The organism is Actinocorallia aurea, assembly GCF_054783995.1.
The window spans coordinates 156739-198353 of record NZ_BAAGPQ010000011.1 but is presented as its reverse complement, the minus strand read 5'-3'; the positions used below and the strand labels follow the sequence as shown (position 1 = coordinate 198353).

The window sequence follows — 41615 nt, the reverse complement described above, 5'->3', positions numbered from 1 at the left end:
GAGAGTAGGACACCGCCGCAATACACTTGGGAAAGGCCCCGAACTTCGGTTCGGGGCCTTTCCGCATTTCCGCTCACACGGAAAAGTCTGGTCGCGGAGAGTGACCCGTGGCGGCGGGAGCGTGTTCTCTGCGTGGGGCGTTCTTGCATCAGATGACCGCATTATAGGATTTCAGTCATCAAACGGCACTGAAGTGCCCGAAATCCCAGTGGTGGTGACGCCGTGGCAAAGACCGTGCTCTTGCGGGGCCGCCGACGCGAGCTGGCGGAGCTGGACGCGCTGGTGGACAAGGCGGGCGCGGGGCGGAGTTGCGCGCTCGTCGTGTCCGGTGAGGCGGGTGTCGGCAAGACCGCCCTCTTGGACCACATGGCGGCGCGCGCCGCGGTCGGCGCCAGGGTCGAGCGCATCTCCGCCTCCGAGGCGGAGATGGAGTTGGCGTACGCCGGCCTCCAACAGCTGTGCGCGCCGCTGATGGGCGCCGCCGACCGCCTGCCCGGTCCGCAGCGCGAGGCGATCGAGGCGGCTTTCGGTCTGCGCCGCTCCGCCGCGCCCAGCCCTTTCCTCGTCGGACTCGCGGTCCTCGGGCTGCTGACGGCGGCCGCCGATGCCCGGCCGCTGCTCTGCGTCGTCGACGACGCGCAGTGGCTCGACGTGGCGTCGGCGGATGCGCTCGCCTTCGCCGCGCGGCGTCTCGACGCGGAGGGGATCGTCCTCGTCCTCGCCATGCGCAAGGTCGACTCGGTGTTCGCGGGGCTCCGGCAGATGGCCGTCGAAGGGGTGGCGCAGACCGACGCGCTCGCGCTTCTGCGCCTCGCCGTCCCCGGCGGCCTCGACCGGCGGGTGCGCGACCAGCTGATCGCCGAGGCGCGCGGCAATCCTCTCGCGCTGCGCGAGCTGCCGCGGGCGCTGAGCCCCGCCGAGATCGCTGGCGGGTTCGCGCTCACCGGCGCCATGCCGCTGGAGAGCCGGATCGAGCGGAGCCTGATCGCGCAGCTCCAGCCCCTGCCGGAGTCGGCGCGCCTCTTGCTGCTGCTGGCCGCCGCGGATCCGACCGGGGATCCCGACCTGCTGCTGCGGGCGAGCACGGCCCTGGGGCTAGGCCGGGAGGACGTCGACGCCGCAGAACAGGCCGACGCCCTCCACGTCGGCACGCACGTCGGCTTCCGCCATCCGCTCGTACGGTCGGCGGTCTACCGGGCGGCGTCGCGCAGCGAGCGGCGGCGCGTGCACGCCGCGCTGGCCGACGCCACGAGCCCCGAGCACGACCCCGACCGCCGGGCCTGGCATCAGGCGAGTGCGACGCTGCGTCCGGACGAGGACGTGGCCGCCGATCTCGAACGTTCCGCGGCGCGAGCGCGCATGCGGGGCGGCGCGGCCGCCGCCGCCGCGTTCCTGGAGCGGGCGGCCGCGCTGACGCCCTCGCCGGACCGCCGTGCGGAGCGGCTGATCGCGGCGGCCGAGGCCAAGCACGACGCGGGTGCGCCCGCGGCGGCCCTCAGCCTGCTCGACAGCATCCGCGGCCACTCCCTCACCCCGCTTCAGGAGGCGCTCGTCGCCCGGCTGCGCGCCCGCGCGGGATACGCGATGCGCCGCGACCGCACCGGGGCTCGGCTCCTGCTGGCCGCGGCGCAGGGACTCGAAGGGCTCGATCCGGTCCTGGCCCGCGACACCTACATCGAGGCGCTGTCCGCCGCGCTCTACGGTGGAAGGCTCGGGGACGCCGAGCAGGTGGCCGCGGTCGCGCACGCGATCCTGGACGCGACCGACGGCGAGGAGTCCGGCCGCGCTCGGGACCTGATCCTGCGGGGTCAGGCGCTGCTCGCCGCGCGCGGGCAGGAGGCCGCGATCGACACGCTGCGCCAGGCTCAGCGCGCGTTCCTCGACCAGGCCCCGGACTCGCTCGAACTGCACTGGATGTGGTTCGCCTCCCGCGCGGCGCAGGACCTCTGGGACGCCCGCGGACTCCGGGCCCTCGCCGACCGCCAGGTCGACCTGGCCCGCGCCGCCGGCGTCGTGACGGTCCTGCCGATCGCGCTGAGCCTGCTGATGGTGGCGCAGACCGTCGATGGTGAACTCGACGCCGCCGAGGCGTCCTGCGACGAGATCGACGCCATCAAGGAGGTCACCGGGCATCCTCTGCCGCAGTACGGGCGGCTCTTCCTCGCCGCCTACCGGGGCCAGGCCGACGAGGCCGAACCCCTGGCAGCGGAGATCCGGGCCGACGCCGAGGCGCGCGGCGAGGGCTACGGGCTGAGCGCGGTCAACTTCGGCGAGGCCATCCTCTACAACGGGCTGGGCCGTTTCGCCGAGGCGGTCGCCGCCGCCCGCCGGGAACTGCCCTACACCCATGAGCTGAGCCACGCGATGCGCGCGCTGCTGGAACTCATCGAGGCGGCCACCCGCACCGGTGAGCGCGAGCTCGCCGAGCAGGCCTTCGCGCAGCTCGCGGACGTCACGCGGCCGGTGGGCACGACCTGGGCGCAGGCCGTGCTGACGATGGCCGAGGCGCAGCTGCGCGCGGGCGACGAGGCCGAAGCCCTGTTCCAGGACGCGATCGCGCGCTTCGAAGAAGAGCGGATCCGGATCATGGTGGGGCGGTGCCGGCTGCTGTACGGGGAGGAACTGATCAGAGCGGGTAGGCCCGCGGCCGCACGCGAGCAGCTCCGGATCGCCCACGGGGTGCTGTCGGACATCGGCCTGCACGGATTCGCCCAGCGCGCGGCACGGGGGCTCGCCGCGAGCGGCGGGGCCCCGCGCGTGCCCGTGCGCGGCGCGACGGCGCGCCTCACCGCCCAGGAGCTCAATGTGGCGCGCCTCGCCAGGGAAGGGCTCACCAACCGCGACATCGGAGCGCGCCTGTTCGTCAGCGAGCGCACCGCCGAGTACCACCTGAGAAAGGTCTTCACGAAGCTCGGCATCAGGAGCCGCACCGAACTGCAGACCGCCCTCACCGACGCCGACCAGCCGCCTCCGACCGGCGAGGCCCCCGAGCCCACGCACCGAGTCGCCGAGCCCTGACGCCTCCCGGGTGGCCGCCGCCCCGCGCGCGGCTGCCGGGTGGGCGCCGCACCGCGCGCGGGTCCTGGGCGGGCGCGGCGAGGCGGCCCGGCGGGGGCGGGTGAAGTCCCCGGCCCGGTCGACGTCGCCGCCGCTCCGCTACGCCGGGTCCTGCCGGCGGGCGCGGACGAGGGGGAGGTAGACCTCGTCGACGATCTCGGTGAGGACGTGGTCCGGGGCGGTGGGGACGCCGCGGACCACGAACTCGTTGCGGAGCAGGACCATGGCGACGGTGGCCACGCGGGGGTGGAGGGCTTCGGGGGGCGCCTCGCCGCGGGCCACGGCGCGGCCGAGGATGGTCAGCCAGGGGGCCACGGCGGCGTCGTCGGACCGGTCCTGGAGCTGGGTGAGCAGTTCGGCGGCGCCGCCCGCGGCGGCCATGAGGTCGCGCAGGATCGCGCCGAGCGGGGAGCTCCAGTAGCGGTTGGCGCGGCGGAGCTGCTCCAGGACGTCGGCGCGCAGCTCGCCGGTGTCGGGGGGCGGGACGGCCTTGGTGAGCCTCCGGTAGGCGGCGGCGCCGAGGGCGAGGCGGTTCGGCCAGCGGCGGTAGAGGGCGTTCTTGTTGGTGCCGGCCCGGGCGGCGACCCGGTCCATGGTCATGCCCGCGTAGCCGGATTCGGTGAGCTCGGCGACGGCGGCGTCCAGGATCGCCTCCTCCAGGGCGGCGCCGCGCCGCCGCGTGCTCGCGCTCATGGCCCTCTCCTGGTCGACTCGTGCCGATCGTACCGCTCCGCGGGGTGCCGCGGCCGAGGCACTTAGGGTACGGTTCGTACCCTAAAAACCTTTCAGCAGGAGGCCGGCGATGCGCGCCTACGGCGTCACCTACGACACGGGTTTCCGCTCCGGCGGAACCACCACCCACGAGCCGTTCGACTCCGCGGCCGTCGCCCGCGACCTGCGGGTCATCCGGGAGGAACTGCACTGCGACGCGGTCCGGGTGACCGGCGGGATCCAGGACAGGCTGGAGACCGCCGCCCGGCACGCGGCGTCCGCCGGGTTGGAGGTCTGGTACTGCCCGTTCACCAACGACCTGACCCGCGCCGAACTCCTGGACTTCCTCCTCGACGGGGCGGAGCGCGCCGAGCGCCTGCGCCGGGAGGGGGCCGAGGTGGTGTTCGTGGCGGGCTCGGAGATCTCCCTGATGACCGAGGGATTCCTGCCGGGGTCGTCGATGGGGGAGCGGGTCGCGGCGCTCACCGACCCGGCCCGCGCCCGCGCGTTGGTCCCCGCTCTCCAGACGGCGGTCCGGGACTTCTTCGCCGAGGCGATCCCGCTCGTCCGCGCCAGGTTCGCCGGCCGCGTCACCTACGCGTCACTGCCCATGGAGGCCGTCGACTGGACCCTCTTCGACATCATCGCCACCGACGCCGCCTACCGCGACGCCCACACCCCGCCCGACCACCGCGAGCGCCTGCGCGCTCTCACCGCGGGCCCGAAGCCCTACGCCGTCACCGAATGCGGCTGCGCCGCCTACCGGGGCGCCGCCGCCCGAGGCGGCCGAGCCGACGACGTCCTCGTCTGGAACGCCGCAGCCCGCCCCGTCGCCCTGCGCGAGCCGATCACCCGCGACGAGGACGAGCAGGCCGCCCGCATCATCGAGGTCCTCACCGACTTCGCCGAGGACGGCGTCGACACCGCCTTCGTCAACACCTTCGTCCGCCACGACCTCCCCGCCTCCCCCGACCCCGCCCGCGACTACGACGCCGCGAGCTTCGCCCTCGTCGCCCCCACCACCCCGCCCTCCTGGACCCCCAAACAGGCCTTCCACGCCCTCGCCCGCTACGGCCGGACCAGGCGGGACACCGGCGCGTAGGCGGGGCGACGCGTTCGGGCGCGGCGGGTCGGCGCGGGTCAGAAGGTCTCGCCGAACCAGACGGTGCGGGAGGTGAGAAGGGGGCGCACGGTCTCGATGATGTGCTCCTGGAAGTGGGGGGTGGCGGCGTGGGCGTCGAAGGCCGCGGCGTCCACGTACTGCTCGTAGATGGTGAAGGCGGTCTCGCCGGCGGGTGACTCGGCGTCGGTGTGGACGACGTAGGCGAGGTTGCCGGGTTCGTCGGGAGTGCGGGCGGCCATCTCGGCGAGATGGGCGCGCACGACGGGGGCGTCGGCCTCGGCGCAGCGGTAGTGGGCGATGACGGCGTAGGGCACGGTCTTCTCCTCGGGGCAGGTCAGGGCTGGTCTTCCCGTCGATTCCACCATGCCGGTGATCGCGGGCGGCCGACACGGTGTGCAAGCAATGGATGCCCTCGGACGGATGGTTCCGGACTCCCGGAATTTCTATCGTGGGCCCGGCGGAGAAGCCCGGTGAAGAAGTCCGGACCCCCTTGTCGAGACAGCCCCGAGGAGCGCTTGATGGCCTTGCAGTCGATGGAGACCCTTTCCGGAGGACGCTGGGTGGGCGCCGACTCCTGGGTCGAGGTGTACGACCCGACCGATCTCAGGGAGCCCGTCGCGGCGGTCCCCGCGCTCGGCCCCGAAGCCGTCACCGCGGCCTACGACGCGGCCGAGGCGGCCTTCGCGGGCTGGAAGCGGACGTCGCCGTTCGAGCGGGCCAAGGTCTTCACCAAGGCGGCGGCGCTGCTGCGGGAGCGGGCCGCGGAGATCGCGGAGGCCGTCGGCACCGAGAACGGCAAGACCCGGGCGGAGGCGCGCGGCGAGACGGAGAAGGCCGCGGACTTCTTCGAGTACTACGCGGCGGTCGCCCGCGAGGGCTACGGCACCCTGATCCACGACGTGCGGCCCGGCACCCGGACGAGTTTCCAGAGCGAGCCGATCGGCGTCGTCCTGGCGATCACGCCTTGGAACGATCCGCTGCTCACGCCCGCCCGCAAGCTCGCCCCGGCGCTCGCCGCGGGCAACACCGCGATCCTGAAGCCGGCGACCGAGACCCCGATGTCCGGCCTGCACCTGGCGCGCGCCCTGCACGACGCGGGCCTTCCCGCGGGCGTCCTGAACGTGGTGACGGGCCGGACCGGCCTCATCTCCGACGCCCTCCTCGACGACCCGCGCATCGCCGCCGTGACGTTCACCGGAAGCAACCAGGTCGGTGAGACGCTCCGCGTCCGCCTCGCGTCCCGGAACATCAGGTTCCAGGGGGAGTTGGGCGGCAAGAACGCCTCGGTGGTCCTCGCCGACGCCGATCTGGAGGCCGCCGCGACCGCCGTCGTCGCCGCCTCGTTCGGCCAGGCGGGCCAGCGCTGCACCGCGACGAGCCGCGTCCTCGTCCAGCGCGAGGTCCAGGACGCCTTCGCCGAGGCCCTGCGCGCCAAGGTGGCCGCCCTGCGCCTCGGCAACGGCCGGGAGGACGGCGTGAACGTCGGCCCCCTCGTCAGCGCCGGCCACCGCGACGGGGTCCTCGCCGACATCGACCGCGCGGTCGAGCAGGGCGCCAAGGTGGACGTCGGAGGCGGCGCCCCGGAAGGGGAGGAGTACGCCCACGGCTGCTACGTGGCCCCGACGGTCCTCGCAGGGGTCACCCCCGAGATGGACGTGTGGCGGCACGAGGTGTTCGGGCCCGTCGTCGTCCTGCGCGCCTTCGACACGCTGGACGAGGCGGTCGAGGCCGTCAACGACTCCGATTTCGGCCTCGCCGCCGCGATCTTCACCCGCGACCTCGGCGCGGCCCACCGCTTCATCGAGGCGGTCGACTGCGGCCAGGTCGCGGTCAACACGACGACGTCCGGCTGGGACGTGCACCACCCGTTCGGCGGGTTCCGCGACTCGGGCTCGGCCTTCAAGGAGCAGGGGAGCGAGGCGCTGCGCTTCTACACCCGGGTGAAGACGGTCGCGATCCACTATGGAGGGTGACGGGCGCGCGCCCGGACGCGACAGCAGAGATGAACGGATAAGTGGAACATGGCCGAAGAAAGCATCGGAATCGTCGGCGCGGGCATCGTCGGACTGGCGATAGCACGTGAGATCACCCGGCGCAGGCCCGGAACGAGGGTCGTCGTCCTGGAGAAGGAGGACCGTGTCGCGGTCCACCAGACCGGCCACAACTCCGGCGTGGTGCACGCGGGCATCTACTACAAGCCCGGCAGCCTCAAGGCCGAGCTGTGCACCCGCGGAAGGCTCCTGCTGCGCGAGTACTGCCAAGAGCGCGGCCTGCCTTACGACGAGTGCGGCAAGCTCGTCGTGGCGGTCTCCGCCGAGGAGGTCGCCCGCATGGACGACCTCCACAGGCGCGCGGACACCAACGCGGTGCCCGGCCTGCGCAGGGTCGGCCCGGAGGAGATCAGGGAGATCGAGCCGCACGCGACGGGCCTCGCCGCGCTGTACTCGCCCGTCACCGCGATCACCGACTACGTGAGGATCGCCGAGTCGTTCGCCGCGGAGATCACCGAGGCGGGCGGCGAGATCAGGTTCGGCTTCCCCGTGGACGGCGTCCGCGAGGCGCCCGGCGGCATGGAGCTGTCCTCCGGCGAGGAGCGCGTCAAGGTCGACCGGGTGATCCTGTGCGCGGGCATCCAGTCCGACGCCGTCGGCAGGATGGCCGGAGACACCGCGGAGCCCCGCATCATCCCCTTCCGCGGGGAGTACATGGTGATCCGTCCGGAGAAGCGCGACATGATCCGCGGCCTCATCTATCCCGTCCCCGACCCGCGCTACCCGTTCCTCGGCGTCCACTTCACCCGAAGGGTCTCCGGCGAGGTCGAGGTGGGCCCCAACGCCGTGCTGGCCTTCGCCAAGGAGGGCTACCGGCTGTCGGACGTGTCCGCGCGCGACCTGGCCGCGATCGCGTCCTGGCCCGGCATGTGGCGGATGGCGCTGCGGCATTGGCGCACCGGCGTCAAGGAGATGTACGGATCATTCTCCAAGCGCGCCTACATGAAAGACGCCAAGCGGTATGTGCCGGAAATCGGCGCGGCCGACGTCGTGCGCGCCGGATCGGGCGTCCGCGCCCAGGCCCTGGACCGCGACGGCGCCCTTGTCGACGATTTCCGCATTCACCGGTTGGGGAACGTCACCGCGGTCCGCAATGCCCCCTCGCCTGCGGCGACGTCCTCCATGGCCATCGCCGAGTACGTCCTCGACGTGCTCGACGGAAAGTCGGCCGACTGACGGGGGAGCATCGCGATTCGTGCAACAACCGTTTGCGCGGCGCGGACTCCGCAAAACGCGCTCCCCCCTCTAGCGTTTTATCCGCACCACTCGAAGACCCGATTTCCCCGGTCCTCGGCAGCCCCCGCGTCACCCGACGATAGGAAACAGATCATGTTCGTTGTCGACTCCCAGGTCCACATCTGGAAGGAAGAGACCCCGGACCGCCCGTGGGTCCCCGGCGCACGGGAGCGTATCCGCCTCAACGGCCACCGCGAGGACCCCTTCAGCTACGAGGAGTGCCTTGAGCTGATGGACGAGGCCGGCGTCAACCGAGCCCTCATCCTGCCCCCGTCGTGGGAGGGCGACCGGATCGACTACGCCCTGGAGGCCTGCGAGGCCCACCCGGACCGCTTCGGGATCATGGCCCGCATCCCGCAGAACAAGCCCGAAGAGGGCAAGGCCATGCTGAAGGACTTCGCCCAGAACCCGTACGTCAAGGGCACCCGGCTGACGTTCCACCGGCCGCAGGACCGCAACTGGATGATCGACGGCACCAACGACTGGTACTGGCCGATCGCCGAGGAGCTGAACATCCCGACGATGGTGCACGCCCCGGTGTGGAAGGCCGAACTCGGCACCATCGCGGGCGACCACCCGGGACTGAAGATCATCATCGACCACATGGGCATCATGGCCCGCTGCGTCGACGACGCCATCGGCTACTGGGCCGCCGAGACCGCGGACCTGCACGTGCACCCCAACATCTACGTGAAGGTCTCCGCGCTCCCCGGCTACTCCACCGCGCCCTTCCCCAACCTGAACATCGAGAAGTACGTCCGCAACATGGTCGACAAGATGGGTCCGGAGCGCTGCTTCTGGGGCACCGACATCACCCGGCTGCTCGGCCACGGACTCACCTACACCGACACGATCGAGCAGTTCACCAAGCACTTCGACTTCACCGCCGAAGAGCTGGAGCACATCATGGGCAAGGGCATCTGCGACGTCCTCGACTGGCCGATCGAGGGCTGATCCCGACATGACGCATCCCACCGACAAGACGACCGATGGCGGCGACGCCGTCATCGCGGCCTTCAACGCGATCGGGTCCGACTACGTCTTCTCCTCCCCGGGATCGGAGTGGGCCCCGGTCTGGGAGTCGCTGGCCCGGAGGCACCGCGACGGCCTGCCCTGCCCGAAGTACCTGGACCTGACGCACGAGACCGTCGCCGTCGGCATGGCCACCGGCTACGGGCTCGTCAAGCGCCGCGCCCAGGGCGTGCTCCTGCACGCCGGTCCGGGCCTGCTCCAGGGCTCGATGGCCGTGCACGGCGCGCTCCTGGCGGGCGTGCCCATGGTGGTGGCCTCCTCGGAGTCCTCCACCTACGGCGACGGGCCCGGCCCCGACCCGGGCGGGCAGTGGTACCGCAACCTCTCCGTCGTCGGTGGGCCGCACGGCATGGCCAGGCCCTTCGTCAAGTGGGCCAACGAGGCGGCGAGCGTGCACACGCTCCCCGGCATGGTCACCCGTTCGGCGGAGCTCGCCGAACGGGCCCCGGCCGGGCCCGCCTACCTCAACATCCCGCTCGAAGTGCTGCTGGAGCCGTGGGAGGAGCGCGACCTGAAGAAGGTCGCGCCCAAGGGCTCCACGGTCAGCGCCCCGGACGAGATCCAGGAGGTCCTCGACCTCATCGCGGCCGCCGCGAACCCCGTCATCGTCACCGAGACGGCCGGGCGTGAGGCGGGCGGCATGGAGGCGCTCACCGCGTTCGCCGAGGCGCTGCGCATCCCCGTCGTGGAGCCGCCGTCGGCGGTGTGCGCGAACTTCCCGAGGACGCACGGCCTGCACGTCGGACCGGACATCGAGCCGTGGATGGACACCGCGGACCTGATGATCCTGGTGAACTGCCGGGCGCCGTTCTACCCGCCGAGCCGCCGGCCGTCGAAGGCGCGGATCGTCGTCATCGACGAGGTGCCGCAGCGGCCGCACGTGGCCTACCAGGTGCTCTACGCCGACCGGTACCTCGAAGGCGGCGTCGCGGCGACGCTGCGCGAGCTGACCCGGCTCACGGCCCGGACCGCGCCGGTGCCCGCCGCGGTCCTGGACGCGCGAGGGCAGGCCGCCGCGGAGCTCCGGGCCGCCGAGGTCAGGGCGATCGAGGCAGCCGAGAGCCGCGCCGCCTCCGCGGAGGCGATCGACCCGGTGGCGGTCGCGGTCGCGCTGCGCGAGCTGCTCGCCCAGGACGACCCGATCATCGTGGACGAGACGATCACGCACAGCCGCGTCGTGTCCCGGCACCTGAAGCGGTCCACCCCGGACTCGTACTTCTACGTGCAGGGCGGACTCGGCCAGGGCATCGGGGTCGCGCTGGGCGTGAAGCTCGCCGCGCCCGAGCGGCCCGTCGTCTTCACCGTCGGGGACGGGGCGTTCCTCTACAACCCGGTCATCCCATCGCTGGACGCGGCCAAGCGGTACGGCATCCCGCTGCTGATCGTCATCTTCAACAACCGCAAATACCTGTCCATGAAGATGAACCACCTGCGGTTCTACCCCGAAGGGGCCGCCGTGCAGACCGGCGAGTTCCTGGGCGTCGACCTCGCCGGGCAGCCCGAGCTCGCGAAGTTCGCCGAACCCTTCGGGTTCCACGGCGAGAGCGTCGACCGCCCCGCCGACCTGGCCCCGGCGCTCGACCGCGCCCTCAAGGCGGTCCGCGAGGGCACCACCGCGGTCGTCAACATCTCCACTTCCCGCTAGATCGTCCGCTAGATCCGGAGCATCCAGAAATGTCACCAGCGAAAGTCGTGGTCGCCGCCGATGACCTCACCGGCTTCACCACCGAGCTGTTCACCCGGGCGGGCAGCAGTCCCGAGCACGCGGAGACCATCGCCGCAGTGCTGATCTGGGCGGGCCTGCGCGGCGTGGACTCCCACGGCGTCTCCCGCGTGCCCCGCTACCTGGAGCTGCTGGAGTCCGGCGAGGCCAACCGCGACCCGAAGATGGAGCTCGTCTCGACGGTTCCGGGCGTCGCCGTCCTCGACGCCGACCGAGCGCCCGGCCCCATCGCGCTCACCGCCGCCGCCGACGAGGCGATCGCGCGGGCGAAGGCGAACGGCATCGGCGCCGTAGGCGTCCGGCAGACCGTGCACACCGGCGCGATCGGCTACTACACGACGCGGATCGCCGAGGCGGGACTGACGGGCATCGCGTTCGTCGCGGGCATGCCGAACATGGCCTACACCGGGGCGAAGGGCGCGGCCGTCGCGACGAGCCCGCTGTCGATCGCGATCCCCGCGACCGGCAGGCCGCCCGTCCTGCTCGACATGGCGACCGCCACGATCGCGCTCGGGAAGATCGCGCAGTACCGGGGCAGCGGCACCCCGCTGCCCGAGGGCGCCGCCGCCACGGCCGACGGCATCCCCACCACGGACCCGGCACTGGCCAAGATCCCGCTGCCGATGTCCGGCGCGAAGGGCGCGGGCATGTCCCTGGCCTTCGAGCTGATCACCAGCGTGCTCGTCGGCGCGCCGATCGTCGCGAAGTTCCACGGTGGCGACCGCAAGCACCGGCAGAACGCGCTCATCCTCGCCCTCGACCCCGCCGCGTTCGGCGACGGCGCCGCCTACCCCGGCGCCGTCGCGGAGACCCTCGACGTCCTCAAGGGCCTGCCCCGCGCCGACGAGGCCACCGAGATCTTCTACCCGGGCGAGCGCAGCACCGCCGTCGCCGCTCGGCGCGGCGCGACCGGCATCCCGGTCGGCCCGAAGATCTGGAAGGAACTGGAGGTCGCCGCCGAGAAGCTGGGCGTGAAGGTTCCGGGTCCCGTCGCGGGCTGAGTCCGGTCCGGGCCGGTCGCGCGGAACGCGAACCAGGCGGCTGAAGACACGGGCGGGCCCACCGGCTGGGGTGGTCCCGACCCGGCGGCCGGGCGCGCCGTCCCCTCTCTCCCGGAGGCGGCGCCCCGGCCACACCCGTCTCGGCCGGAAACGTCCGAATGTGTCCGGTTCCCATGATCTCGATGCCGCGCGAACCTTACAGTGATCCCTTATGGACGCGGACCTGGAGCCCGGAATGGTCGCCGTCCCCGCGGGGCGGGTGACGCTGTCGGACCGGCGGACGGAACGCGCGTGGTCGGTCGAGGTCGCGCCCTTCCGGATGGGGGCCTTCCCGGTGACGCAGGCCGCGTACGAGCGGGTGACCGGTCGGCGGCCGAGCATCGCGCGAGGCGGTCGCCTGCCCGTCGAGAACGTCTCGTGGTGGGACGCCGTCGCGTTCTGCAACGCGCTGTCCCGGAGCGAGGGCCTGACCCCCGCGTACCGTCTCCGGGGAGGGGACGAGGTCGCTTGGGACGCCTCCGCGGACGGCTACCGCCTGCCGACCGAAGCGGAGTGGGAGCACGCCTGCCGCGCGGGCACCACCGGCCCCCGGTACGGCGCGCTCGACGAGATCGCCTGGCACCAGGGCAACTCCGAAGGCCGGATCCGCCCCGTCGGCGGCAGGCGGCCGAACCCCTGGGGCCTGCACGACATGCTCGGCAACACCTGGGACTGGTGCTGGGACGTGTACGACGCCGAGGTGTACGGCGCCTACCGCGTCCTGCGAGGCGGCGGCTGGGCCGACGAGCACTGGAGCTGCCGCGCCTCCGTCCGCCGCCGCAGCCACCCCACCTTCCGCATCGACGACGTGGGCTTCCGCGTCGCCCGGTCTCCCGGGGCGGCGCACCGCACACCGTGATCGTCTGCGGCTACCGGTTCCGTGACGGGGCCGGTCGTCAGGCCGGCGGGCGCAGGGTGTAGCGGCCGAGGAGGATTCGGCCGTCGAGGACCCGCGAGGCGACCAGGTCGAGTTCGACGCGGTGGTGGGGGAGGAGTTTCTTGCCCGCGCCCAGGGCGATGCGGTGGACGGCGATGTGGTACTCGTCGATGAGGCGGTGCTCGGTGAGGGCGGAGGCGAGTTCGCCGCCGCCCATGAGCAGGAGGTCCTCGCCCGGCCGGTCCTTGAGCGCGGCGACCTCCCGCGCGAGGTCGCCGCCGATGACCGTGGTGTTCCAGTCGGCGTGCCGGAGCGTCCGAGAGAAGACGATCTTGGGCGTCGCGCGCCAGATCGGCGCGTACCGAAGGTCGTGCGGGTGGTCGCTCAGCGATTCGGCGCGCGGCCAGAAGCCCGACATCATGTCCCACACCTTGCGCCCGTACAGCAGGGTGCCGCAGCGTTCGGTCAGGGCGGTGCTGTAGGCCGAGTACTCCTCACCGACCTCGGCCCAGTCGAACACGCCGTCGGCGGCGTCGACGAATCCGTCGATCGAGCTGTTCACCAGGTAAACGATCTTGCGCATGTCCACTCCTCATTCAGGCTGTCACCCCAAGGTCGAAGCGGGCCGCCCGGAATCGACATGCCCGCGGGAAGGACCGCGTGAACGCAGCGCTCGGCCGCCTCGGGAACGCCGTGGCGGGAACCCTCAGCGGTCATGCATTGACGTGTTTTGGTTCTCCTTTTCTGGCTTCCCGGAAATCAGTCGCCATGGCCGCCGCAGTGAGGTGGTGCCGACCAACGAAAGGGGACGACCGGTGACGCCTGCCCGTCGGCGGACGCCTCCGCGACGACGGGGCCTGACCCGCGGCGCCGGGAGCCGCTGGACTACCTGCTCACGATTTCTTAGGGGAATCGCGCAGGTCGACTTCCAGGCCAATCCGTGGACCGGGTTGGTGTTCCTCGTCGCGCTGTTCGTCGGTGGATGGCAGTTCGGCGTCTTCGGCCTGCACGGTCGTCGCGACGCTCACGGCGCACCTGCTGGGCGTCTCCTGGCGCGGCAGGGTGGCCCTGGGCCTTGAGGGCTTCGACGTCGCGGTCGGCGGCGCGGTCGGCGCCGTGCTCCGCTACCTGCTCGACACGGCGGTGAAGGCGCGGATGGGCAAGGCGTTCCCTTGGGGGACGCTGACGGTCAACCTCCTCGGCGCCGCGATCCTGGGCGGGCTGCACGGCGCGGGAGTGGGACGGGCGCGGAGGCTCTGCTCGGCACCGGCTTCTGCGGTGCGCTCACGACGTTCAGCACCTTCGAACTGGACACCGTGCACCTCTTCAAGGACGGGAAGTACACGAGGGCCGCGGTGAACGTCGTGGCCTCGCTCGCGCTCGGCATCATCGTCTTCGCCGCGCTGCAAGCGCTGCTGGGGGGCGCATGAGCGGTCCGCGACGCCCGCGAGGAGGGCAGAGGGGATGTCGACGGGCGGCGTACGCCGCGACACGAGGGGCTGGCTGACCCGGGCGCTCTCCTGGTCCGACGTGCCGCTGCAGTGGTCCGAGGCCGCGACCGCGGCCACCGGGTTCGCCCTCGTGATCGCGGCTTCCCGGATCGCCGGGGATCCCGCGGCAGGGCTGCTGATGGCCGCCGGGATGGTGCTCGCGGTGATGCGTCCCGCCAGCCGCGAGGGGGCGGCGTGGTGGCCTTCGGTGCAGGCCCTCGCCGCCCTCGTGGACGCGGTCACCGCTGCGGCCGTCGAGGCCGGACGGGCCGGACCGCCGCCCCCCGCCGACGTCGCAGCCCTGACGGCCGAGATCCGTGCGCTGACGGCCGCGGTCCGGGAGCGGAGGGAGCCTGAACCGGTGCTGAGCCCGGTGATGGACCCCGCTCTGGCCGACGTCGCGGGCGAGATCGTCAGGTTGCGCGGTCTCATCCCGTGGTGAGGATCAGCCCCAGTTCCGGGCGCCGGGCCGACCCGACGCGACGAAGGCCGCGAGGGCGCATCCCGCGAGGAGGAGCGCCGCGACCCACAGGGGGACCTGCGGGCCGCCCGCGCGGCGCAGCAGGCCGGCGGCCACGGCTCCGGTCAGCAGCGAGCAGATGGACACGAAGCGGCGGCCCTGCCGTGCGGGCGCCACGGACTCCGACAGCAGCGAGGTGAGCGTGGTCGTGACGACCGTCGTGTTCACATCGCGCACCGCGAGGGATCGCACGATCGCGTAGCTCCAGCCCAGCGAGAAGGCGAGCGTCATGATGACGAGCCGCCGCGGCCCTGCCGTGGTGGTCCCGGCCCACGTCGCGAGCGTGGCGGCGGCACACGCCAGAGCCGCCTGGACGCCCGCCCCGGCCGCCAGCGCACGGCCCCGGTGGCCCGGCCGCAGCCGGGAGCGGGCCGCGGCGCCCGCGCCCGTCGCCCCGCCCGCGAAGGACAGCAGCGAGAGCGCGGCGGGCAGGGGGGCGCCGTGCCCGGCGAGGCCGAGGCCCAGGATGATCACGTTGCCGGTCATCGCCGCGACGAAGACCCCGCCGAGGTCGAGGAAGCTCGTCGCGTCGATCATTCCGGTGGTGAAGGCCGGCACGACGAGCAGGAGAGGGAGCGGGCCGTCGTCCCTGGAGGCGCCGTCCACCGTCAGCCGATGCGCAACTCGGTGTCGAGGCCCTCGGCCTCCTCGCGCCGGCTCGGCCGCAGCTTGAGCAGCCGGTCCACGGCCAGGCCGATGAGGTAGGTGAGGAAGAACGTGTAGCAGCCGACCGCGATGATCGCGACGATCTGCTTGCCCAGCAGGGCGATCGAGCCGCCGTAGAAGAGTCCCTCGGTGGGGCTGCCGTACTTGCCGGTGGCGAAGAGGCCGAGCAGCGCGACGCCGACGATGCCCCCGGCCCCGTGGATGCCCACGACGTCGAGGGTGTCGTCGTAGCCGACGGAGGTCTTGACCTCCACCGCGTAGGTGCAGACGACGGCGACGACGATGCCGATCACCGTGGCGCCGAAGAGGTTGACGTAGCCGCAGGCCGGGGTGATCGCCACCAGGCCGGCCAGCGCTCCGGTGGTGCCGCCGAGCCGGGAGAACCGCCCGAAGCGGACGCGCTCCAGCCCCATCCACACCAGCATCGCGACGCAGCCGCACATCATCGTGTTGACGACCGCGTTCGCGGCCAGAGCGCCGTCCGTCAGCGCGGAGCCGCCGTTGAAGCCGAACCAGCCGAACCACAGCAGCCCCATGCCGGTCATGACCAGCGGGATGTTCTTCGGCTCCGGCGGGCCCTCCCGGCGGAAGCGCAGGCTCGGGCCGAGGACCAGCGCGAGCGCCAGGCCGGCGATCCCGGAGTTCAGCTCGACCACGAGGCCGCCCGCGAAGTCCAGAACGCCCCACTTGTTGATCCAGCCGCCCTTGGAGAACACCCAGTGCGCGATCGGCAGGTAGACCAGCGTCACCCAGACGACGCCGAAGACCATCCAGGGGCCGAGCCGCACCCGGTTGGCGACCGAGCCGCTGACCAGCGCCAGCGTGATGATCGCGAAGACGAGCTGGAAGAGCGAGTACACGTACAGCGGAATCGCGCCCTGCAGCACCGAGGGCGTCGTCCGGAAGAACTGCCAGTCCCCCCAGCCGATGAGGCCGAGGCCGCCGATGTCCTTGCCGAACGCCAGCCCGTACCCGTACAGGAACCAGACGACGGTCACCACGGCGATCGACACGAAGCTCATGTACAGGACGCTGATGAGGTTCTTCGAGCGGACCATCCCGCCGTAGAACAGGGCGAGTCCCGGCGTCATGAGCAGTACCATCGCGAAGCTCACCAGGACCCAGGCCGAGTCCCCCGTGTTCAGGCCATAGTTCATGTCCGCTCCTGATCTTGGTCTTATCAGGAACTATGGCCATCTTCGGACATCCCAAACACGGGAGGGTGAACGACCGGAACGTGGCCGCGCGCATCGTCGCAGGGCGCGGTGGTGACGCCGGCGGGGTGCAGCCGGTCGCCGGGGAGGGGTCAGGGGCTGGTGATGGTGAGGGCCGGGCTGATCGTGTAGGTGGCGGTGTAGGAGACGGCGTCGCCGTTGTGGAGGAGGCCGAAGCAGCCCGACACGTTCCACAGGTGCAGGTTGCCGCCGCTGACGGCGAGCTTGGCGGTGCTGTTGGTGTAGGTGCCGGTGACGCTGCCCGGCGTGGAGGCGCTGGTGCCGGAGACCGTCGCCGAGCAGAGCAGCCCGCTCATGGTGGCCGAGACGTTGTCGAGCGTCCCGGTGGTGACGCCGCCCGCGTACGAGGCGGCGTTGAGCTGGTAGGAAACGCCGTTGTTGGTGACGTTGAAGCTGATGCCGAGCGGGCCCTTGCAGTTGCCGAAGCCGACGTTGGTGACGGTGGCGATGCCGGTGCCGGACAGGCCCGTGCCGCCCTGGACCGTCGCGTTCGTGGTGGACGAGCTGCAGGTGAGGGTCGCCCCGGACGTGGTGTCCTTCAGGGTCGTGGTGCCGGCGGTCCCGGTGACGGCGCCGCCGGGGGAGACGGTCCAGGTGGCGGCGAACGCGGGGGACGCGGTGCAGACGACGGAGGCCGCCGCGACCGCGGCCAGGCCCGCCGCGGAACTCTTGCGCATGGTCTTCTCCTCGATTTCTCGGAAAATCGGGTGGGAGGGCAGGGGGGAATGCCCGTGGTGGCAGGGAGGAATGCCCGGGATGATGCGGGCGCGCTTCGCGCATTCTCGGCGGGGTGATCCATGATGCGAAGAGCACGCCATTCATCTGATGCGCCGCGTCCCTGTGCGCGGTGAGATCATTTCCCGTGGCCGTCGGTACCTGGGTGGGGGCCGGTGTCGAGAAGAGTAAAGAGGGATCGGTCCTCGTGCAAGGCGTTGTCCGGGGGCTCTGCTTGCGCCTCGGCGGGAGGCGCGACGGAGTCCGGGAATTCGCGCAGGTCGCGGCCGACATCGAGTAAAGAGTGAAGTCGAATTCAGTTCTCAGCTTGCCCGTCCGGGTGCGGACACAAGATTATCCGGTGCCCGCCGTCCCCGATTTAAGAGGAATTTAAGACAGCGGCGGGAGGTGGGCCCTTGCGAAATTCGTGAGAGCCGTTCCTCAGGCCGGGGGCGTCTCCAGGACGGTCAGGTCCGCGTGGGCGGCGACGTCGATGAGGGCGCGCGCGACGGCCGAGGGCGGCTCGGCGGACGGCAGGACGAGCCCGATCGGCTCGGTGTGGACGGGCTCGGTGAGGGGCAGGGCGCGCAGGCCCTCGGGGACGCCGAAGACATGGAGCCACGGCACCGGCACGATGCTCGTCCAGTCGCCGGTGCGGACGTGGGCGAAGAGCGTCGCGATGGAGTCGGTCTCGACGCGCGGGGCGACGCGGGTCCCGGTCTCGGCGAAGACCGCGTCGAGGACCCGGCGGCCCTGCATCCCGGGCTCCAGCAGGCACAGCGGGGACAGCGCGGCCTCCCGCCACGTCGTCGCCGCCGGGGCGTCCGGGGAGGCGGCGGCCAGGAACACGTACCGCTCCCGGTACAGCGGCACGGTCCGGAACCGGCGGACGGTCCCGGCGTCGAGGTAGGTGATCCCGGCGTCGAGGTCGAAGTCGCGCAGGCGGTCGGCGATGTCCTCGGCCCGCAGGTCGCCCTCGATCCGCACCGTCGCGCCCGGATGGGCGGCGCACAGCGCCCCGGTGAGCGGTGCGACCGCCGTGGCCGCCGTCGGCACCGTGCCGACGCGGACGGCGCCGGTGAGCCCGTGCCGGAGCGCGTGGGCCTCGTCGCGCAGCGCGTCGCGGTCGGCCAGGAGGCGCTGGGCGCGCAGCAGGACCCGTTCGCCCTCGGGCGTCAGGCCTTCGAACCGGCGGCCCCGGCGCACGAGCGGGACGCCCAGCTCCTCCTCCAGCCGGCGCAGCCCCTCCGAGAGGGCGGGCTGGGAGACGCGGCATACCTCGGCGGCGCGGGCGAAGTGGCGTTCCCGGGCGAGCGCGACGAGGTATTCGAGTTGGCGGAGCAGCACCCCCACGGTCTACCGGCCCGGACCGCCCCCGTCGAGCCGCGCCGCGCCGCTTCTGATAGGCGCCGCCTATCAGCCCATCGCGGGCGGCTCTTTGACGGGCCGCCTCCGAGCGGACAAAGTGACTGGTAGACAGGGCAGAGAGGCTGGGACGGCATGGGCGCGGGTAAGGACGAGGGCGGGGAGCGGCTGTCGGTAAAGCCGCCCAAGGAGTGGGCCGCGGGCGTGCCCGGGGTGGCGCACGCGCTGGAGTACGCGCTCGGCCAGATGTCGCCCGCCACCACGGCCCGCACGCTGCTGTCGCTCAACCAGGCCGACGGGCTCGACTGCCCCGGCTGCGCCTGGCCCGAAGGCTCCCCGGACAAGCGGCACGCCAACGAGTACTGCGAGAACGGCGCCAAGCACATCGCCGACGAGGCGACCAGGCGCCGGGTGACGTCGGAGTTCTTCCGCGAGCACACGATCGCCGACCTCGACGGCCGGAGCGACCAGTGGCTCAACCAGCAGGGCAGGCTCACCGAGCCGATGATCAAGCGGCCGGGCGACACCCACTACGCGCCGGTCTCCTGGGACGAGGCCCTCGGACTCGTGGCGGCCGAACTGCGCGGCCTCGCCTCCCCGGACGAGGCGCTGTTCTACACGTCCGGGCGGCTCAACAACGAGGCGGCGTTCCTCCTCCAGCTCTTCGCGCGCGCCTTCGGCACCAACAACCTGCCGGACTGCTCCAACATGTGCCACGAGTCGTCCGGCACGGCACTCAACCAGACGCTCGGCATCGGCAAGGGCAGCGTCAGCCTGGACGACATCCATGGCGCCGACCTCGTGTTCGTCGTCGGCCAGAACCCCGGCACGAACCACCCCCGGATGCTGTCGGCGCTGGAGAACACCAAGCGCAACGGCGGCAGGGTCGTCGCGGTCAACCCGCTGCCGGAGGCCGGGCTGATGCGGTTCAAGCACCCGCAGAAGCCGCGCGGCGTCCTCGGCAGGGGCACCGCCATCGCCGACGAGTTCGTGCAGATCCGGGCCGGCGGCGACCTCGCCCTCTTCCAGGCGCTCAACCTGCTGCTCCTCGAAGCCGAGGACGCCGCCCCCGGCACCGTCCTCGACGCCGCCTTCATCGCCGAGCAGACCTCCGGCTTCGCTGAGTTCGCCGAAGGCATCCGGAAGGTCTCCTGGGATGACGTCCTTTCGGCCACCGGGCTCACCCGGGAGCAGATCGAGCGCGTCCACGCGATGGTGCTGGAGTCGAAAAGCGTCATCGTGTGCTGGGCGATGGGGATCACCCAGCACCGGCACGGCGTCCCGACCATCCGCGAGATGGTCAACTTCCTGCTGCTGCGCGGCAATTTGGGGCGTCCCGGCGCGGGCGTCTGCCCGGTGCGCGGGCACAGCAACGTCCAGGGCGACCGGACGATGGGCATCAACGAGAAGCCCCCACGGGGGTTCCTCGACGCGCTCGGCAAGGAGTTCGGCTTCACACCGCCGTCCGAGCACGGGTACGACACCGTCGAGGCTATCCGCGCGATGCGCGACGGGAAGGCCAAGGTCTTCCTCGGCGTGGGCGGCAACTTCGTCCGCGCCACCCCCGACAGCGACGTCACCGAGGCCGCGCTGCGCTCCTGCCGGCTGACCGTGCAGATCTCCACCAAGCTCAACCGCTCGCACACCGTCTGCGGCGACACCGCGCTGATCCTGCCGACCCTCGGCCGCAGCGACCGCGACGTGCAGGCGAGCGGCGTCCAGTTCTTCACCGTGGAGGACTCGATGAGCGAGGTGCACGCCTCCCGGGGCCGCCTCGCGCCCGCCTCCCCGCACCTGCTCAGCGAGGTCGCCATCATCGGCCGCCTTGCCCGGCTCACCTTGGACGACGCGCTCGGCATCCCGTGGGCGGACTTCGAAGCCGACTACTCGCTCATCCGCGACCGGATCTCCCGCGTCGTGCCCGGCTTCGCCGACTTCAACGCCCGCGTCGCCGTCCCGGGCGGATTCGTGCTGCCGAACCCCGTCAACTCCCGCGAGTACCGCACGAGCACCGGCAAGGCCCTCTTCACCCGGAACGCCTTCGTGGACCTGCGCGCCCCGGAGGGCCACCTGATCCTCCAGACGCTCCGGTCCCACGACCAGTGGAACACCATCCCCTACACCGCGAACGACCGGTACCGCGGCATCAAGGGCAGCCGCCGCGTCGTCCTGGTGAGCCCCGAGGACCTCACGTCCTTCGGCATCGCCGACGGCTCCCTCGTCGACCTCGTGGGCGTCTGGACCGACGGCGTGGAGCGCCGCGCCCCCGCCTTCACCGTCGTCTCCTACCCCACCACCCCGGGCTCCGCCGCCGCCTACTACCCGGAAACGAACATCCTCGTCCCCCTCGACAGCGTCGCCGAAGACAGCAACACCCCCACCTCCAAGGACGTCGTCATCCGCCTGGAGCCCATCACCTGACGCCGTCGGCCGAGAGGGCCACGGGGTGCGGGAAGAGCGCCCCGGCCGTCTCGGCGAAGGCACGGACGGGCGGGGTCTGCCGGGAAGCGGGCCAGACCAGGGACCACTCGTTGACCGGGGCGTCGTGGATCGGGACGAAGGCGATGCCCGGGGGCGAGTAGTACCGCACGACATGGGCGTTGAGGGGGCTGACGATCCGGCCCTCGGCGACGAGGGCGAGGACCTCGTGGAACGTCGCGGCCCGCGGACCGCGCGGGATCGGCCGGCCCGCGGGTGTCACCGCGGGGATCATGGCCTCGGCCCAGGAGGCGGGGACGTCCGGGCCGAGGTCGAGGAGCGGGTGGTCGGCCAGGTCCTCCAGGGAGGCCGAGCCGCGCTCGGCGAGGGGGGAGTCCTCGGCCACGGCGAGGACCCGGCCCTCGGTGAACAGCGGCCGTCCGACCGACAGATCGGGCTCGCGCACCGGCAGCCACATGAGCTGCACGTCGGTCTCCCCGGCGCGCAGGCCCGCGAACGGGGCGCTGAAGTGGAATTCGACGATCCGCACGTCGCAGTCGGGATGTTTGTCGCGGAAGGCCGAGACGACGGGCGCGAGCTCGTGCCCGAGCGCACCCATCACGCCGAGCCTGAGTACGCCGACGACGCCGCGCGCGGTGCTCTCGGCACGGGCCAGGGCGGCGCGGATGAGGTCGTGGCCCTGGCGCAGGTCGTCGCGCAGGCGGGCGCCGATCTCGGTGAGGCGGACGCAGCGGCTGGTCCGCTCGAACAGCGGCGCGCCGACCCCGCGCTCCTGCTTGGCGATCGACTGGCTGACCCGGGCCTGGCTGAGGTGCAGCCGCTCGGCGGTTCTGCCGAAGTGCAGCTCCTCGGCGAGCACGAGGAAGACCTCGATGTCGCGCAGCTCGATCCTCTGATCCATAAGTGAAGCTTATCGATGCTTGTCGTTTTCGTCGTTGATGGAGCGAAAGGCCGTCCGCGAGGCTCGAAGGAGACCACTCAGACGACGAGGGAGCGATCCTTGCACTCGGCAGAAGCCGCACTCCGGCTCACCGGCCTCGCCAAGCGGTTCGGCGGCAGGACGGCGGTCGATGATCTGTACCTCGCCGTCCCGCGCGGCGCCTTCCTCGGCCTGGTGGGCCAGAACGGCGCGGGTAAGACCACGACCCTGGCGATGGCCGTCGGTCTCCTGCGGCCCGATTCCGGCACGTCGCGGATCCTCGGCGCGGACGTCTGGGCGGACCCGGCAGCCGCGAAGGCCCTCGTCGGGGTACTGCCCGACGGCCTCGCTCTGCCCGAACGGTTGACCGGCCGCGAGGTCCTCACCTACCTGGGGCTGCTGCGCGGCCTGGACCGGGCGACCGTCGAGGAGCGCGCGGCCGAACTGCTGCACGTCCTCGACCTGGACGGCGCCGACCGCACCCTCGTCCTGGAGTACTCGACCGGGATGCGCAAGAAGATCGGACTGGCGACGGCGCTGCTGCACGCGCCGCGCCTCCTCGTGCTGGACGAGCCGTTCGAGGCGGTCGACCCGGTGTCGGCGGCGACGATCAAGACGATCCTGCGCGGCTTCGTCGCGGGCGGCGGCACGGTCGTGCTTTCCAGCCACGTGATGGCGCTGGTGGAGCAGTTGTGCGACCACGCCGCGGTGCTGGACCAGGGCCGGATCATCGCCTCCGGGACACTTGAGGAGGTCCGCGGAGGGCTGAGCCTGGAGGACCGGTTCGTCCGGCTCGTCGCAGGAGAGGCCAAGGACACGAAGGAGCTTTCGTGGCTGTCGCGCTGACCATGGCCCGGATGCGGCTCGCCGTCCTGCGGCATGCCGCCGAGGGCGGGCAGGGCTCGCTCACGACCACGGGCGTGTCGCTCGGCGCGCTCTGCGCGGCGGGCACGCTCTACCTCGCCGCGACCGGGGAACCGGAGGCCCTCGCCGGCGCGTACGCGCTGTGGGCGGCCGGTTGGATGCTCGGCCCGATGGCGATGGGCGGCGGCGACGAGACGCTGCGGCCCGAGCACTTCGCACTGCTCGGCCTGCGCCGCAGGGCCCTGGCGGCGGGCCTGCTGGCCGCCGCGTTCACCGGTTTCGCGCCGCTGATCGGCCTCGTGGCCCTCCTCGGCCTGGCGGTCGCCGCGGACGGGCCGCTCGGGGTGCTCGTCGCGGTCCCCGCGCTCCTGCTCCAACTCGCGTCGTTCCTCCTGCTGTCGAAGGTCGCGACGGGCCTCCTCGGGCTCGCACTGCGCACCCGCTCGGGCGCGCTCGTCGCGGGGCTGGCCAACGGCGCGCTGCTCGCCGGGCTCAGCCAGATCTGGGTGTTCCTCGCCTACTTCGGCGAACGCGGTATCCCTGGCATCGTCTGGCGGCTCCCGTCGGGATGGGGGCTGCGGGCCGTGCGAGGCGAGGTGCTTCCTCTCCTCGGCCTCGCGCTCCTCGACGTCCTTCTGCTGACGGCCTGGGCGGGCCTGCTCTCCGTCGGTACAGGAAGGCCGCGCAAGATGGGACGGCCAAGGCGGCCCCTTAAGGCGACGACGCCCACGGGGGCCGTCATCGCCAAGGAGCTGCGCACCTGGACCCGGGACCTGGCCCGCACCTACCACCTGGTGTTCGCCCTGTCCTTCGGCGTCTGCTTCGGCGCCTGCCCGCTGCTCATCGGCTGGGACGGGATGCTGCCCTACGCGGGCCCGCTGTTCGTCGTCATGGCGGCCTCCCTTACGTCCAACCTGTACGGGACGGACGGGACCGCGTTGTGGCTGACGGTCATGACGCCCGGAAGTGGAGACGTCCGAGGGCGTCAGATGGCTTGGCTGGCCGTCGTGGGACCGGTGGCGGCGTTGGTCACAGGCGTCAGCGTGTGGATCGCGGACGGCCCGTGGCCCTTGGCGCTCGCCGTGCTGCCCGCCCTCGTCGGAGGCGCCACGGGGCTGGTGCCTCTGCTCTCGGTATACGGCCTCGTTCCAGGGACCGACCCCCACAAGCGAGGAGGGAACCCGCTGCGGCTCGGCGAGGACAACGGCGGCCTCACCGGGCTGGCTTACCTCATGCTCGCGCTGGTCGCCCTGACCGGCCTGCCTGCGGGGCTCGTGGCGCTGTCGTACGGATGGGCCGGGGTACCGGTAGGAGTTGCGACCGGAGTCCTGTGCGCCGTCGTCCTCGGCGTCCTCGCCGCCCGGAGGCTCGCCGCGCAGGGGCCCGAACTGCTCCACGCGATGCGGACCGGCCGCCGTCCGAAGCCCGAGCGGGTCCGGGCGCTCGCCACGCTGCCCGCCCCGCGCCGGGCGCTGGTCTGGTCGGGCTTCGGACTCGGGATGATCGCCCTGTTCCCGCAGGGGATCGTCGCGGGGATCTTCGCGGTGCGGGGGATCGAGCGGCAGACCTGGTTCCTCGCGACCTACCTGGACACCGGCCTGCGCCTGCCCGTCGCGGGAGGGATGGGCGCGCTCGGCCTGGCCCTGCTCGCCGGCGCGGCCTTCGGGGCGCGCCGCCTGACGCCGTCGGAGGTCAGTGGGCGGGGGCGGTGACGGGCTCGCCGAGGCCCAGGCGGGGGCGGGCCATGAGCAGGAGGGCTCCGGCCGTCAGGAGCGCGGAGACCAGCATGATCACGGCCATGGGCAGCGAGCTGGACTCGCCGAAGAGGCCGACGACGGGGGAGACCAGGGCGCCCGCGAGGAACTGGAATCCGCCGAGCAGCGCCGAGGCGGCTCCCGGGTTGGCGCGGCCGATGGTCTGGCCGAGCGTCATCGTGGCAGGGAAGATCATGCCGGGCCGTCGACGAGACGCCGTGGATGTTCTCGAAGACGAAGCTCGATCCGGCGATGCAGGTGAACATCGCAGCCGACGCGAACGCGAACGCGAGCACGAGCACGTAGCCGAAGAAGGAGCGGTCGGCCGCGAGCCGTCCCCTCGCCCGGAAGGCGCCCGCGAGGCCGCCGGACTGCCTGCGCTCCGGCGGCAGCGACTCGGGGACCTTCGCCAGCACCGAGACCAGCATGACCGCGCCGACGACGGCCAGAGCCGCGAAGACCGCGCGCCAGGTCGCGACCGACAGGATCGCGCCACCGATCACCGGTGCCGCGATCGGGGCGACGCCGGTGATCTGCGCCAGCAGGGCGAAGTACCGGGGCAGGTTGGGGCCGCGGAACAGGTCGGTGAGGACCGCGCGGGCCAGGACCATGCCGACGGCTCCGGACGCGCCGTGCAGGAACCGCGCCGCCGTCAGGAGTTCGACGTTCGGGGCGAGCGCGCACAGCACGGACATGACCAGGAACCCGGCGGTGCCGCCGATGAGCAGGCGGCGACGGCCGATGCCGTCGCTGATCGGCCCGATGAGGATCTGGCCGGCTGAAGCAGATCAGCGCGCTCCTCGCCCAGGCCTTCGAACCCCTCTATGAGACGGCTCCGGTCACCCCCGGCGAGGTCGACATCCTGATCACCCTCCGGTACGCCGAGCGCCCCGTCATCGCCCGCCGCCTCGCCGAACACCACGGCCTCTCCCGCGCGGGCATCAGCAAGACCCTCGCCAAACTGGAGAAACGCGGCTACATCGCCCGCACCCCGAACCCCGCCGACCGCCGCGCCGCCCTCGTCACCATCACCCCCGAAGGCGCCTCCGCCATCGACTCCTTCTTTCCCTCCCAACTGGCCATCGAGACCGTCCTCCTGCGCGCCCTGGGCTCCGACCGCCCCCGAGTCCTCGACGCCCTCACCCTCCTCTCCGACTCCCTCCACCACGGCCTGGCCGAACTCCCCGACAATCCCGCCTGAGCCCCCGAAGCCCGATCGCACCCCGGCCCCGAGAAGGCCCCGAACCCGGGCCGTCTCCGAACTGTGCCCGACGAACGCCGAATCCCGTGGGGCGGAGCGGGTCCCACGGGCTCTTGCCCAGGCGGTGCTGGGGCACGATTCTCGGGATCGGAACCAGGTCTTGCGGGCCATGCCCCGGCGGGGCGGGGCCCGGGGCGCGGTCTCGTCGGGCCGCGCTCCTTCGGGGCCTTGGCGCGGCGTTCGGGTGTGGGAACGCGTTCTGTGGGCCCCGCCCTGGCCGGCCAGGGCAGGGCCTGGTCTTTTGGGGCCGCCCCGGGGCACCCGGATGCGGACGTGGTTCTGTGGAGGCCGTGCCCCGGTGGGGTCGGGGCACGGCGGTCGGGATGGGAGCGGACGGCGCGGCCGTTCCCGTGCCGGGGTCAGGCCTGGACGGCGCGGGCGCAGGCCTCGGAGCCGGTCGTGGCGGACAGGCCCGTGGCCGTCATCAGGCCCTCGCAGAGGGTCTGGGCGTACTCGGACCCGGCGGTGCCGGCCAGGACGGCGGTGGTGGTGCAGACGAGCGACCGCACGGTGTTGGTGGCGTTCTGCGAGGACAGGTAGGTCGTGCAGTCCTGCGAGGTCGCCGCGGCGGGCGAACCGGACAGGCCGAGCAGCCCGGCGGTGGCCAGGGCGCCGGTGGCGGCGCCGATCGCCAGGCGCCTCATCGTGGTGCGCATGGGGGTTCTCCCTCGATCCGGAGTGGATGGGTCGAGTCACGAAGAGTGACCTGAAGGAAGTTTCCGACATGAGGGATAAGCCGGTATATGCCCAGCATGGCAAGGGTAATGTCACTCGATGTGATCGACTGATCGCGTAATGCTCCTGAAATGGCCGGTTCGTTCCGTAGCTCCGGCGCAGGCCGAGGAAGGGCGGGGGTGGGCGCTGCCCGGATGGTTCCGGCCGTCGCGGGGCACCGGCCGGAACCGGCGCGGGGCCGCCGGCCCGAAAGAGGCGCGCCGCGTCAGAAGTCGGCTCGGTAGCCCGTCGGCTCCAGGCGTGGCAGGCCCGCGTCGGCGCGCCGGCGGCGGGTACGGGCGGGTGCCTCGGCGCCCTCGGCGAGCAGATGGGCCCACGCGGAGATGAGGACGTCCAGGGCGCGGTCGCCGTCGGCGTCCCAGCCGCGGCGCATCCAGCGGCGGGCCAGCGCGTCGAGCTGGTTGAAAGCCAGCACGGCCCGGACGCGACGGGTCTCGGGGTCGAACCGCCCGGCCTGGTCCAGGCCGCTGGTGATGTCCTCGATGACCTCTTCGAACCACTCGTCGACGAGACCGCGCAGATCCGGGTCGATCACCGCGGCGTCGAGGGCCGAGGTGATGTACGGTCTGATCTCCGGCCAGCGGGTCGCGGAGTCGAGCAGCCAGTTCGCCAGGCCGTCGCTAGACCCCTCCCGGACCGCGGTGACGAGTTCCGCCGAGCGGGAGGCGTGGCCGTCGGTCGACCCGGCGCGCCGCAGGATCTCGTTGAGCCTGCCGATCAGGGCGCGCATCAGGTCGCTGCGGGAGGCGAAATGCGCGTAGAAGGTGACCTTGGTGGTGCCGGCGGCGCTCGCGATGTCCTCGACGGTGGTGGCGGCGTAGCCCTTGTCGTCGAAGAGTTCCAGGGCCTTGGCGAGGAGGCGGCGGCGCGTCATCTCCTTCTGGGCGGCACGCAGATTGGCCATGTCAGCGCATCCCCGCGTCGGGGCGGGGCGAGCGCGTGCAGGCCGATCCGTTCGTCATCACCCAAGCCTAGGTCACCCGGTGGGCCGAAGATCCCCGATCGCCCCCGGGCGCAGGGCTCCGGGCGGATTAGGATGCGGCCATGGCCTCCCCCCACGCCGACGAGCGCCTCAGCCCCGCCGAACGCGCCGTCCGCCGCCGTCTCGCGGCCTTGGAGGAGGCCGCCGAGGCCGACGTGCGCGCGCTGATGGACGCGGGCCTCGCCCTCATGCTGGAGCGCCGCGACGGCAGGGGCCCGCGCGTCGCGGACATCGTCGCCGCCGCGGGGCTCTCGAACGACGCCTTCTACCGGTACTTCTCCGGCAAGGACGCCCTCGTCGAGGCGATCGTCGACCGAGGGGCCCGCAGCCTGACCGCGTACGTGGCCCGCCGCGTGGCCGCCGCCGACGGCCCGGCCGAGGCGCTGCGCGCGGGCGTGGCGGCGGTCCTCAAGCAGGTCGCCGACGCCGAGATCGCCCGGCAGACCCGTGCCGTCCTCGGCAACTCCCTCACCTTCTCGCCGGGCGGCACCCACGTGTCGGTCCGCCTCGTCGAGGACCTCACCGCGGTCTTCGCGCCCCCCGCCGCGGCCCTCGGCGCGCCCGCTCCCGAGTCCGCCGCGCGCGCCATAGCCTCCGCCGTAGTGGGCACCCTCCACTACCACCTCTTCAAGGCCGAAGCCCCCACCCCCGGCGAAACCGACGCGCTCGTCGCCTTCCTCCTCGCCGGGACGGCTGCGGCACCCTGACGACCGGCCGAGTGAGGACCGCCGCTCGGGCCTTCGCTTTGGGTCGAGTTCCTTGGCCTCGGACCCCTACCGGCCGAGTACGGCGCCGCCGTTGAGGCCGATGATCTGGCCGGTCAGGTAGCCCGCGTCGGGCGAGGCCAGGTAGGAGACCGCCGCGGCGACGTCCTGCGGGGTGCCCGCCCGCCCGACGAGCGTGTCGGCGACCTTCGCCGCATGGAACTCCGGCGACCAGCGCTCCCCGAAGATCTCGGTGTCCTCGACGTAGCCGGGGGCCAGGACGTTGACGGTGACGCCGTCCGGGCCGAGTTCGCGCGCGAGCCCGAGCGCCCACCCGTGCAGCGCGGCCTTCGCCGCCGCGTACGGGCCGCCGGAGTGGCCGCCGGAGCCGCCGCGCTGCGCGGCGGCGGAGCTGAGGAACACGATCCGGCCGCCGGGGCGGGCCAGCAGCGGCAGGACGGCGCTGGTGAGCAGCACGGCGGTCATCAGGTTCGCGTCGAGGTCGCGCCGCCAGGCGTCCGCGAGCGCCGTGAGGTCGCCCGGCACGACCGCACGGGCGATCGCCCCGGCGTTGTTCACCAGGACGTCGACCGGGCCGAGGGCCCCGACCTCGGCGGCGGCGCGGGCGGCGTCCTCGGGCCTGGTGAGGTCGGCGGCCACGGGCACGACCGCGTCGCCGATCTCGTCGGCCGCCTGCCGGAGCACCTCGGCCCGCCGCCCGATGACGGCCACGCGGCATCCGTCCCGCGCGAGCCGCGCCGCGACGGCCCTGCCGATCCCGGTTCCGCCGCCCGTCACGACCGCGATCCGCTCGCCCACGAGGCACCCCCGTCCAAGTCAGGAGGGCCAGTATCGCCCGAGCCCGTGCGGCGCCACCAGGACGATCGCGCGACTTCCGAAACATGCGAATTATCGTTCCTGTCGGGGAGAATGAGATTCTGCTAGCGTACGAAGAGCGTTCTTGTATCGTTGAGGAGGTGGTGCCGGATGTGGGACTTCAGTACAGATCCGGAGTTCCAGGCGGAGTTGGACTGGGTCGCGGAGTTCGTCCGGGAGGAGGTCGAACCACTCGACCTGCTCCACCCGGGCAACCACGAGCCCTACGACCGGGAGAGCGAGGTGTTCAAGGAGATCGTCCGGCCGCTCCAGCAGCGCGTGAAGGAGCGGGGCCTGTGGGCTGCGCACCTGCCGCCGGCGCTGGGCGGGATGGGCATGGGGCAGCTCAGGCTGGCCCTGCTGAACGAGATCCTGGGCAGGTCGCAGTGGGCGCCGATGGTGTTCGGCACCCAGGCGCCCGACTCCGGCAACGCCGAGATCCTCGCGCACTACGGCAACGACGAGCAGCGCCGCCTCTATCTGGAGCCTCTGCTCGACGGAACGATCGTCTCCACCTACGCGATGACCGAACCGACCGGGGGAGCCGACCCCGGCGGCTTCACCTGCCGGGCCGTCCGCGACGACGACGGATGGGTCATCGACGGCGAGAAGTGGTTCGCCTCGAACTACCCGCACGCCGCGTTCGTCATCGCCATGGTCATCACGGACCCGGACGTCGCGGTGCACAAGGGCACCTCGATGTTCATCATCCCGCGCGGCACGCCCGGCATGGAGATGGTCCGCGGGACCGGCCTGTTCGGCGAGCCGCTCGGCGAAGGCGTCCACGGGTACCTGCGGTTCACCGGCTGCCGGGTGCCCGCGGAGAACCTCCTCGGCGAGCCCGGCGGGGCGTTCGCCATCGCGCAGACCCGGCTCGGCGGCGGGCGGCTGCACCACGCCATGCGCACGGTCGGCGTGCTCAAGCGCGCCATGGAGATGATGACCGAGCGGATCGCCGGCCGGACGACCCGCGGCGGGCCGCTCGCCGACCAGCAGTCCGTCCGGCAGTCGCTCGCCGAGGTGTGGATCGCGGTCGAGCAGTTCCGCCTCCAGGTGCTGCACGCCGCATGGCAGGTCGACCGCTCGCGGGAGACGCGCGACCCCGCCGACGCGCGCGCGGCCCGCCTGCACATCTCGGCGGTCAAGGCGGCGACGCCCGGGACGCTCGTAGACGTCGTCTACAAGGTGATCCACCTGCACGGCGCTCTGGGCGTCTCCAACGAACTGCCGCTCATGCGCATGTGGCAGGCGGGCCCGACGCTCGGCATCGCCGACGGGCCCACCGAGGTGCACAAGGACGTCGTGGCCAAGCTCCTGCTGCGCGACGCGGTCCCGGCCGAGGACCGGCTGTTCGGGTCCGAGCACCTGCCGACGAGGGTCGAGGCGGCGCGGGCGAAGCTCGCGGCCCGCGCGGCGAAGACGGACACGGCGGCGAAGACGGACACAGAGGCGAAGACGGACACGGCGGAGCCGAAGGACACGGAGCGGCAGAGGGAGGCGTCGCGATGAGCGGCAGAGAAGGGGCAGGTCTCGACCTGGAGAGGCTGAACGCGTGGGAGGGGTTGAAAGGCCTCCCGGGATCCGGGCCCGTCGAGCAGGCGGAACGGCTGCGCGGCGGCGCGCAGAACCTGCTGTTCACGCTGCTCCGCGCGGACGGCACCGAACTCGTCCTGCGCCGTCCCGGAAGGCACCTGCGCGAAGGCGCGGCGGCGGCCTTCGCACGGGAGAGCCGGGTGCTCACCGCCCTCGCAGGCACCGACGTCCCCCACCCGCGCCTGTACGCGAGCCACCCGGACGACGACGTGATCGGCGCGCCCTTCTCCGTCCTGGAGAAGATCGAGGGGTTCACGCCGAAGGGCGAGCTTCCCGGCCGGTACGGAACTGACGCGTCATGGCGGCGTGCCTCCGCGTTCGCCCTGGTCGCGGGAGCCGCAAAGCTGGCCTCCGTCGACCCCTACGCGATCGGCCTCGGCGACCTGAGCAGGACGGACAACTGGCTGGAGCGCCAGACGGCCCGCTATTCGAAGATGCTCCAGGGCTATCGCGGCATCGAGGAGTACCGGGCCGCGGAGTCGCCGCACGTCGGGCCCGTGAGCGCGTGGCTGGAGGCGAACCGCCCGGCGTCCTTCCAGGTGGGCATCGTGCACGGCGACCTCCAGTTCGCCAACGTCATGTTCACCCACGAGGCGCCGGGGCTGGCGTCCATCGTCGACTGGGAGATGGCGGGCCTCGGCGACCCGCTCCTCGACCTCGCCTGGATCCTCACCGCCTGGCGCGAACCCGGCGACCCGCCCGGCAGCGACCCCTACCTCACCCCCTGGGAGGGCATGCCTTCCCGCGCCGAACTCGTCGCCCACTACGCCGCGCTCACCGGCCGCGACACCTCCGCGTTCCCGTGGTTCCAGGTCCTGGCCTGCTTCCGGCTGGCCGCCCTTCTGGAGGGCACCTACGCGCGCTCGCTCAACGGGCAGCTCGACCGCGCGATGGGCGAGGGCCTCCACAAGTACGCCTCCTGGCTCTGGGCGAAGGCCGCCCAGGAGATCTCCGCCTGAACCGGTGGGCGCCCCGGGAGCGGGGCGCCCACCGCAGGCGTCAGGGCATGCCGCCGTCCACGCGGAGCGTCGCGCCGGTCGTGTAGGACGACGCGTCGGAGACGAGGTAGAGGGCGGCGCCTACGATCTCCGATGGGCGGCCGATGCGCTGGAGGGCGTGGGGCTTGACGCCTTCGGAGAGCCCGGCGTCGTCCCAGCCCGCGGTCGCGCCGGTCGCGAAGGGCCCCGCCATGAGGGTGTTGACGCGGACCCGGGGGCCGAAGGCATGGGCGAGTCCTTCGGTGAGGGCATTGAGTCCGGCCTTGGCGGCGGCGTAGGGGAGGATGCCGGGGCGCGGGCGGATCGAGCCCGTCGAGCTGACGTTGAGGATGGCGCCGCCGCTTTCGCGCATGCGCTCTCCCGCGAGGACCGACAGGCGGAACGGGCCCTTGAGATTGAGGTTCACGACGGCGTCGAACAGCTTCTCGCTCACGGAGGCGAGGTCGTCGTAGAGCGGGGACATGCCCGCGTTGTTGATGAGCGCGTCGAGGCGGCCGAAGCGGTCGTCCACCGCGTCGAGGAGGCCCGGGAGCCGGTCCCAGCGGCCGACGTGCACCGAGTACGGCAGGGCGCCGCGGCCCGTCTCCTTCTCGATCTCCGCCGCGACGGCCGCGCACGCCTCGCCGTCGCGGCTGGCGACGACCACGTCGGCGCCGCAGCGCGCGGCGGCGAGCGCCATCTCCCTGCCGAGGCCCCGGCTGCCTCCGGTGACCAGCACGACCCGTCCGGTCAGATCGAACAACCCGTCCGCGTAGCCCATCGCTTTCCTTTCCCGGCGTCCCCGCGCGCCCCATATCGATGCTCTTCTAGGTGAGAATATAGTTCTTGATTTGGAAGAATCTAGTTCTGGTGAGGGTCCGCGGGCCCCGGGCCCTGGCTGCTCCCGCTGAGGGCGTGTTATGCAAGGTCCCCCCGGTGATACGAGCCGGCCCGGGTTGGAGGATCCTTGCGCGTCACAGAGCGGCTGACCGGCAGGCCAGGCCTCATCTCGACCTTCTTCGACCTCGGCGAGCAGGGCTACACGGCCGACGAGTACGTCGTCTCCGGTACGGCCGCCAAGTACGAGCACGCGGGGCCCGCCGAAGCCGACGGAATGTGGACCGCGCGCGAGACGGGCGAGGCGCCCTACACGACGCGCATCGTCGTCTACCGGCCCGCGGACCCCTCGGTGTTCGACGGCACCGTGGTCGTGGAGTGGCTCAACACCTCCTCCGGCGCAGACACCCCCGCCGTCTGGCTCACCGCCCACCGGCACCTGCTGCGCTCCGGCCACGCCTGGGTCGGGGTGAGCGCGCAGGCCGACGGCATCCACGGCGGTTCGCTGTTCGCCTCCCGCTCCGGCGCGTTCAAGTCGATCACCCTGCCGCCGCTCAAAGAGAGCGACCCCGAGCGCTACGCGGCCCTCGTGCACCCGGGCAACCCCTACTCCTACGCGATCTACACTGCGCTCGGCGCGCTGCTCCGCGAGAAGGACACCGCCGAGGAACTCGGCCTGCCCGGCGTGCGCGTCCTGCTCGCGGCGGGCCAGTCCCAGTCGGCGGCCTGCCTCGTCACCTACCTCAACGCCGTCGCGCCTCTGCGTCCCGTCTACGACGGCTACTACCTGCACGGAAGGCCCGGACTTCCCTCAGGCCTGTCGACCGGGTCGCGCGTCGAGCCCGAACCCGTGCCCGCGCGGGTGCGCACCGACGGGCCCGCCCGGATCGTCATCGTGCAGAGCGAGACCGACGTCTTCGGATACCTCGACTCCGTCCGCTCCCGCCAGCCCCACGACGGCCGCCTGCGCGTCTGGGAGGTCGCGGGCGCGGCCCACGCCGACACCTACACGCTCTCGGCGTCCTTCCGCGACTCCGGCGCCCTCGCACCCGCCGAGCTCGCCGCGCTCCTCGCCCCCACCGACGCTCCGCTCGGCACCCGGCTCCCCGCCCCCATCAACTCAGGTCCCCAGCAGCACTACGTCGCCCAAGCGGCCCTCGCCTCCCTCCGGCGCTGGACCCTCGACGGCATCCCGCCCGGCTCCCCGATGCCGCTCGGCACCCTGCGCGCCCCCGACGGCGCCCTCTCCCTGCGCACAGACGACGACGGCATCGCCCGCGGCGGAGTCCGCACCCCCTGGGTGGATTCCCCCACCGCCCTCCTCACCGGTCTCCCGCACACGAAGGAGCACGGCCCCGCCCTCCTCTTCGGCGGAACCCACCCCCTTCCCGGCCTCGCCGCCCGCTATCCCGGCGGCCTCCCCGACTACCTCGCGCGCTTCGAAGCCGCGGTCCTCCGCTCCCTGGAGGACGGCTTCCTCCTAGAGGCCGACTACACCGAAGCCATGACCCTGGCCGAAGCCGCCTACCCCCGCTGACCGCGCCGAGGCCGCAGCCCCGAAGACTCCGGCGCAGGGGTACAGGCGAAGGGGTACAAAAGAGGCGGCGTGTGCGTGGGGGCTCTCTGGCCGGGGAGGCGACGTTCTCCCGCGGTGCCGCGGCAACGCGGGAGGTCGAGTCGGAGGCGTCGGCGCGCGCTGCGGACAAGGGGGTCGATCAGTGACGAATGCGGTGAAGAGGATCCGGCTCTCAGGGGCCGGGGCACTGGTCGGGCTCATCGGGCTCCTGGGCGGCGTGCCTGGAGCCGTGGTCCTCGCGATCACCGACGGGATCGCGCGGGGTGCCGTGTACCGGCTGGGCGGTCCGGTCGACCTGTCGGCCGAGGCGCTCTTCGACGACGGATTCGGCTTCGCCGTGGCAGTCTGCGGTGTGTTCTGGGTGGTTCTCGGGGGTCTCCTGGCGGCGCTCGTCCTGAGCGTTCTCAAGGTCCTGCGGGTCGAGCGCCGCAGGCCGTACTGGCTGCTCCTGTGCGTCGCCTTCGCCCTCCCCTACACGGCGGCGCAACTGAGCCCGGCGGCAGGGACATTCCTGCACGAGGTCCTTTTCTGACCGCCGAACCGCGAGGGCGTGCGGGGGCGGACCGAATATCCCTCACGTGAGGGAGGCGGACGGGGATCGCGGTGCGGGAATCTCGTCGTGTGATCAGGTGACGCTCGCGGGAGCAGGGCGGCGTTCCGCGGAAGTCAGGGTGGCGTTCCGCGGGTCGCGCGGATGCGGTCCCTTGAACGGCGGAACCGCCTCGGGCGGACGCACCGGGTCGCGGGCGCACCGCGTGGGCGGCTGCACTGAGTCGGGCGGTGCACTGAGTCGGGCGGTGCACTGAGTCGGGCGGGTGCACTGCGTTGGCGGCTGTACCGGGTTGGGCGGATGCACTGCGTTGGGCGGCGGGGGTGGCCTGTGAAGGGGCGGGTGGCCAGGATGAAGGGTCGATGGGTTCGAGGAGGAGCGATGGGGACGGTCGTGAAGGTGCTGGTGGCGAACCGCGGGGAGATCGCGGCGCGGGTGGTGCGGGCGGCGAGGAGGCTGGGGATCGCGGCGGTGGGCGTGCGGGCGCGCGATGAGGACTCGGACGGGCACGCCCGTCGGTTCGAGGAGATGGCAGTGCTGCCGGGGAACGGGGCGGCGGCGTATCTGGACGCGGCGGCGGTGGTGGAGGCGGCGCTGTCCGGCGGAGCCGACGCGGTGCATCCGGGCTACGGCTTCCTGGCGGAGAGCGCGGATTTCGCACGGGCGTGTGAGAACAGTGGGCTGCTGTTCGTGGGGCCGTCGGCCGCGGTGCTGGAGCTTTTCGGGGACAAGGCGCGGGCGCGGCGGGCCGCGCGTGAAGCCGGGGTGCCGGTGCCCCCGGGAACAGAGGGGGCCACGGATCTCGCCGGCCTGCGCGAGTTCTGGGAAGGGCAGGCGGCCGAGGGGCCGGGCATCGTCGTCAAGGCGCTCGCCGGAGGGGGCGGGCGAGGGATGCGGGTCGTGCGGGAGAAGGAAGGACTGGAGGCCGCCTACCGGGAGGCGTCGGCGGAGGCGCTCGCGGCGTTCGGGTCGGGGGAGGTGTGCGCGGAACTGCTCGTGGAGGGCGCCCGGCATGTCGAGGCGCAGGTCGCCGGGGACGGCTCGGGGAACGCGGTGCACCTGTGGGATCGGGAGTGCAGCGTGCAGCGGCGGCACCAGAAACTCCTGGAGGTGGCGCCGAGCGCCGTGCTGCCCGAAGAGGCCCGTGCCGAGCTGCTGGAGGCGGCCGTGCGGCTCGCCGGGCGAGCGCGCCTGCGGGGGCTGGCCACCGTGGAGTTCCTCACGCTGCCGGACGGCCGGTTCTTCTTCCTTGAGGTGAATCCGCGGCTCCAGGTGGAGCACACGGTGACCGAGCAGGTGCTCGGGATCGATCTGGTCGCCGCGCAGTTCCGGCTGGCGGCGGGGGCGTCGCTGGAGGAGGCGGGGCTGGCGGCCGTCGGTGCGCCGCGCGGGTGCGCGATCCAGGTGCGGGTCAACGCCGAGACGGTCCGCGCCGACGGGGTCGTGGCGCCGGCCGCCGGGACGTTGACGCGCTTCGAGCCCGCCGCGGGAGCCGGAATCCGCGTGGAGTCGGCCGGGCATGTCGGGATGAAGGTGGATCCCCGGTTCGATTCGCTGCTGGCCAAGCTCGTCGTGCACGACCCGTCAGGGTTCGCGGGAGCGCTGCGGCTGGCGCGGGAGGCCGTCGTGGAGACCGCGATCGAGGGGACGGCGACGAACCTCGCGCTCCAGGCCGCGATCCTGGCCCACCCCGACCTCGCCGAAGGCCGTGCCGACACCGGCTGGCTGGACCGGGTCCTGCCGGACCTCGCCGCAGAGGCGGCCGAGGCCGCCGACCCACCGGGCGTTCTGGAGCCCGCCGACGACAGGGCGGTGAGCGCGCCGGTCGCGGGCACCGTCGTCGCGGTCGACGCCGAGCCGGGGCGGACGGTGCGGGCGGGCGAGGTGCTCGCGATCGTCGAGGCGATGAAGATGCAGTACCCCGTCTCGGCCCCCTTCGGCGGTACCGTCGCGGCGCCGCGCGTCAAGGTCGGTGACGTCGTCGCCGAGGGCGAGCCGCTGCTCCTGCTCGACCCGGACGGCTCCGGCGGCCCCGCCGCCCGCCGGACCGCCGAGATCGACCTTGACGGAGTCCGCCCCGACCTCGCCGCGCTCCGCGCCCGCCGCGCCCTCCTGGACGACGGCGCCCGAGCCGCCGCCGTGGCCAAGCGGCACAGACTGGGCCTGCGCACGGCCCGGGAGAACATCGCCGACCTCACCGATGGCGAAGGCCTTGCCGTCGAGTACGGCGGCTTCGCGGTCGCCGCCCAGCGTGCCAAGAGAAGCGAGGACGACCTCCAGGCGCGCACTCCCGCCGACGGCATCATCACCGGCCTCGGAAGGGTGAACGGCGAGGAGTTCCCGCCCGAGCGATCGACATGCGCGATCCTCGCCTACGACTACACGGTCCTGGCCGGTACCCAGGGCTACTACGGCCACCAGAAGACCGACCGGCTGCTCAAGCTCGCACGCGAGCGGCGGCACCCCGTCGTCCTCTTCGCCGAAGGAGGCGGCGGAAGGCCGGGGGACACGGACGCGCCCATGGTCGCGGGGCTGCACTTCCCGACGTTCGCCGCGATGGGCGCGCTGAGCGGCGTCGTCCCGACGGTCGGGATCGCCGCGGGGCGGTGCTTCGCGGGGAACGCGGCGCTGCTCGGCACGTGCGACGTCGTCATCGCCACCCGGGACGCCACGATCGGGATGGGCGGTCCGGCGATGATCGAAGGCGGCGGCCTCGGGGTGTTCACGCCCGAGGAGGTCGGGCCGATCGACGTGCAGACCCGCAACGGCGTCGTCGACGTGGCCGTCGAGGACGAGGCGGAGGCCGTCGCGGTCGCCAAGCGCTACCTGGCCTACTTCCAAGGGGAAGCCGACACCTACGAGACCGCCGACCAGCGGCTTCTACGGCATCTCATCCCTGAGGACCGCAAGCGGGTCTACGACGTCCGGGCCGTGATCGGCACCCTGTGCGACACCGACTCGGTGCTGGAGCTGCGCGCCGCGTTCGGCCGCTGCGTGATCACCGCGCTGGCCAGGATCGAGGGTCGTCCCGTGGGCCTCATCGCCAACGACCCCGCGGTCCTGGGCGGGGCGATCGACGCCGACGGGGCCGACAAGCTCGCCCGCTTCCTGGACCTGTGCGACGCGTACGCCCTCCCCGTCGTCTCCCTGTGCGACACGCCGGGTTTCATGGTCGGCCCGGACGCGGAGAGGACCGCCACCGTCCGGCACTTCCCGCGGCTGTTCGTGCGCGGCGGCCATCTGACGGTCCCGGTGGCGATGGTCGTCCTGCGCAAGGCCTACGGCCTGGGCGCCCTCGCCATGTCGGCGGGGCACTTCCACAACACGGCGGCGACGCTCTCGTGGCCGACCGGCGAGTTCGGCGGCATGAACCTGGAGGGCGCGGTCCGCCTCGCCGCGCGCGACGCCCTCGCCGCGATCGCCGACCCCGCCGAGCGCCGGCACGCCTTCGAGGAGATGGTCGCCTACTCCTACGCCCAGGGCAGCGCCCTCAACACAGCTTCCTACCTGGAGATCGACGAGGTCATCGACCCGGCCGATACCCGCGCGTCCCTGTCCGCCCTCCTGTTCACCGCCCCGCCCCGCCCCCGCGACGGCTGGGCCAACCCATCCCGCCGAACGGGCGTGGACACCTGGTGACCGCCCCCCGCCCCCTCCCACCCTGATCACCACCCACCCGCCCGGTCCGCCGACAGCCGGTTCGCCCGTTCCTACCGGTCCGCCGGTCCGCGGGTTCCGGGTTCGCCCGTTCCTGCCGGTATGCCCGTTCCTATCGGTCGCGGGTTTGTGGCGGGGTGGTGGAGTTGGGGTGGGGGATCGGTGATCATGGGGCTGAGCAGGGGAGATTCCTGGGGGTGGGGTGGGCTTTCCGGAATCGACACTAAACTTGGGCTTGTCGTTATCTTGTGTGATTCGTGTTTAGGAGAGTAGGTTGTCGTCATGACCGCACCGCAGATTCCGACCGCAGCCGAGCAGCTGCGCGGCGTGGGGCTGCGTGTGACGGCTGCCCGCGTCGCACTGCTCGAGACAGTTCGGGTGGGTGACCACCTCGGCGTCGAGGCGATCGCCTCCGGGGTGCGCGACCGGGTCGGACACATCTCCCTACAGGCCGTCTACGAGGCGCTGAGCGCCCTCACCGCGGCCGGGCTCGTGCGGCGGATCGAACCCGCCGGAAGCCCGGCCAGGTACGAGGGTCGCGTCGGAGACAACCACCACCACCTGGTGTGCCGCGCGTGCGGCGTCGTCGCCGACGTCGACTGCGCGGTGGGAGAGGCGCCCTGCCTGACCGCGTCCGACGACCGCGGCTTCACGATCGACGAGGCCGAGGTCATCTTCTGGGGGCTGTGCCCCGACTGCTCCACCGCCAGAACCGCTTGAGCCAAAGATCCTGCACGGAAGGATTTCCCTTGTCTGAGAACAACGACGCCATCGTGACCGACGCGAAGGCGGAGGGCGCCGAAGGCTGCCCGGTCGCGCACGTCCGCGCCGCGCACCCGACCCAGGGCGGAGGCAACCGCCAGTGGTGGCCGGAGCGCCTGAACCTGAAGATCCTCGCCAAGAACCCGGCGGTCGCGAACCCGCTCGGCGAGGACTTCGACTACGCCGAGGCCTTCAACGGCCTCGACCTCGCCGCCGTCAAGGCCGACCTCGCCGACGTCATGACGGACTCCAAGGACTGGTGGCCCGCCGACTTCGGCCACTACGGCCCGTTCATGATCCGCATGGCGTGGCACAGCGCCGGCACCTACCGGATCAGCGACGGCCGCGGCGGCGCCGGCGCCGGCCAGCAGCGCTTCGCGCCGCTGAACAGCTGGCCCGACAACGGCAACCTGGACAAGGCCCGCCGTCTGCTGTGGCCGGTCAAGAAGAAGTACGGCCAGGCCATCTCCTGGGCCGACCTCATGATCCTGGCGGGCAACGTCGCCCTGGAGACCATGGGCTTCAAGCCCTTCGGCTTCGCCGGCGGCCGTGAGGACGTCTGGGAGGCGGAAGAGGACGTCTACTGGGGTCCGGAGACCACCTGGCTCGACGACCAGCGCTACAGCGGCGACCGCGAGCTGGAGAACCCGCTCGGCGCCGTCCAGATGGGCCTCATCTACGTCAACCCCGAGGGCCCCAACGGCAACCCGGACCCGCTGGCGTCGGCCCGCGACATCCGCGAGACGTTCCGCCGCATGGCGATGAACGACGAGGAGACCGCCGCCCTGATCGTCGGCGGCCACACCTTCGGCAAGACCCACGGCGCGGGCCCCGCCGACAACGTCGGCGCCGACCCCGAGGCCGCCCCGCTGGAGGCGCAGGGCTTCGGCTGGGCCAGCACCTACGGCACCGGCAAGGGCGCCGACGCCATCACCTCCGGCCTGGAGGTCACCTGGACCGCCACCCCGACGCAGTGGGACAACTCCTTCCTGGAGACCCTCTACGGCTACGAGTGGGAGCTGTTCCAGAGCCCGGCGGGCGCCAACCAGTGGCGTCCGGTGGACGGCGGCGGCGAGGGCACCGTCCCGGCCGCGCACGACGCGTCCAAGAAGATCGCGCCGAGCATGCTCACCTCCGACCTCGCGGTCCGCTTCGACCCGATCTACGGTGAGATCACCCGCCGCTGGCTGGAGCACCCCGAGGAGCTCCACGACGCGTTCGCGAAGGCCTGGTACAAGCTGACGCACCGCGACATGGGCCCGATCTCCCGCTACCTCGGCCCGGAGGTCCCGGCCGAGGTGCTGCTCTGGCAGGACCCGCTGCCCGCCGCCGACGGCGACCCGATCGACGCCGCCGAGGCCGCCTCCCTCAAGGAGCAGATCCTCGCCGCGGGCCTGCCGGTCTCGCAGCTGGTGTCCGCCGCCTGGGCCTCGGCCTCCTCCTTCCGCGGCAGCGACAAGCGCGGCGGCGCCAACGGCGCCCGGGTGCGCCTGGAGCCGCAGAAGGACTGGGAGGTCAACGACCCCGAGCAGCTCGCCACCACGCTGCGCGCGCTGGAGAAGGTCCAGGAGTCCTTCAACGCCGCGGGCGGCAAGAAGGTCTCCCTGGCCGACCTGATCGTCCTCGCCGGCAACGCCGCCGTGGAGAAGGCCGCCAAGGACGCGGGCTTCGACGTCGAGGTGCCGTTCACCGCGGGCCGCGTCGACGCCTCCCAGGAGCAGACCGACGTCGAGTCGTTCGCCGCCCTGGAGCCGCAGGCCGACGGGTTCCGCAACTACAGCGGCAAGGCCGCCCGGCTCCCCGCCGAGTACCTGCTGATCGACCGCGCGAACCTGCTCACCCTGAGCGCGCCGGAGATGACCGCCCTCGTCGGCGGCCTGCGCGTCCTCGGCGCGAACACCGGCGGCTCGACCCACGGTGTCCTCACCGAGACCCCGGGCGTCCTCACGAACGACTTCTTCGTGAACCTGCTCGACATGGGCACCACCTGGTCGCTCGCCGGCGACGACAGCGGCACCTACGAGGGCAAGGACGACTCGGGCGCCGTCAAGTGGACCGGCACCCGCGCGGACCTGGTCTTCGGCTCGAACTCCGAGCTCCGCGCCCTCGCCGAGGTCTACGCGAGCGACGACGCCAAGGCGAAGTTCGTCAACGACTTCGTCGCGGCCTGGGCCAAGGTCGCCGACCTCGACCGGTTCTGATCCGATCGCGGTCCTGATCGATCGGTGGTTCTGATCGGTCGGCTGTTCCGATGGTCCTCCGGGCGTCCCGCCCGGTGACCGCGGCGGG

General features: G+C 72.5%; 36 protein-coding genes and 2 pseudogenes. 24 read left to right on the top strand and 14 right to left on the bottom strand.

The genetic code is table 11. The annotated features are described in order from the left end of the window. Positions 1 to 222: 222 nt before the first annotated feature. Positions 223 to 3018 (top strand): AAA family ATPase, encoded by a 2796-nt coding sequence (locus ACYVOM_RS12460; RefSeq protein ID WP_460303462.1) that lies wholly within the window; start codon positions 223 to 225, stop codon positions 3016 to 3018. Positions 3019 to 3156: 138 nt separating this feature from the next. Here the strand turns inward: ACYVOM_RS12460 and ACYVOM_RS12455 are convergent, their stop codons facing one another. Next, positions 3157 to 3750: a TetR/AcrR family transcriptional regulator gene (locus tag ACYVOM_RS12455; RefSeq protein ID WP_460303461.1), complete on the bottom strand. Its 594-nt coding sequence runs from the start codon at positions 3748 to 3750 to the stop codon at positions 3157 to 3159. A gap of 109 nt (positions 3751 to 3859) precedes the next feature. Between ACYVOM_RS12455 and ACYVOM_RS12450 the strand changes: the two genes are divergently transcribed. Next, entirely contained in the window at positions 3860 to 4870 is a 1011-nt protein-coding gene (locus ACYVOM_RS12450; protein ID WP_460303460.1) for a hypothetical protein, read from the top strand. Positions 4871 to 4908: 38 nt separating this feature from the next. Here ACYVOM_RS12450 and ACYVOM_RS12445 read toward each other — a convergent pair whose 3' ends face one another. After that, a complete protein-coding gene (locus tag ACYVOM_RS12445; RefSeq protein ID WP_460303459.1) occupies positions 4909 to 5256 on the bottom strand; it encodes a putative quinol monooxygenase in 348 nt (115 codons plus the stop codon). 153 nt (positions 5257 to 5409) lie between these two features. On the opposite strand from ACYVOM_RS12445, the gene ACYVOM_RS12440 reads away from it, so the two are divergent. From ACYVOM_RS12440 to ACYVOM_RS12415, 6 genes are all read left to right on the top strand, one after another. Continuing rightward, the gene (locus ACYVOM_RS12440) at positions 5410 to 6864 is read left to right on the top strand and encodes an aldehyde dehydrogenase family protein (RefSeq protein WP_460303458.1); all 1455 of its coding nucleotides are present in this window, start codon (positions 5410 to 5412) and stop codon (positions 6862 to 6864) included. Between the two features lie 48 nt (positions 6865 to 6912). Further along, positions 6913 to 8118 (top strand): L-2-hydroxyglutarate oxidase, encoded by a 1206-nt coding sequence (gene lhgO / locus ACYVOM_RS12435; RefSeq protein WP_460303457.1) that lies wholly within the window; start codon positions 6913 to 6915, stop codon positions 8116 to 8118. A 153-nt stretch (positions 8119 to 8271) separates the two neighbouring features. Continuing rightward, positions 8272 to 9132 carry an amidohydrolase family protein gene (locus ACYVOM_RS12430; RefSeq protein WP_460303456.1) on the top strand — a complete coding sequence of 287 codons (861 nt, stop codon included), beginning with the start codon at positions 8272 to 8274 and terminating at the stop codon, positions 9130 to 9132. A gap of 7 nt (positions 9133 to 9139) precedes the next feature. Then, positions 9140 to 10855, top strand: a complete 1716-nt coding sequence (locus ACYVOM_RS12425; RefSeq protein WP_460303455.1) for a thiamine pyrophosphate-dependent enzyme — start codon at positions 9140 to 9142, stop codon at positions 10853 to 10855. A 29-nt stretch (positions 10856 to 10884) separates the two neighbouring features. After that, positions 10885 to 11934, top strand: coding sequence for an Ldh family oxidoreductase (locus tag ACYVOM_RS12420; protein ID WP_460303454.1), 1050 nt, complete (start codon positions 10885 to 10887; stop codon positions 11932 to 11934). Between the two features lie 211 nt (positions 11935 to 12145). Continuing rightward, positions 12146 to 12832, top strand: a complete 687-nt coding sequence (locus ACYVOM_RS12415) for a formylglycine-generating enzyme family protein (RefSeq protein ID WP_460303453.1) — start codon at positions 12146 to 12148, stop codon at positions 12830 to 12832. Positions 12833 to 12869: 37 nt separating this feature from the next. Here the strand turns inward: ACYVOM_RS12415 and ACYVOM_RS12410 are convergent, their stop codons facing one another. Continuing rightward, positions 12870 to 13433, bottom strand: a complete 564-nt coding sequence (locus ACYVOM_RS12410; RefSeq protein ID WP_460303452.1) for a dihydrofolate reductase family protein — start codon at positions 13431 to 13433, stop codon at positions 12870 to 12872. Here ACYVOM_RS12410 and ACYVOM_RS12405 point away from each other — a divergent pair. From ACYVOM_RS12405 to ACYVOM_RS12390, 4 genes and pseudogenes are all read left to right on the top strand, one after another. After that, a complete protein-coding gene (locus ACYVOM_RS12405) occupies positions 13432 to 13929 on the top strand; it encodes an urea transporter (protein ID WP_460303451.1) in 498 nt (165 codons plus the stop codon). The two genes, ACYVOM_RS12410 and ACYVOM_RS12405, sit on opposite strands and share 2 nt — an antisense overlap. After that, positions 13913 to 14023 (top strand): annotated as a pseudogene (locus ACYVOM_RS12400) (hypothetical protein); the annotation flags it as partial. The gene ACYVOM_RS12405 and the pseudogene ACYVOM_RS12400, both read left to right, overlap by 17 nt. Then, positions 14023 to 14280: a FluC/FEX family fluoride channel gene (locus ACYVOM_RS12395; protein ID WP_460303450.1), complete on the top strand. Its 258-nt coding sequence runs from the start codon at positions 14023 to 14025 to the stop codon at positions 14278 to 14280. The pseudogene ACYVOM_RS12400 and the gene ACYVOM_RS12395, both read left to right, overlap by 1 nt. 34 nt (positions 14281 to 14314) lie before the next feature. Further along, positions 14315 to 14782 carry a hypothetical protein gene (locus ACYVOM_RS12390; RefSeq protein ID WP_460303449.1) on the top strand — a complete coding sequence of 156 codons (468 nt, stop codon included), beginning with the start codon at positions 14315 to 14317 and terminating at the stop codon, positions 14780 to 14782. A gap of 3 nt (positions 14783 to 14785) precedes the next feature. Here the strand turns inward: ACYVOM_RS12390 and ACYVOM_RS12385 are convergent, their stop codons facing one another. From ACYVOM_RS12385 to ACYVOM_RS12370, 4 genes are all read right to left on the bottom strand, one after another. Beyond that, on the bottom strand, positions 14786 to 15466 hold the full coding sequence (locus ACYVOM_RS12385) for a YoaK family protein (RefSeq protein WP_460303448.1): 681 nt from the start codon (positions 15464 to 15466) through the stop codon (positions 14786 to 14788). Between the two features lie 2 nt (positions 15467 to 15468). Then, a complete protein-coding gene (locus ACYVOM_RS12380; RefSeq protein WP_460303447.1) occupies positions 15469 to 16683 on the bottom strand; it encodes an ammonium transporter in 1215 nt (404 codons plus the stop codon). 149 nt (positions 16684 to 16832) lie between these two features. After that, the gene (locus tag ACYVOM_RS12375) at positions 16833 to 17438 is read right to left on the bottom strand and encodes a hypothetical protein (protein WP_460303446.1); all 606 of its coding nucleotides are present in this window, start codon (positions 17436 to 17438) and stop codon (positions 16833 to 16835) included. Between the two features lie 478 nt (positions 17439 to 17916). Then, complete coding sequence (locus tag ACYVOM_RS12370) at positions 17917 to 18822, bottom strand: LysR family transcriptional regulator (protein ID WP_460303445.1); 906 nt, start codon at positions 18820 to 18822, stop codon at positions 17917 to 17919. Between the two features lie 153 nt (positions 18823 to 18975). Between ACYVOM_RS12370 and ACYVOM_RS12365 the strand changes: the two genes are divergently transcribed. After that, entirely contained in the window at positions 18976 to 21261 is a 2286-nt protein-coding gene (locus tag ACYVOM_RS12365) for an FdhF/YdeP family oxidoreductase (RefSeq protein WP_460303444.1), read from the top strand. On the opposite strand, the gene ACYVOM_RS12360 is transcribed toward ACYVOM_RS12365, so the two are convergent. After that, on the bottom strand, positions 21254 to 22180 hold the full coding sequence (locus ACYVOM_RS12360; RefSeq protein ID WP_460303443.1) for a LysR family transcriptional regulator: 927 nt from the start codon (positions 22178 to 22180) through the stop codon (positions 21254 to 21256). The two genes, ACYVOM_RS12365 and ACYVOM_RS12360, sit on opposite strands and share 8 nt — an antisense overlap. Before the next feature lie 99 nt (positions 22181 to 22279). Between ACYVOM_RS12360 and ACYVOM_RS12355 the strand changes: the two genes are divergently transcribed. Together ACYVOM_RS12355 and ACYVOM_RS12350 are read left to right on the top strand one after the other, a co-directional pair. Then, on the top strand, positions 22280 to 23044 hold the full coding sequence (locus ACYVOM_RS12355) for an ABC transporter ATP-binding protein (RefSeq protein ID WP_460303442.1): 765 nt from the start codon (positions 22280 to 22282) through the stop codon (positions 23042 to 23044). After that, positions 23029 to 24774 (top strand): hypothetical protein, encoded by a 1746-nt coding sequence (locus tag ACYVOM_RS12350; protein WP_460303441.1) that lies wholly within the window; start codon positions 23029 to 23031, stop codon positions 24772 to 24774. Before ACYVOM_RS12355 ends, ACYVOM_RS12350 begins: the two co-directional genes overlap by 16 nt. Here ACYVOM_RS12350 and ACYVOM_RS12345 read toward each other — a convergent pair. After that, complete coding sequence (locus tag ACYVOM_RS12345; RefSeq protein WP_460303440.1) at positions 24755 to 25012, bottom strand: hypothetical protein; 258 nt, start codon at positions 25010 to 25012, stop codon at positions 24755 to 24757. The two genes, ACYVOM_RS12350 and ACYVOM_RS12345, sit on opposite strands and share 20 nt — an antisense overlap. 73 nt (positions 25013 to 25085) lie before the next feature. After that, positions 25086 to 25538, bottom strand: a pseudogene (locus tag ACYVOM_RS12340) (MFS transporter); the annotation flags it as partial. 56 nt (positions 25539 to 25594) lie between these two features. Between ACYVOM_RS12340 and ACYVOM_RS12335 the strand changes: the two are divergent. Further along, the gene (locus ACYVOM_RS12335; RefSeq protein ID WP_460303466.1) at positions 25595 to 26017 is read left to right on the top strand and encodes a MarR family winged helix-turn-helix transcriptional regulator; all 423 of its coding nucleotides are present in this window, start codon (positions 25595 to 25597) and stop codon (positions 26015 to 26017) included. 419 nt (positions 26018 to 26436) lie between these two features. Here ACYVOM_RS12335 and ACYVOM_RS12330 read toward each other — a convergent pair whose 3' ends face one another. Together ACYVOM_RS12330 and ACYVOM_RS12325 are read right to left on the bottom strand one after the other, a co-directional pair. Next, positions 26437 to 26733, bottom strand: coding sequence for a hypothetical protein (locus ACYVOM_RS12330; RefSeq protein WP_460303439.1), 297 nt, complete (start codon positions 26731 to 26733; stop codon positions 26437 to 26439). A 284-nt stretch (positions 26734 to 27017) separates the two neighbouring features. After that, positions 27018 to 27716 (bottom strand): TetR/AcrR family transcriptional regulator, encoded by a 699-nt coding sequence (locus ACYVOM_RS12325; protein WP_460303438.1) that lies wholly within the window; start codon positions 27714 to 27716, stop codon positions 27018 to 27020. Between the two features lie 140 nt (positions 27717 to 27856). Between ACYVOM_RS12325 and ACYVOM_RS12320 the strand changes: the two genes are divergently transcribed. Then, positions 27857 to 28501 carry a TetR/AcrR family transcriptional regulator gene (locus ACYVOM_RS12320; protein WP_460303437.1) on the top strand — a complete coding sequence of 215 codons (645 nt, stop codon included), beginning with the start codon at positions 27857 to 27859 and terminating at the stop codon, positions 28499 to 28501. Positions 28502 to 28567: 66 nt separating this feature from the next. Here ACYVOM_RS12320 and ACYVOM_RS12315 read toward each other — a convergent pair whose 3' ends face one another. Next, positions 28568 to 29317, bottom strand: coding sequence for an SDR family NAD(P)-dependent oxidoreductase (locus ACYVOM_RS12315; protein ID WP_460303436.1), 750 nt, complete (start codon positions 29315 to 29317; stop codon positions 28568 to 28570). 168 nt (positions 29318 to 29485) lie between these two features. On the opposite strand from ACYVOM_RS12315, the gene ACYVOM_RS12310 reads away from it, so the two are divergent. Both ACYVOM_RS12310 and ACYVOM_RS12305 read left to right on the top strand, forming a co-directional pair. Continuing rightward, a complete protein-coding gene (locus ACYVOM_RS12310; protein ID WP_460303435.1) occupies positions 29486 to 30883 on the top strand; it encodes an acyl-CoA dehydrogenase family protein in 1398 nt (465 codons plus the stop codon). Continuing rightward, positions 30880 to 31926, top strand: a complete 1047-nt coding sequence (locus ACYVOM_RS12305) for a phosphotransferase family protein (protein ID WP_460303434.1) — start codon at positions 30880 to 30882, stop codon at positions 31924 to 31926. The genes ACYVOM_RS12310 and ACYVOM_RS12305 overlap by 4 nt, the downstream gene beginning before the upstream one ends. Positions 31927 to 31966: 40 nt before the next feature. Here ACYVOM_RS12305 and ACYVOM_RS12300 read toward each other — a convergent pair whose 3' ends face one another. Further along, positions 31967 to 32725: an SDR family NAD(P)-dependent oxidoreductase gene (locus ACYVOM_RS12300; RefSeq protein WP_460303433.1), complete on the bottom strand. Its 759-nt coding sequence runs from the start codon at positions 32723 to 32725 to the stop codon at positions 31967 to 31969. A 186-nt stretch (positions 32726 to 32911) separates the two neighbouring features. On the opposite strand from ACYVOM_RS12300, the gene ACYVOM_RS12295 reads away from it, so the two are divergent. From ACYVOM_RS12295 to katG, 5 genes are all read left to right on the top strand, one after another. Further along, positions 32912 to 34318, top strand: coding sequence for an alpha/beta hydrolase domain-containing protein (locus tag ACYVOM_RS12295; protein WP_460303432.1), 1407 nt, complete (start codon positions 32912 to 32914; stop codon positions 34316 to 34318). 181 nt (positions 34319 to 34499) lie between these two features. Beyond that, positions 34500 to 34889 (top strand): hypothetical protein, encoded by a 390-nt coding sequence (locus ACYVOM_RS12290; protein WP_460303431.1) that lies wholly within the window; start codon positions 34500 to 34502, stop codon positions 34887 to 34889. 399 nt (positions 34890 to 35288) lie between these two features. Then, the gene (locus tag ACYVOM_RS12285; protein WP_460303430.1) at positions 35289 to 38546 is read left to right on the top strand and encodes an acetyl-CoA carboxylase family protein; all 3258 of its coding nucleotides are present in this window, start codon (positions 35289 to 35291) and stop codon (positions 38544 to 38546) included. A 300-nt stretch (positions 38547 to 38846) separates the two neighbouring features. Then, complete coding sequence (locus ACYVOM_RS12280; protein WP_460303429.1) at positions 38847 to 39284, top strand: Fur family transcriptional regulator; 438 nt, start codon at positions 38847 to 38849, stop codon at positions 39282 to 39284. Positions 39285 to 39313: 29 nt separating this feature from the next. Further along, on the top strand, positions 39314 to 41527 hold the full coding sequence (gene katG, locus ACYVOM_RS12275; RefSeq protein WP_460303428.1) for a catalase/peroxidase HPI: 2214 nt from the start codon (positions 39314 to 39316) through the stop codon (positions 41525 to 41527). Positions 41528 to 41615 lie beyond the last annotated feature (88 nt).

What these genes read in the sequence shown, in the direction of transcription:
- ACYVOM_RS12450 (WP_460303460.1), top strand. Translation starts at nt 3,860, where the DNA reads ATGCGCGCCTACGGCGTCACCTACGACACGGGTTTCCGCTCCGGCGGA.
- ACYVOM_RS12345 (WP_460303440.1), bottom strand. Translation starts at nt 25,012, where the DNA reads ATGATCTTCCCTGCCACGATGACGCTCGGCCAGACCATCGGCCGCGCC.
- ACYVOM_RS12430 (WP_460303456.1), top strand. Translation starts at nt 8,272, where the DNA reads ATGTTCGTTGTCGACTCCCAGGTCCACATCTGGAAGGAAGAGACCCCG.
- ACYVOM_RS12365 (WP_460303444.1), top strand. Translation starts at nt 18,976, where the DNA reads ATGGGCGCGGGTAAGGACGAGGGCGGGGAGCGGCTGTCGGTAAAGCCG.
- ACYVOM_RS12425 (WP_460303455.1), top strand. Translation starts at nt 9,140, where the DNA reads ATGACGCATCCCACCGACAAGACGACCGATGGCGGCGACGCCGTCATC.
- lhgO (WP_460303457.1), top strand. Translation starts at nt 6,913, where the DNA reads ATGGCCGAAGAAAGCATCGGAATCGTCGGCGCGGGCATCGTCGGACTG.
- ACYVOM_RS12440 (WP_460303458.1), top strand. Translation starts at nt 5,410, where the DNA reads ATGGCCTTGCAGTCGATGGAGACCCTTTCCGGAGGACGCTGGGTGGGC.
- ACYVOM_RS12305 (WP_460303434.1), top strand. Translation starts at nt 30,880, where the DNA reads ATGAGCGGCAGAGAAGGGGCAGGTCTCGACCTGGAGAGGCTGAACGCG.
- ACYVOM_RS12300 (WP_460303433.1), bottom strand. Translation starts at nt 32,725, where the DNA reads ATGGGCTACGCGGACGGGTTGTTCGATCTGACCGGACGGGTCGTGCTG.
- ACYVOM_RS12320 (WP_460303437.1), top strand. Translation starts at nt 27,857, where the DNA reads ATGGCCTCCCCCCACGCCGACGAGCGCCTCAGCCCCGCCGAACGCGCC.
- ACYVOM_RS12390 (WP_460303449.1), top strand. Translation starts at nt 14,315, where the DNA reads ATGTCGACGGGCGGCGTACGCCGCGACACGAGGGGCTGGCTGACCCGG.
- ACYVOM_RS12310 (WP_460303435.1), top strand. Translation starts at nt 29,486, where the DNA reads ATGTGGGACTTCAGTACAGATCCGGAGTTCCAGGCGGAGTTGGACTGG.
- ACYVOM_RS12420 (WP_460303454.1), top strand. Translation starts at nt 10,885, where the DNA reads ATGTCACCAGCGAAAGTCGTGGTCGCCGCCGATGACCTCACCGGCTTC.
- ACYVOM_RS12455 (WP_460303461.1), bottom strand. Translation starts at nt 3,750, where the DNA reads ATGAGCGCGAGCACGCGGCGGCGCGGCGCCGCCCTGGAGGAGGCGATC.
- ACYVOM_RS12330 (WP_460303439.1), bottom strand. Translation starts at nt 26,733, where the DNA reads ATGCGCACCACGATGAGGCGCCTGGCGATCGGCGCCGCCACCGGCGCC.
- ACYVOM_RS12410 (WP_460303452.1), bottom strand. Translation starts at nt 13,433, where the DNA reads ATGCGCAAGATCGTTTACCTGGTGAACAGCTCGATCGACGGATTCGTC.
- ACYVOM_RS12415 (WP_460303453.1), top strand. Translation starts at nt 12,146, where the DNA reads ATGGACGCGGACCTGGAGCCCGGAATGGTCGCCGTCCCCGCGGGGCGG.
- ACYVOM_RS12380 (WP_460303447.1), bottom strand. Translation starts at nt 16,683, where the DNA reads ATGAACTATGGCCTGAACACGGGGGACTCGGCCTGGGTCCTGGTGAGC.
- ACYVOM_RS12280 (WP_460303429.1), top strand. Translation starts at nt 38,847, where the DNA reads ATGACCGCACCGCAGATTCCGACCGCAGCCGAGCAGCTGCGCGGCGTG.
- ACYVOM_RS12285 (WP_460303430.1), top strand. Translation starts at nt 35,289, where the DNA reads ATGGGGACGGTCGTGAAGGTGCTGGTGGCGAACCGCGGGGAGATCGCG.
- ACYVOM_RS12325 (WP_460303438.1), bottom strand. Translation starts at nt 27,716, where the DNA reads ATGGCCAATCTGCGTGCCGCCCAGAAGGAGATGACGCGCCGCCGCCTC.
- ACYVOM_RS12445 (WP_460303459.1), bottom strand. Translation starts at nt 5,256, where the DNA reads ATGGTGGAATCGACGGGAAGACCAGCCCTGACCTGCCCCGAGGAGAAG.
- ACYVOM_RS12360 (WP_460303443.1), bottom strand. Translation starts at nt 22,180, where the DNA reads ATGGATCAGAGGATCGAGCTGCGCGACATCGAGGTCTTCCTCGTGCTC.
- ACYVOM_RS12375 (WP_460303446.1), bottom strand. Translation starts at nt 17,438, where the DNA reads ATGCGCAAGAGTTCCGCGGCGGGCCTGGCCGCGGTCGCGGCGGCCTCC.
- ACYVOM_RS12405 (WP_460303451.1), top strand. Translation starts at nt 13,432, where the DNA reads ATGTCCACTCCTCATTCAGGCTGTCACCCCAAGGTCGAAGCGGGCCGC.